This is a genomic window from Nocardia sp. NPDC046473 (assembly GCF_040645995.1).
Classification (GTDB): Bacteria; Actinomycetota; Actinomycetes; order Mycobacteriales; family Mycobacteriaceae; genus Nocardia.
On the sequence record NZ_JBEYZJ010000013.1, the window covers coordinates 1 to 56,902 of the forward strand.

Here is a 56,902-nt window from a genome sequence, read left to right on the forward strand (position 1 = left end):
TTCAGAGAAAGCTGAAGACCTGTCCACGTTTTCCTGTGAAGCAGTGCTGGGCGCGTCGCCTGCCGTACCCGGCTTTAGTTATCGGTCAGGTGCGCGATGTCAGGTTCCAGCGTGGTCATCTGGCTGTGGTGCTGTTTTCGAGCCCTTCGGAGGGAGTGAGCATGTCGCCGAGGTTTCGGGGCCCGCTGATGTCCGATGCGCACCCTTTGGCCTGGCCGATCACCCTTTCTGTAAGCGTCACACCCGCGTATAAAGGGTGTTCGGGTCAGCCAAAGGGGGTTCGGCAGTGTGTTGTAGCCCTCTGCTCGCGGGTCGTCGGGGGGTCTGAGCGCTATTAGGCTCGTTGACATGACTTCTGCCCCTACGCTGACCGTTCGACGAGTGACGACGACCAGGGCGGGAGGGTTCTCGGCACCGCCTTACGAGTCGTTCAACCTTGGGGATCACGTCGGCGACGATCCGGCGACGGTGCGGCGCAACAGGGATCGGCTGGCCGAGGGGATCGGGCTCACGCCGGATCGGCTGGTGTGGATGGAGCAGATCCATGGGCGCAATGTCGAGATCATCGATGGGCCTCGGGATGAGCCGGTGCCTGCTACCGATGCGATCGTGACGAACGTTCCTGGTCTTGCACTGGTGGTGTTGACCGCTGACTGTGTGCCGATTCTTTTGTCCGACGACGAGGCGGGGGTGCTGGCCGCAGTGCATGCCGGGCGGATCGGGGCTCGGATCGGGATCGTGCCCCGGGTGCTCGAGGCGATGGTGTCGATCGGTGCGCGAGTCGATCGGATCGGTGCGTTCCTCGGGCCCGCCGCGTCCGGGCGTCAATACGAAGTGCCCGCGGCGATGCGTGCGGATGTCGAGAAGCACCTGCCGGGTAGCGCCTCGACCACTGTGCGCAAGACACCTTCGCTCGACCTGCGGGCCGGAATCACCAGGCAGCTCATCGAAGCCGGCGTCAACGGGGTCGCCGTCGATCCGCGCTGCACCATCGAAGACCGCACCCTGTTCAGCCATCGCCGCGGGGCACCGACCGGTCGGCTCGGCAGCGTGATCTGGGCGGAGGTGCGGTAATGACCAATCCGGAAGCCGTTGCGCCGCAAGTGGACGCGCGCACCGCCGAGCTGGCCACCAATCTCGCCGCGCTGCTCCAGCGGGTCGACACAGCCTGTCTCGCGGCGGGTCGCAAGCCGGATTCGGTGCGTCTACTCCCCGTGACGAAGTTTTTCCCGGTCGAGGACGTGGCGATCCTCTACCGCCTCGGTCGGCGCGAGTTCGGCGAATCGCGCGAGCAGGAGGCCACGGCCAAGGTGGCAGCCCTGCCAACTTTGGTCGGGCAGCCGCATTTGGTAGGGCAGAGCACCGAAAGTGACGAAGACCTCCCGGATGTGCAGTGGCACATGATCGGACGCCTGCAGCGCAACAAAGCACGGGTCGTCGCGCGCTGGGCGCACGCCGTGCACTCGGTTGACAGCGAACGCCTGGCAACAGCTCTTGGCGGGGGTGCGCGGGCCGCGCTGGACGCGGGGGAGCGGACCGACCCGGTGCGCGTCCTACTGCAGGTGAGCCTGGATGAAGACCCTTCGCGCGGCGGTGTCGCGCCCGACGAATTGGCGCGGCTCGCGGAACATGTTGCGGGGTCTCAGGGATTACGACTGTCCGGTCTGATGGCCATTCCGCCATTGGGGGCCGAGTCTGATGCGGCATTTGCGCGACTTGCGACATTGCACACCATGCTGCTTGCCGAGCATCCCGGTGCGACAGAACTTTCCGCAGGAATGTCGGGAGATCTGGAAACCGCCATCGAACACGGGTCCACGTGTGTGCGTGTCGGTACCGCCTTGATGGGCGCTCGACCGATAACCTCGGCGTAGCAAAGAAACCTCATCAGTCACATTCGACACATATGCTTGAGGCAGACGAGGGCTGAGCAAGACTTCAACACCCGGCCGCCACCGGGGCCGAAGGAAGGTCGACCAATATGAGCGAGCGCAGCGAGCGAGTTCTCGACGCAGCCACCATCGTGGTCATGACTGCGCCGAGCGTCAGCGAGGCCAGGTCATGAGCGAGCGCAGCGAGCGGCCAATGGACGCAGCCACCCTCGTGGTCATGGCTTCGTCGAGCGTCAGCGAGGCGAAGTCATGAGCACGCTGCATAAGTTCAAGGCGTACTTCGGCATGGTCCCTCTCGAAGATTACGAAGACGACTATGTCGATGACCGCGCCCCTCGGGGGAGCGACGAGCGCGTCGCGCGTCGCCCTCGGCCCCGTGACTACCCCGAACGCGACGGCTACGCAGCCGATCGTTACGCCGAAGACCGTTACGGCGCAGACCATTACGCCGCCGACGGATTCGAACGCGAGGACGCCGGTTACCCGGAGCCCGCGTACAAGTCGCCGTACAAGGCCGGATACCCCGTCTCCCGCCGCGACGAGTACGCCGACGAGCCCTACGGCGAGGACCGCTACGACACGCAGCGTCGTCCCACCCGGATCGAGACCGCGCCGTCGTCCGGCCGGTTCCGGGCGGGCGGCACCGCGCCGCCGCTGCGTGGCACCACCCGTGGTGCGCTCGCCGTCGATCCCGACGCCGAGGAGCGCAGGCTCGAGGAGCGCGTGCGCCCCGAGCCGGCACCCGCGCGCAGGCCGGGGATCTTCGAGGACGGAGGCCCCTTGTCCAAGATCACGACACTGCGCCCGCGCGATTACAGCGAGGCCAGGATCATCGGCGAGCGGTTCCGCGAGGGCAACCCGGTGATCATGGACCTGGTCGATCTGAGCAACGCCGACGCCAAGCGCCTCGTCGACTTCGCCGCCGGACTCGCGTTCGCGCTGCGTGGCTCGTTCGACAAGGTTGCTACGAAGGTGTTCCTCCTCTCACCGGCCGATGTCGACGTATCAGCCGAAGAACGCCGACGCATCGCCGAAACCGGCTTCTACAACCAGAAATAAGGTCGTGATCTGGGGGGTGTTGCAGACCGGTCGCAGGTGGGGCGGCGCGGTCATTTTGCGCAAAGCGGATTTTGCGGCAGAGTGAAGTCGTGGCCTTGTTCGCGGTGCTGTACTTCGTACTGTTCATCTTCTGGCTGTTGCTGATCAGCCGGGTGATCGTCGAGTTCATCCGAAGCTTCGCTCGTGACTGGCGCCCTACCGGTGTCGTGGTCATCATCCTCGAGGTGATCTTCACGATCACCGACCCTCCGGTGAAACTCCTGAGGCGGTTGATACCACCGGTGTCACTGGGAGGAATTCGCCTGGATCTGTCGATTATGGTCTTGCTTTTCATCGTCTTCATCTTGATGTCGATCGTGGGCAGGCTCGGGCAACCGGTAGCCCCGGTGTGACAGAATGGGCCGTGAAGTAGCTTGCTAGATCTGCTAGATCTCCAAAAGACGCGTGAAGGGATCCTTCCATGCCGCTGACTCCAGCCGATGTGCACAACGTCGCGTTCAGCAAACCGCCGATCGGGAAGCGCGGCTACAACGAGGATGAAGTCGACGCCTTCCTGGATCTCGTCGAGCAGGAACTCTCGCGTCTGATCGAGGAAAACGCCGATCTGCGTCAGCGGGTCGCCGAACTCGACGCGGAACTGGCCGATGCCAAAAAGAATCGCGGTCCCGTCGGCCCGAACAACGTGAAAGCGCCTGTCCAGCAGGCCCCGCCGCCGCCTCCGGAGCCGATCAAGCCGCCGGTGCAGCAGGCCCCGCCTGCCCCGATGCCCGCGCCGCCCGCCCCGAAGGAAGCGCCGAGTGCGGACGCGAACCTGCAGGCCGCCAAGGTGCTCAGCCTCGCCCAGGAGATGGCGGACCGGCTGACCAGCGACGCGAAGGTCGAAGCGGAAAACCTGCTGTCGAACGCCAGGGCAAATTCCGAGCGTCTCGTCGGCGATGCCAGGACCCGGTCCGAGGCGATGATCGCCGACGCTCGTCAGAAGGCCGACGCGATGCTGTCGGACGCGCAGTCCCGTTCGGACAACCAGCTGCGGCAGGCCAAGGAAAAGGCCGACGCCCTGCAGGCCGATGCCGAGCGCAAGCACACCGAGATCATGGCCACCATCACCCAGCAGCGCAGCGTGCTGGAGAGCCGGATCGAGCAGCTCAAGACCTTCGAGCGGGAGTACCGGGTGCGGCTGAAGTCCTACCTGGAGTCGCAGCTCGAAGAGCTGGAGAACCGCGGCTCGGCGGTCCCGGTCGACGGTGGCGAGGCCTTCGCCGACGCCAACACGGCCAACAACCTGCAGCCCGCTACGTTTGCCAAGGGTGGCAAGTAAGCCGCTCGCACCGAGCACACCGCAGTTCACGCAACTAAGGGAACTGTCGAGCCGCCTGGCATGGCTCGATTTACCCGCCCCGTCGGCTTCGCCTCCTCGCCAACCCCCGGGGGGTCACCATGCTCGTCTTGACGCTTGTCCTTGCCGCCGTCGGATTCGCACTACTGGTAGCCGCGCTGACCACCGGATCGGTGATCTGGGCGTGGGGCTGCATCGTGGTGTGCGTGCTGGGTGCGGTGCTCTTGCTGGTCAGTGCCCTGTCTATGCGTAAGCCGGACGAAGATTCGGCTCCGCCGCCGGGTCGCCACGCGAAACGCTAGGTGGGCCGTAAACAGGTTTGACCGCACTGGCTAGAATCAAACATGAACATGGCGTTGATCCGGCCATCACCGGGGAGCCTTCGGAAGAACAGCACCGGCTGCCGCTCGGCAAGGGTGCCCAGTAGAACCGAACGGGTGAGCCCGTCACAGCTCATAACGAGAGGTTCGGCAGCTCTGGCCGGACAAGCGGGGTGGTACCGCGGTATCGGCGCACCGGCGCCGGCATCGTCCCCGTGCCAACGGAAACGGCACGAGGAGATGCATCCGCGATGGCGGACCAAACTTCCAGCAACAGCGCATACCCGCGCGTCGACCTCAACGTCGGCGGCGGAGCGGCCTTCCCTGAGATGGAACGCCGGGTGCTAGACGCATGGGCCGCCGCCGACACCTTCCGTCGGAGCATCGAAAACCGTTCCGGGGCACCGGAGTTCGTCTTCTACGACGGACCGCCGTTTGCGAACGGTCTGCCGCATTATGGGCATTTGCTCACCGGATACGTCAAAGATCTGGTACCGCGTTTCCAGACGATGCGCGGTAAGCGTGTCGATCGGCGTTTCGGCTGGGATTGTCACGGATTGCCCGCGGAGCTCGAGGCGGAAAAGCAGCTCGGTATCACGGACAAATCACAGATCGAAGCAATGGGCCTCGCCGAATTCAACGCGGCCACTAAATCTTCCGTGCTGCGCTACACCAACGAATGGCGCGAGTATGTGACACGTCAGGCGCGTTGGGTCGACTTCGACAACGACTACAAGACACTCGATCTCGACTTCATGGAGTCGGTGATGTGGGCGTTCAAGTCGCTGCACGACAAGGGCCTGATCTACCAGGGTTTCCGGGTGCTGCCCTACAGCTGGTACGAGCAGACGCCGCTGTCGAATCAGGAAACCCGCCTCGACGACGCCTACAAGATGCGCCAGGACCCGGCGGTCACCGTCGACATGGTGCTGCGCGTGCCCGCCGAGCATCCGCTGCACGCGCTCGACGGCGCCAACGCGCTGATCTGGACCACCACCCCGTGGACCCTGCCGTCCAACCTCGCCATCGCCGTGCACCCCGACGTGCGCTACGTGCACCTGCGCGGCGCCGACGGCAAGCGCTATCTGCTGGCGGCCGAACGCGTGTCGCACTACACCCGTGAGTTCGGCGAGGAGCCCGAAGTTCTCGGCGAGTTCGACGGCGCCGCGCTGACCGACCTGGCCTACACGCCGCCGTTCGACTTCTTCCTCGGCCACCCGCGTGCACACCGCGTGCTGAACGCCGACTACGTGACCACCGACTCCGGCACCGGAATCGTGCACCTCGCACCGGCCTTCGGTGAAGAGGACATGGATGTCGCCACCGCCAACGGCATCGAGATCGTGCAACCGCTCGATCAGGGCGGCAAGTTCACCTCGATGGTGCCGCCGTACGAGGGCCTGATGGTCTTCGACGCCAACCCGGTGATCATCAAGGACCTCAAGGCCGCCGGGAAGCTGTTCCGGCACGAGACGATCGAGCACTCCTACCCGCACAGCTGGCGTTCCGGCCAGCCGCTGATCTACATGGCGGTGCCGTCCTGGTTCGTCGCGGTCACCAAGTTCCGCGACCGGATGGTCGAGCTGAACCAGCAGATCGACTGGGTGCCCGAGCACATGCGTGACGGCCAGTTCGGCAAGTGGCTCGAAGGCGCGCGGGACTGGAACATCAGCCGCAACCGCTACTGGGGCAGCCCGATCCCCGTGTGGGTGTCCGACGATCCGGCCTACCCGCGCCTGGACGTCTACGGGTCGCTCGACGACCTGGAGCGGGACTTCGGCGTGCGCCCGACCGATCTGCACCGGCCGATGATCGACGAGCTGACCCGCCCGAATCCCGATGATCCGACCGGCAAGTCGACCATGCGCCGGGTGCCCGAGGTGCTCGACTGCTGGTTCGAGTCCGGCTCCATGCCGTTCGCCCAGGTGCACTACCCGTTCGAGAACAAGGAGTGGTTCGCCAACCACTTCCCCGGCGATTTCATCGTCGAGTACAACGGGCAGACCAGGGGCTGGTTCTACAACCTGCACGTGCTCTCGACCGCCCTGTTCGACAGCCCCGCCTTCAAAACCGTTGTCGCGCACGGCATCGTGCTCGGTGACGACGGGCTGAAGATGAGCAAGTCCAAGGGCAACTACCCGAACGTGAACGAGGTGTTCGATCGGGACGGCTCCGACGCGATGCGCTGGTTCCTGATGAGTTCGCCGATCCTGCGCGGCGGCAACCTCATCGTCACCGAGCGCGGCATCCGCGAGGGCGTCAGCCATGCGCTGCGGCCGCTGTGGAACGCGTGGACCTTCCTACAGCTGTACGCCTCGAAACCCGGTACCTGGCGCACGGATTCGCCGCACGTGCTGGATCGCTACATCTTGGCCAAGCTCGCGGCGACCCGCGACGCGATGACCGAGGCGTTCGAGACCTACGACATCGCCGGTGCCTGCGATCAGTTGCGTGGCTTCGCCGACGCGCTCACCAATTGGTATGTGCGCCGGTCGCGTTCGCGCTTCTGGAGCGAGGAGCCGGATGCGGTGGACACGCTGCACACGGTGCTCGAGGTGGTCACTCGGCTGGCGGCGCCGCTGCTTCCGTTGATCACCGAGGTGATCTGGCGTGGACTCACCGGCGGCGAGTCGGTGCACCTGACCGACTGGCCGAAAGACGGTGAGCTGCCTGCCGATCCGGAGCTGGTCGCCGCGATGGACGAGGCCCGGGTGGTCTGCTCGACGGTGCTGAGCCTGCGCAAGGCGCAGAACCTGCGGGTGCGGCTGCCGCTGGCCGAGGTCACCATCGCCGCGGCCGACGCCGCGCGGCTGGCGCCTTATGCTGACATCATCGCCGACGAGGTGAACGTCAAGAAGGTCGACCTGACCACCGATGTCGCCGTGCACGGCCGGTTCGAACTGGTCGTCAACGCCCGGGCCGCCGGTCCGCGGCTCGGCAAGGACGTGCAGACGGTGATCAAGGCGGTCAAAGCCGGCGAATGGTCCGAGGACGCCGACGGCGTCGTCACCGCCGCCGGAATCGCTCTGCTCCCTGAGGAATACACGCAGCGACTGGTCGCCGCCGAACCGGAGTCCACCGCCGCCCTGCCCGGCAATGCCGGCCTGGTGGTGCTGAACTCGGTGGTCACCGAGGAACTGGAGGCCGAGGGCTGGGCCCGCGACCTCATCCGTGATCTGCAGGAGACCCGAAAGTCGTTGGGGCTGGACGTGTCCGACCGGATCACCGTGGTACTCGCGGTGCCCGCGGACCGGGCCGGATGGGCCGAAACCCACCGCGACCTGATCGCCGGCGAGATCCTCGCCACCACCCTCACCCTCGGCGACGTGGGCGCCGACGCCGCCGACCTGGTCGGCGGAGTGCGCGCACAGGTCACCAAGGCCTGACGGTTCGAAACAGCAGGAGCGGGGCCGAAATCGGCCCCGCTCTTGCTATTTCGGTGCTATCTCGTGGCCGGGCTGTCCCGTCGCCGCGCGATTCCTGAGCGGCGGCGCCCAGTGTGTGACCACGCTGTCCCAGCGTCGGTCGCGTCGGTCGCGTCGGTCGCGTCGGTCGCGCCGCTCCTGTTGCTCCGCCGCGACCCCGCGCTCGGCCGCCCTGTAGGCGCCCATCAGGCCGGTGCCAGCAGCTGCTGCTGGCGTACTCCGGGCAACCCTCGATCGCTGGTTCGGTCAGGTCGATGTGCCTGAGGCGGAACGGGTTCCGGTGCGCGGGGTGACCCGGCTGGAGATGGCGCGGGTCGCGTTGGCGCCGCTGCGTGACACGCTCTCGGCCGAGCGGCTGGAGCGGTTGATCAATGCCGTCGTGCTGGTGTTCGGCGTCGAAGCCCTGGTCTCCACGCGCGACACCTGTGGGCTCGATCCAGAAGCGGCCACCGAGACCATGAGCTGGGCGGCCCGCGCGCTGGTGCGCGCCGCGGTGGCCGAGGTGCGACCCGAGTGAAGGCCGCACCGCGGCAACGGCTTTCGGCTACTTGTAGTCGTTCTCTTTGAGCTGGATCAGATAGGCGCGCCGCTCCGAGATCAGCGCGTCGCGCATCACGAACACCTCGCCCGCCACCATGTGCATCAGCTCGCCCTCGACCGTCGTCGCCTCGATGGCGACCTCGGCCATGACGACATCGTCTTCCTCGACCATCCGTTGAATGGTCAGTCGCGGGCTTCCGGTGAAGCCGGGGTTCTCGATCTCCTTGTCGTAGGCGTCTTTTCCGCTCAGCTGGAACCAGCCGAACACGGTCCATTCGATGTCGTCGGTCAGACAGGACAGGATCTGCTGGTGATCGGTCTTGTTGAAGCCGTCGATGTACCGCTCGACCGTTTGTTTGTTCGCCGACACGATGGTTCTCCCTCACGCTGGTCCGTCGCTGCGTGCTCCCGCAGCCGCCCGTCGACTGTAAGCCCAACTGATTGCGTAATGCAATCGGTTTTGCGGCTGCAGCACCGGTGAGCTTTAATCTTGAATGTGATGTAGATCACATGCTAGAAATTTGCTGAACCGTTGTTGCAGGTCCGAGCCTCGCGGCAGAATCGGAGCTGGTGCTGTTGTTGCAGATATCGACCTCTGGGGCAGCAGTGAGTTCGTGAACCCAGCGGCTGCGGCTCCACATGGATGACGCTGCTCGACCCGGGCGTCAGCCGGGACCGCCGGACGGTGACCCGCACGCCGGGCCGCCGGAAGGGACGAGCACGTGAAGAGAAAACCCTTGCGTCGCATCGCTTTCGGATTCCTCCTAGCGACGGTCGCGACATTGCTCCTGGCGGGACCGGGCTGGTCGGACACCGGTAGCGGCACCGGCAGTGCCGAATCCCTGTCCGCCTCCGGTTCGGCCGCGATCCCGCTGCCCAGCTCGCACGGGGTAGGTGCGCTGGCGGCGGCCACCTCGCAGACCGGAAAGCCGTATGAATGGGGCGGCACCGGCCCGTTCGCCTGGGATTGCTCCGGCCTGGTGCAGTGGGCGTTCCGTCAGGTCGGCGTCAACATTCCGCGCACGACCTGGGAGCAGGCCAGAGCGGGCGCGCCCGTCCCGTTCTTCGCGCTCTCGCCCGGCGATGTGGTGGTGCTGAACACCGACGGCTCACACGTCGGCATTTACGCGGGCTTCGGTCAGATCTTCAACGCCTACGACTGGGGTGTCCCCGTCGGGCTCAGCCCGCTGCGTCAGTTCGACATCTACGCCATCCGGCGCTTCTAGCCGCACGCCTTGTGCCTTCCCGCACCGGAAATCACATGCGAATTCCGGTGCGGGACATCAGGATTAGTGCGTCTCTTCGACGAGGCTGCGCAGTAGCGGAGCGTACTGCGGGTTGGCCAGCGCCGAGGCGAACTGGGCGACCAGGTAGTCGGCCGGGTTGCCGGTGTCGTACCACCGGCCCTGGATCACCTGGCCGAAGACCGGGTTGTCGGCGGCGTGCACGTTGATCGCGTCGGTCAGGTAGACCTCGCCGGAGCGATGCTCGTACCAGGCCCTGGTCTGGGTGCGCAGTTCCTCGATGATGCCGGGGGTGACCACGTAGCCGCCGATCGCGGCGAAGTCCGACGGCGCGTCCTCGGGCTTGGGCTTTTCCCGCAGGCCGGTGATGCGCAGCAGCCCGTTGCCCTGGTCGTCGGCGACCACCGGCACGCCGTAGCGCTGCGACTCGGACGGGTCCATCGGCATCAGCGCGAGCACCGGGGCGCCGGTCGTCTCGTAGGCGTCGATCAGCTGCTGCGCGCGCGGGACGTCGGCGACGAACACGTCGTCCGGCCACAGCACCAGCATCGGCTCGTCGCCCAGATTGCGGGCCGCGTTGAGCACCGGGGTGCCGTTGCCGTAGGGGCCGTGCTGGTCGAGGTAGGTGATGTGGCCGAGCCTGGAGAGCTCGCCGACCTCTTCGACGGCGTCGGCGTATGCGGTCTTTCCGTCCGTGCGTAGCTGGGCCACCAGGGCCGGGTTGGGCCGGAAGTGGTCCTGGATCAACGACTTTCCGCTGCTGACCACGATGGTGATGTCGGTGATGCCCGACGCGACCAGCTCGCGGACCGTATGTTCGATGACCGGCTTGTCGCCGACCGGCAGCATCTCCTTCGGGATGGCCTTGGTCAGCGGGAGGAGCCGGGAACCGATACCGGCGGCCGGGATCACGGCCTTGCGGATCTTCATGGGTCCGATCATCACATACGAAGCTGGACCGCAAGGGCAGTCCCCGTGCTTCGTCAACTGTTTACCGAAGCCGTGTAGTGCGGTGGCGCGGTCGATATTCGCCCAGGTCGTGGGCTGGTTGTTCGTTCAAGGTCGAGTGTTTGCCGGACGGTCGGCCGCCTGCGATCTCTACAGGAAATCAACAGCAAGTACGTAGTGACTACCCAGCGTCGGGACCTGTCCGGATCTGTCGGTGTCCGGGCGTAGATTCCCGTTCGTGAGTGAGCGCAGCGAGCGAACCATCGACACAGCGTCTGTGCGAACGACGGAGCCGAGCGCCGGCGAGGCGCAGTCGTGAGTACCGACAAGGCGACCGTCGCCGAGATCCTCGAGCAGCTCGAGCCGCTGGATGTGCGGGCCAGGGCGATGTTCGGTGAGTACGGCCTGTACTGCGACGACAAGCTGGTCGCGCTGATCGCCGACGATCATTTGTTCGTGAAGCCCACCGTGGTCGCGACCGACTACGCCGAGGAATCCTGGCTGGCACCGCCGTATCCCGGCGCCAAGGACTACTACCGCGTGCCGGCGCCGCGACTGGCGGATTCGGCCTGGTTGGGGGAGTTCGTGCAGCGCACCGCCGACCGGTTGCCGGTGCGCGTACCGAAGTCCAGGAAACCCTCGGCGAAACCACGGTGAGCGAGCAGCATCCGCGTTGGCGCGCCGACGCACCGCGCGCGGTACCCGCCGACGTCCAGGGCGCGGTACCCGCCGGTGTGGGGAGTGTTGCCGTCGATGTGGGGACCTCCGTACGGGCGGATGCGCAGAGCACGGCCCGGCGCTGGGTGCTGCACATCGATATGGATGCGTTCTACGCGTCGGTCGAACAGCTGACCCGCCCCACGTTGCGCGGGCGGCCGGTCCTGGTCGGCGGCACCGGCGGGCGCGGCGTGGTCGCGGGCGCGAGCTATGAGGCGCGGGTGTACGGCGCGCGTTCGGCGATGCCGATGCACATGGCGCGCAGGCTGGTCGGCGTCACCGCGGTGGTGGTGCCGCCGCGCGGCATCGTGTACGGCACGCTCAGCGGGCAGGTGTTCGACGCGCTGCGCAGCCGGATCCCGGTGCTGGAGACGCTGTCGTTCGACGAGGCGTTCGGCGAGCCCGCCGAACTGGCCGGTGCGACGGTGGCCCACGTACAGGAGTTCTGCGAGGAACTGCGCGCGGTGGTGCGCGAACGTACCGGGCTGACCGCCTCGGTGGGTGCGGGCACCGGCAAACAACTCGCCAAGATCGCCTCGGCACTCGCCAAACCCGATGGGGTACGGGTGGTTTCGGCGGTCGAGCAGCCACAGATGCTGGCCGCCCTGCCGGTGCGCAAGCTGTGGGGGATCGGCCCGGTGGCCGAGCACAAGCTGCGTTCGCTCGGCATCGAGACGGTCGGCGCGTTCGCCGCACTGCCGGAATCCGAGGCGATGTCGATCCTCGGTGGCAGCGTCGGCGCCGCGCTGCACCGGCTGGCCCGCGGCATCGATGACCGTCCGGTCGCCGAACGCAACGAGGCCAAACAGATCAGCGCCGAAACCACCTTCGAGACCGACATCGTCACGCTGGCCCAGCTGCGCCCCGCCATCGAGTCGATGGCGGCGGCCGCGCATCGCCGCCTGATCAAGGACGGTCGCGCCGCCCGCACCGTCGTGCTCAAGCTGCGCAAGTCCGACATGAGCATCGTGACGCGCTCGTTCACCCTGCCGTACGCGACCGAGGATCTCGTCACACTCACCACCGCCGCGCAGCGCTCGGCGATCGATCCGGCCGAGCTCGGCCCGATCCGGCTGGTCGGCGTCGGCTACGGCGGATTGTCCACCGTGCGACAGGAATCCTTGTTTCCGGAACTGGACCAGGCGCCGGTCGCCGAGGACTGGGAGCAGACCGACGACCCCGCCGCGGACGACGCCGCAAAGGCGCCTGCGCCGCTCGCGACCCCGCTGTCTGTCCCGCTCTGGCACCCGGGCATGGACGTCGAACACCCCGAGCTCGGCCACGGCTGGGTGCAGGGCGGTGGCTACGGCGTGGTGACCGTCCGCTTCGAGACCCGCTCGACCGGCCCCGGCCCGGCCCGCACCTTCCCCGCCGACGATCCGAGCCTGACCAGAGCCGATCCGCTGCACAGTCTGCGGTGACCCGGCCAGCGAACGGCTCGACATCGCCGAGCCCACCGCGTACGTTCGCTGCCGACGACATCAGTCTGTCCCGTGTGGGTCCACGCGGTTCTCTGCTGTGCCGGTAGCCTGGGAGCTCGTGCAGCGCCGCCGGTCGGGTGGAGGCTGCCATTGGTGGACATGACACGGACCTACTCGAACGCAAAGGACGAGCAGTTGAAGCTTCGTAAGACTGGCCGCATCGCGATCGCCGGCCTGGCCGTCGTTGCCGCGCTGGGCATGACCGCATGCAGCAGTGACAGCAAGGACAGCAAGCCCGCCGCCAAGACGTCGACCAGCGCTAGCGCGTCTGCGTCGGCCAACGCCGCGAACCTGCCGCCCATCCCGACCCCTGCGGAGCTGAACACGGCGCTGGCCCGCGCGCTCGACCCGTCCGTGCCGGCGGCGGAGAAGCTGGACGGCGTCCAGGGCGCCGAGGCCGACCCCACCCTGCCCGATCGCCTCTCCCAGGCCGCCAAGGGCGCCGACGTGAAGATCGAGGTCACCGACGTCTCCAGCTTCGGCGACAGCGTCAACGCCAAGGCCAAGTTCGTCGTCAACGGCCAGGAGAACATCGTCGACGTGCCGTTCGTCGCCGACAACGGCAAGTGGAAGATCCAGAAGTCCTGGGCCTGCGCCATGCTGACCAACCTCGGCCAGACCTCCACGGCCTGCGGCTAAATCGCTTCGTCGCGGCCGGCCCTTGCGAGTCGGCCGCGACAACGGCCGTTTTGTCCGATACCGCTCGGTGGCCGAATACGCAGGCTGAGTTGGTGATTCGGGTGCCGGTAGCTGGGACTCTGTGTCGTCCGATGATTTCGCGCTAGCATCCACCGTCGTGACTGTCAGTGACGCTGTGCGTGAGTCCGCCCAACCGTCGGCACAGCGGGGGGATCCGCAGGATCCGGCAGGGCGCCCTACGGGGATCGCTCGCCGACTCCGGTTGCTGGCACTCATCAGTGGGGCCATCGCGGTCCTCGCCGCGGTGTCGCTCCCGTTCCTGCCGGTCCGCCAGGACCAGTCCAGCGTGGTGTGGCCGCAGACGGCCGCGGTCACCTCGGTGACGTCGCCGCTGTTGACCTACGCGCCGATGAATCTGTCCGCCGAGATTCCGTGCGCTGCGTTCGGCGCGCTCGCGGACTCGGGCGGCGTTGTGGTGTCGACGATTCCGCATCAGTCACCCGATGCGGAGCGCTACGGATTCGTCGTCAAGGTCGTCGCCGACGCGCCTGATCGCCCGGGCCGGGTCGACGTGGTGTCGCGCAACATGCTGCTGTGGTCGTCGCCGCTGAGCGCGGTCCGCGATCAGTCCTGTTCGGTCGGCATCGACATGAACACCAAGCAGACCACGGTGTCGGCCCCCGGTCTCGCGGATGCGGACAAGCAGTTCGCGAGCGACATCCGCCCGCAGGTCGTCGGCGTCTTCAGCGAGCTCACCGGCGCGGCGCCGTCGGGGCTGCACGTGAATGTGCAAGTAGATTCCCGTTTTTCGTCGTCGCCGACGCTGCTGAAGCAGGCCATGATCGGGCTGGCCGCGCTGGCCACACTCGTTGCACTGGTCGCGCTGTATCGATTGGACAGCCTGGACGGCCGCAGATCGCGACGGTTCCTGCCCACCCGCTGGTGGCGGTTGCAGCCGCCGGACTACCTGGTGTTCGCGACACTGCTGGTGTGGCACTTCATCGGCGCCAACACCTCCGATGACGGCTACATCCTCGGGATGGCGCGCGCCTCGCAGAGTTCCGGCTTCATGTCGAACTACTACCGATGGTTCAGCGTCGACGAGGGGCCGTTCTACACGCCGTACACCGACATGATCTCGTTGCTGACCCACGTGTCGTCGGCGAGCCCGTGGGTTCGGTTGCCCACGTTGATCGTTGGTGTCGTCGCCTGGTGGGTGATCAGCCGCGAGATCCTGCCCCGGCTCGGTATCGCGTTGCGCGCCAACGCGATCGTCATCTGGACCAGCGCACTGGTGTTCCTCGCGTTCTGGATGCCCTACAACAACGGCCTGCGCGCCGAACCCTTTGTCGCGCTTGGCGTGATCCTCACCTGGGCCTCGGTCGAGCGGTCCATCGCAACCCGGCGACTGTTGCCGTACGCGCTCGCGATCATCATCGCGGCCTTCACCCTGACCTGCGCGCCTTCTGGCCTGATCTGTCTCGGCGCGCTTGCCGCCGGAGCACGCACGATGACCGCGGTGCTCGTGCAGCGGGCCAAGAACTCCGGCTACCTCACGCTGCTACTGCCCGTGCTCGCGGCCGGGACGGTCGTGCTGACCGTGGTCTTCGCGGATCGGACCCTGGCCGGGGCCCGCGAGATGTTCTACGTGCACGGCAGGATCGGCCCCGGCGAGTCCTGGTTCTTCGAGTTCCTGCGCTACCAGTATCTGCTGCAGATCAACTCCGACGGCTGGATCACCCGGCGGTTCGGCATGTTCATGATGCTGATCGGCCTGGTGGTCTGCGTGGTCACGATGCTGCGCCGGGGCGGGCGTATTCCGGGGACCGCCCTCGGACCCGGGCGACGACTCGTCGGCATCACCGTCGCCGCAATGGTGTTGATGATGTTCTCCCCGACGAAGTGGACTCACCAGTTCGGCGTTTTCGCCGGACTGGCCGCCTGTGTCGCGGCGCTGACCGCCGTCTCGATCAGTCCCGGCGTCACGCGCCCGCTGCGCAACCGGGCACTGTTCGCCGCCGGTGTCTTCTTCGCGATGGCGCTGACCTTCGTCGGCGCCAACGGCTACTGGTACGTGTCGGCGTGGGGAATTCCGTGGTGGGACAAGCCGCCGACCCTCGCGGGCTTCGGACTGTCGACCTTCGCCGCGGGGCTTTCGGTGCTCGCGCTTGCGGTCGCGGCCTGGTTCCACATTCGCCCGGAGTCACAGTATTCACCCACCCCGTCGGCTGCGCCTCCTGCCGACCCCCAGTATTCACCCACCCCGTCGGCTGCGCCTCCTGCCGACCCCCAGTACTCACCCACCCCGTCGGCTGCGCCTCCTGCCGACCCCCGGCCGCGGCCCGGCTCGGTGCTGGATCGGATCGCGCGCGTTCCGGTGCTCGCCGTCGTCGCAGCCGCCATGGTGTTGTTCGAGGTGCTGTCGTTCGCGAAAGCGACAGTGGCGCAGTACCCGTCGTATTCGACAGCGCAATCGAACCTGTCCTCGGCCTTCTCCGGTGGTTGTGGCATGGCCGACGACGTGTTGATCGAGACAGATCCCAACGCATCGATGTTGAGCCCGCTGGCAGGCTCCGCCGCGACGGCGCTCGCCGGTGCCGACTCGACCGGCTTCACGCCGAACGGGGTGGCGACCGACCTCACCTCCGATGAGGTCGAATCCACCACGGGCAAGGCGAATTCCGTCGCCAGCGCCGACTCCGGGGACAAGGCCGATCCGAAGGCCGGGTCGAAATCGCCCGGGTCCGAGACCGGTACGTCGGGTGCCGGAATCAACGGCAGCAGTGTCCCGCTGCCCTACGGCCTGGATCCGGCGACAACCCCGGTGCTCGGTAGCTATCGGGAAGGCGCCCAGGTGCCTGCCGAGCTGACATCGGGGTGGTATCGACTTCCCAACGCCACCAACGGAAGCCGCGGCGACATCATCTCGATCGCGGTCGCCGGTCGGATCCGGCACGTCGACAGCGACGGCATCGTGCATCCCGGTCAGGACCTGCGCGTCGAGTACGGTCGCGCCGGAACCGACGGCACGGCTACCGCGCTCGGCAGTGTGGACCCGATCGACATCGGTCCGTCCCCGACATGGCGCAACGTGCGCGTTCCGTTCGACCAGCTGCCCGGCGACGCGGACGTCGTCCGGATCGTCGCCAGCGACAAGGATCTCGGCAAGGACCAGTGGCTCGCGGTGACCCCGCCGCGCGTGCCGCAGACGAAAACCATGACCGCCGTGGTTGGTTCGCGGACACCGGTGCTGCTGGACTGGGAGGTCGGCCTGAACTTCCCTTGCCAGAACCTCGTTCCGACGTACGCGGGTGTCGGCGACCTGCCCGCGTACCGAATCCTGCCGGACCGCAACGGCGCGACCATCACCAACCTCTGGCAGGCCCACGACGGCGGCGGCCCGCTCGGCTGGACCCAGCTGCTCTTCACCGCCCGCGCCTTGCCCACCTATCTGGACAAGGACTGGGACCGGGACTGGGGCTCGATCGAGCAGTACCTCCCACTCGACCCCAACGCCCAGCCAGCCCACCTCACCATCGACAAGACCCAACGCTGGGGCACCTGGACCCCAGGCCACATCAACACCGACTGGTAGCGAGCGGATCTCGTCGGCTGGGCCTGTGCGCTCGCATGGCCCAGCCGCGCCGACGCGGATTTGCACTGGTGTAACGGGGTATCTGATCTTGTCGATGTGATCCACGTCACGTGTCGTGGATTCTGCTGGTCAGTGCTAGTAGTGAAAGTCGGCGGCACCAGGAGAACGAAGAAACACCATGAACACTTCGGGTTGCCAGGCTATGGCTGTCACGTCTGCCACTCGCGCTCATCGGCGATCGCGCGTTGCCGCGACCGCGGCCGCCTTCGCTGCGGTTGCTCTGCTGCCTGTCGTCTGGCCCGGCGTGGCCTCTGCGTCACCGTCGCCGATGAACGCGGTCTGTGCCGGGCCGATCAACTACACCTTCAGTCCGCCGCTGACGAACACCTTGCAATCGACCAAGATCACCTGGTCGGGTGACTATTCCTGCCACTCGGCGGTGCTGTTGCCGCCAAGCCTGCGGGCCTTCAGCGGCACCTATGGCGGCTCGGTCACCATCGAAACCAGCTGCCTGCAACTGAAGACGCAGCAGATTGTGCAACAGGCCGTCACCGAGAACGACTCGTGGTTCGATCCCGGTTCGGGTAGCCCGGACGGTACGAGCACCCTGACCGGCCTCGTGTCGACGGTGCCTCGTGAGGACGGCACCAGGGCCTTCACCTGGACCGGCACCGTTACCGGCGGAAGTTGGTTCGCGAACCAGCACTACACCGGCGTCGGTGAATACACCTCCCTGTTCGGTGGCGATGTCTGCCTGCTCGGCGGTGCCGGCGAAGCCCACGGCACGTCCACCCTGGAGATTCCGCCGCTCTGAGGAATCGGTCGAGTAATCAAGCGGGTCCGTCGAAGTCGCACCCTCGGCGGACCCGTCTCGGGTGTTCACTTGGCTGAGCGCTTGCCTGTTGCCTTCGCCGGCAGCGGATGCTGCCAGCGAAGCCCCGGGAATCGAGCGAAACCCCGGTCACACGTGATCAATTCACTGCCGGACTCGATGGCCAGGGCGGCGTGATAGGCGTCGGCCACGTCATTGCCTCTGGCGTCCATGGTGCGGCATAGGTCTGCGAAGATCTCGTAGTGGCGAGGTCCTGGACGCACGGGCCGCGAATTCGGTGCGCCGAGCAGGATTTCGGTGAATTCGAGAGCCTGGTCCGGGGGTGTCGGCGTCCGGAAGATGCGTGGGTTGGTCACTACCCGAACGAATCCGCTGAGCACCAACTCGCTCAGTGCGAAGGTGGCGGGCCCGTTCACCAACGTGGTCAGCCACGCATGGACATCAGCGTGGTCGGGCGACTCGACGCGGAAAGCGTAGACCAGGACATCGACGTCAGGTAGCAGCATCGGTCAAGGTCGATCGCAACCGCGCGTCGTCGTCTTCGTAATCGGCGTCCCGGACGGTCTTCCAGCTGGCAAGGTCGACGCCGACCTGGACTCCGTCGCCGCCGAAGGACGGTAGGGCAATGTCCCTGCGGACCGTGTCTCGTTCGCTGAGTTCTTCGAGCAACATGCGCAACGCCTCCTCGATAAGGCTGGTCAGGGTCCTTCCATCCCGCGCCGCCCGTTGTTTGGCGGCGCGAAGAAGCGCATCATCCAGATCAAGGGTCGTCCGCATGCAGAGAAATGTACCCCTCATGCAGATTTCTGCACAGAACTTTCAACGATGACATCCTTGCCTGCGCGATGGGTGCGGCGGGCGCGTAGCAGGGCGTGTGCGGTGAAGATGGCCAGGGCCGTCCAGATGAGCGCGAAGCCCGCCCAGCGGGATGCGGGCATGGGTTCGTGGGCTATTGCCACGCCCCAGGCCATCTGGAGGGCCGGGGTGAGGTACTGGAGCAGGCCCATGGTGGACAGCGGAACCCGTTGCGCGGCAACGGCGAACAGCAGCAGCGGGATCAGGGTGACCGGGCCGGTGGCCAGCATCAGCGCGGCATGCCCTGCGCTGGAACCGAATTCGCTGCGGCCGGTGACCGCCAGCACGATGACGAAGACGAGCGCGAACGGCGCGGCGACCACGCCTTCGGCGGCGATGCCGCGCAACGCGTCCAGCGGGATCACCTTCTTCACCAGGCCGTACGTCGCGAACGAGCAGGCAAGCACCAGTGCGATGACCGGCGGCCTGCCGTAGTCGACCGTGAGCACCGCCACCGCGGCGGCGCCGAGCCCGAGCGCGGCCCACTGCGCCTTGGCCAGTCGCTCGCGGAAGATCAGTACGCCGAACGCGACGGTGACGAGCGGGTTGATGAAGTACCCCAGCGCGCACTCCACCACATGCCCCGAGGTGACGCCGTACACATACACACCCCAGTTGATCGCGATCGCCGCCGACGCCACCGCGGCCAGCCGCCAGATCCGCGCGCCGATGCCGCGCAGCTCGCGCAGCCGCCCGGACACCATCAGCGCCGCGAGCACCACCAGCAACGTCCACAGGATCCGCTGCGCGACCACCTCGGCCGCACTGGCGAACGCCAGCAACCCGAAGAACGCGGGGAACAAACCCCAGAGGAAAAACGCGCTCATACCGAACGCAACACCCGGGATAGACCTGCTCCGCTGCACGCTTCCGACGCTACTTCTCACGTAGCCTTGCGGTCATGTCGACAACCGTGCAGGCTTCGCGCGCCACCGGACTCACCGCGGCGGAGGTCGAGCAACGTCGCCGCGACGGGCTCACCAACGATGTGCCGGATCGGGCCAGCCGCTCGGTCCGCGACATCGTCAAGGCGAACGTCTTCACCCGGATCAACGCCCTGCTCGGCGTGCTGTTCATCCTGGTGCTGGCCACCGGTTCGATCATCGACGGCATGTTCGGCCTGCTGATCATCGCGAACAGCGCGATCGGCATCATCCAGGAGGTCCGCGCCAAGCGCACCCTGGACAAGCTGGCCATCGTCAGCCAGACCAAGCCGACCGTGCGCCGCGACGGCAAGGCCATCGAGGTGGCGCCGCGCGAGGTCGTCCTCGACGACCTGATCGAGCTGGGCCCCGGCGACCAGATCGTGGTCGACGGCGAGGTCGCCGAGTCCTCGCTGCTGGAGATCGACGAGTCGCTGCTCACCGGCGAGGCCGACCCGATGGACAAGCAGGTCGGCGCGGAGGTGATGTCGGGCAGCTTCGTGGTCTCCGGCAGCGGCTGCTACCGCGCGACCAAGGTCGGCAAGGACGCCTACGCGGCCAAGCTGGCCGACGAGGCCAGCAAGTTCACCCTGGTGAAGTCGGAGCTGCGCAGCGGCATCGACACCATCCTGAAGGTGATCACCTACCTGCTGATCCCGGCGGGCCTGCTGAGCATCTACAACCAGCTGTTCTCCAGCAAGGAGTCGTGGCGGCCCGCGGTGAGCGGCATGGTCGCGGCGCTGGTGCCGATGGTGCCCGAGGGCCTGGTGCTGATGACCTCGGTCGCGTTCGCGGTCGGCGTGGTGCGGTTGGGGCGGCGGCAATGCCTGGTGCAGGAGCTGCCCGCCATCGAGGGCCTGGCCCGGGTGGACGTGGTGTGCGCGGACAAGACCGGCACGCTCACCGAGAACGGCATGCGGCTGTCCGACATCAAGATCCTGGACTCGTTCGAGGACAACGACGTTCGGCAGGCCCTGGCCGCGCTTGCGGCCGACGATCCGCGCCCGAACGCGAGCGTGCAGGCCATCGCCGAGGCACTGCCGGACGGTCCCGGCTGGCAGCGCACCGCGGTCGCGCCGTTCTCCTCGGCCAAGAAGTGGAGCGGCTGCTCCTACGGCGAGCACGGCGACTGGCTGCTCGGCGCGCCCGACGTGCTACTCGACCCGAACTCCGAAGAGGCCAGGGTCGCAGAGGAACTCGGCTCCTCGGGCCTGCGCATCCTGCTGCTGGCCCGCAGCGACCGTCCGGTCGACGCCGCGGACGCGCCGGGCACCGTGCGCCCCGCCGCGCTGGTCGTGCTGGAACAGCGGGTGCGGCCGGACGCCAAGGAAACCCTCGAATACTTTGCCGGCCAAAATGTTTCGATCAAGGTGATCTCCGGCGACAACGCCGTCTCGGTGGGCGCGGTCGCCTCCTCGCTCGACCTCACCGGCGGCGACCATGCGGTCGATGCGCGCGAATTGCCCGACGACCGTGAACAACTCGCCGATGTGCTCGACCACGAGACCACCTTCGGCCGGGTCCGCCCGGACCAGAAGCGCGCCATGGTAGCCGCCCTGCAGTCGCGCGGCCACACCGTCGCGATGACCGGCGACGGCGTGAACGACGTACTCGCCCTCAAGGACGCCGACATCGGTGTCGCGATGGGCGCGGGCAGCCCGGCTACCCGCGCGGTCGCGCAGATCGTGTTGCTGGACAACAAGTTCGCGACCCTGCCGTACGTGGTGGGGGAGGGCCGCCGGGTGATCGGCAATATCGAGCGCGTCTCGAATCTGTTCCTGACCAAGACCGTCTACTCGGTGCTGCTCGCCTTCCTGATCGGCATCGCGGGCATCGGCTCGCAGATCTTCGGCTATGACCCGATCGGTTATCCGTTCCTGCCGCGGCATGTCACGATCGCCGCCTGGTTCACCATCGGCATCCCGGCGTTCATCCTTTCGCTCGCGCCCAACAACGAGCGCGCCCGCAGCGGATTCGTCCGGCGCGTCATGCGATTGGCCATCCCGTCCGGCGTGGTGATCGGCGTCGCGACCTTCGTCGCCTACCTCATCGCCTACGCCGGGCCGGACGCCACCGCGCAGCAGAAGGAGCAGGCAGGCACCACCGCGCTGATCACGTTGATCATGATCGCGGTATGGGTGCTCGCCATCGTGGCCAGGCCGTACGTGTGGTGGAAGGTGGTGCTGATCGGGGCCTCGGTGGCCGCGTACGTCTTCCTGTTCACCGTCCCGTTCACCCGGCACTTCTTCAAGCTGGATCCGTCGGACGTCGGGCTCACCACGGCCGCATTCATTTGCGGCGCTGTCGGAATCGTGCTCGTCGAGGTCGCGTGGTGGGTCAGCGCGACGCTGCTCGGCGAAAAGGGCAAACTGTTTCCGACCCCGAACAACGGCGATTCCTGACAAACTGGACATCCGACCCGGCGCGCCGCGAGAAGCCTTGTGCGAAGCGATCATTCAGTGTTGGAGTACCTTCTCCGGATATGGAGGTACTGCTGCACCAGATCGACGCGTTTGCCGACGCACCGTTCTCGGGCAACCCAGCCGCGGTGATGCCGCTCTCGTCGTGGCTCCCGGATTCGTTGCTGCAACACCTGGCCGAGGAGAACAACCTCGCCGAAACCGCCTTCTACACCGCGGAATTACCGCCGGAGGCCGGCGCGCCTCCGGGCGACTGGCCCGCGTTCCACCTGCGCTGGTTCACGCCTGCGGTCGAGGTGGACATGTGCGGGCACGCCACGGTGGCCAGTGCCGCACAGATTTTGGAGGACATGCACCCCGGCGCCGACCGGGTGAGCTTCTTCACCCGCAGCGGTTGGCTGCACGTGGACCGCACCGACGACGACGAATTCGTGCTCGATCTGCCCGCGGTGCCGTCCGCCGAGGCGGAACCTGATCTGGTGCTCGTCGCCGCGCTCGGTGTGAGCGCGGTGCGCGCGTTCACCGGGACCGACGAGGTCATCGTGGTGGCCAGCGAACAGGAAGTCCGCGACGCCGTACCGATTTTCACCGCGTTCCCGCCGTTACCGCGAGGCGCGATCGTGACCGCGCGTGGCGATTCCGCCGATTTCGTGTCGCGGTTCTTCGCGCCGGGCGTCGGCGTACCGGAGGACCCGGTCACCGGATCGGCGCACGCCCAACTGGTTCCGCTGTGGGCGCGTGAACTCGGCCGCACCGAGCTCAGCGCCCGCCAGCTCTCCCGGCGCGGCGGCAGCCTGCGCTGTGAGCTCGTCGGTGACCGGGTGCTGCTCGTCGGGCGGTGCCGCCGGTACCTCGATGGGGTTGTCCAGCTGCCGGATTGATCCGAGCATTCGCGACTCGTGCACGCGGCCAACAGGACTCGCGCTGAACCTGGCGCCGATGGAACGTGGCCGCGCGGCCGAGTCGTGCGCTGTCACCACGGCGGATCATTGATGCGGCGTGGTGATTGCAGGCCTCTGCCGGGATGAAGTGGGGATGAATCATCCCGGCGGAGGTCTGTCCCCGTCTCGGTGCCGAATCCCGCTCGGACTGTGTGGGTTTCGGCTGATCACCGGCTCAGGGCCGCTCTTCGATGGGAAAGAGGATGGGGCTCAGCAGGTACTGGGTGCGGTCGGGGGTCGCCTCGTTGCCGAGTGTGGGCAGGATCGCCGCGCGCAGGCCGTCGATCAGCTCGAGCACCTCGTCGTCGCTGAGCCAGATCCCGTGCTGGCGGTAGCCGACGGCGTCCCGGGTCAGGTCGGCCTCGGGGCGATCGAGGTAGGCGTTGAACTCGGCGAGCAGCGTGGCCATGGCGGTGGCGAAGACGCGGCGATGGTCGTCGGCGCTCAGCGATTGGGCGGCCGCCGGATCGACAACCGCGCGATCCTGGTGCAGCCGGTATCGGCGCTGCACCGCACCGCGGACCCGCTCCTCCTCGGCGACTTCGAGAATCCCTCCCGCGGTGAGCAATTCGACATGCCGATAGACGGTCGCCTTCGATGTATCGGGGAGCCGCTCGCACAGCTGCGCGGTGGTGAGCAGGCGCCCGCCGCGCATCGCGTGCACGATCCGCAGCCGTACCGGGTGGGCCAGCAGCTCCATGGAATCCATTGCTCTACGATCTCACAACTGATACCGTTCTCAAACATGAGAACGGTAATGGAATCGGACGGGACGACAGCGGTACGGGTCGTCGAGCTGTTGCGTGACGGGGAGTTCACGCGTGCTGCGGAGCTGTTCGGCGGACCGTTGCGTGCCGCGGTCTCGCCGGATTCGTTGCGCGCAGCGTGGTTGGCCGAGATCGGCAGGATCGGCGCTGTCTCCGCGATCGGTGTGCCCGCGTTGGAACCGTTCGGTGACGGCCTGATTCGAGCGAGGGTGCCGGTGGTGGGCGAGCGCGGCGGCTTCACCATGATCATGTCCATCGACGCGGCGGGTCTGCTGCAAGGACTTCGGTTGGCGGACACCGACACCGCGTGGACGCCACCGGACTATGCCGACCCGAGCGCCTTCGAGGAGCGCGAGATCACCGTTGGCTCCGGCGAACTCGCGGTCCCGGGCACAATGACCGTGCCACGCGGCCCCGGCCCGCGGCCCGCGGTCGTCCTGCTGTCTGGTGGCGGCCCGTTCGATCGCGACGAAACCAGCGGCCCGAACAGGCCGTTGAAGGATCTGGCCTGGGGTCTGGCCGACCGGGGCATTGCCGTACTTCGCTTCGACAAAGTCACCTACACGCATCCGCAGGCGGCCGACCAGCCGGACTTCACCATGGCCAACGAGTATGTGCCACATGCCATTTCAGCCGTCCATCTGCTCCGGCAACACCCGGACGTCGACCCGGCCCGGATCTTCGTCCTCGGCCACAGCATGGGCGGCAAAGTCGCGCCGCGGGTAGCAGCCGCGGCTCCTGAGGTCGCCGGACTGGTGATCATGGCGGGCGACACCCAACCCATGCAGCACGCCGCCGTGCGGGTCACGCGCCACCTCGCCGCGCTCGATCCCGGCCCGCAATCCGATGCCGCGATTGCCGCGATCACTCGACAGGCCGCGGTGGTGGACAGCCCGACGCTGTCCCCGGCGACCCCGCGTGCGGACCTCCCCTTCAGTTTCTCCGGCAGCTACTGGCTGGATCTGCTTGCCTACCAACCCGTCTCGACCGCCGCCGCCCTCAGCAAGCCGCTACTGATCCTCCAGGGCGCCCGCGACTACCAGGTCACCGTCGCCGACGACCTCACCGGTTGGCAGGCGGGCCTCGCCGACCACCCCGACACCACCTTCCGCATCTACGAGCAGTCTGACCACCTGTTCTTCCCCGGCGTCGGAATGGCGACCCCAGCCGACCACCAAACCGCACAACACGTTGACCTCGCCGTCATTGCCGACATCGCCGATTGGCTCGCCCAGCACTGACAACCGGACCACTCGCCGTTCCGTGCCGCGCATCCCTTGTCCAGCCGCGTACGAATCAGCCAGCAAACTCATGCGCAGCAGGAGAATTGACGCGCGGCGTCGTGCTTCGCGTCACTGATCCGATACCGGGCCGTCGATACGCGCCGACTGCGAGGCGCCGCAACACGTAGGTCCCGCCGTCGTCACCGACTGGCTAGCGAGTCGGTGACACCGCCGCCGCGCATCGTTTGGTCTCCCGCGCATGAATTGGCCAGCGAATTCGTGCGCGGCAGGAAAACTGGCGCGCGGCGTCGGCGCTTCGCGTCACTGGTCCGGTACGGGGCCGTCGTTCGGGCCAGGGAGGACGGCGTCGAGTTGGTCGGGGAGTAGCGGTACTACGCCGAATCGGCCGGCTACGGCATCGGCGGGGAGTGCCTGGACCGCGCGGATTCCGTTTCGGGAGGCGAGGTTTCGGAGGCCGTCGAGTGGCCCGCGGACGACGAGTCCGACCGTGCAGGCGCAGCCGGAGCGCAGGCGGGCGGCAGCGAGGGCAGTGATACGGGTGGTGCGTTCGTCGGGTGCGGTTCGGGGGAGTAGCCATGCGGCCGACTCGGCGGAAGTGATTGCCGCCTCGTCGCCCTTCGGGACAGGTACTGCGACCAGCGGGGTTTGCACCCTGGGGATCGGAACCTGGTACAGCACTTGCGATATCCGCATGCCGCCGCTGTTCGGCGGGATCTGTTCCGGCACCAGGGGTTCGGCGAACGAGACCAGTGCCCAGTGCTCATCGGTGTCCGTGCCGTTGAGCGAATCGTGGGCACGCGCAAGATAATCCGCGACCCGCTCACCCTGCTCCGGGCCGAGTCGATCGGTGAACACCCCGGCTTTGCGCGGCGGGTTCAACACGCCGAGCAGCACGATGAAGACAACCAGCGCGACGGCCGCCGCCCCGAGGGCGAGTCGCCCAAGGGGCAGCGTCGGCCGGTCAGGCATTGCGCAGGACGTCCAGCGCGTGCTTCAGGTCGTCGGGATACTCGCTGGTGATCTCCAGCCAGCGGCCGTCGGCCGGATGGTGGAAGCCGAGCGAACGGGCATGCAGCCATTGCCGTTCCAGGCCGAGGCGCTGCGCCAGCCGCGGGTCCGCGCCGTAGGTGAGGTCGCCGCAGCAGGGGTGCCGGATCGCGGAGAAATGCACCCGGATCTGGTGGGTGCGGCCGGTTTCCAGGTGGATGTCGAGCAGGCTGGCGGCCTGGAACGCCTCGACGGTGTCGTAGTGCGTGATGCTGGGACGTCCGTCGGCGGTGACCGCGAACTTCCAGTCGTTGCCGCGGGCCCGCCCGATCGGGGCATCGATGGTGCCGCTGCTCGGGTCCGGATGTCCTTGCACCAGTGCGTGATACCGCTTGGCGACGGTGCGCTGCTTGAACGCCCGCTTGAGCACCGTGTAGGCGTGCTCGGACTGGGCGACCACCATCACCCCGGAGGTGCCGACATCGAGCCGGTGCACGATGCCCTGTCGCTCGTGCGCGCCGGAGGTGGAGATCCGGTAGCCGGCCGCGGCCAGTCCGCCGATCACGGTCGGCCCGGTCCAGCCGACGCCGGTGTGCGCCGCGACGCCGACCGGCTTGTCCACCGCGACGATGTCGTCGTCGGCGTAGAGGATTCGCATGCCCTCCACCGGCACGACCTCGATCGAGAGTTCGCGCTTCGGTTCCGGGAAGATCACCTCGAGCCAGGCGCCCGCGGCGAGCCGATCGGACTTGCCCGCCGCGATGCCGTCGAGCTGCACCGAGCCCTCCTCGGCGAGTGCGGCGACCGCGGTGCGGGACAGGCCGAGCAGCCGGGACAGGCCCGCGTCCACCCGCATGCCGTCGAGCCCGTCGGGAACGGGCATGGTTCGTGTTTCCCTCATGCAGTGTTCCCTTCGCTGGTGGTCTTGTGCGCGGTGGTCTCGGTCGCGTCAGCGGCGGTGTCGGGCTCGTCGCGTCCGGTGCGCGTCCCGTTCGGCTCGAAGCCGAACACGGTCAGCACCACCAGCAGGATCGCGCCGCAGACGATCGACGAGTCCGCCACGTTGAACACCGGCCACCAGCCGATCGCGATGAAGTCGACCACATGTCCCTGTAGCGGCCCCGGCGCCCGGAACAGCCGGTCCACCAGATTGCCGAGCGCGCCGCCGAGCACCATGCCGAGCCCGATCGCCCACCACAGCGACCGCAGCGTGCGCCCGATGCGCACCACGCCGATCACCACGGCCGCCGCGACCAAGGTCAGCAGCCAGGTCATGCCGGTCGCCATGGAGAAAGCGGCGCCGGGGTTACGCACCAGACTGAACCGCGCGAAGTCGCCGATGATCGAGACCGGCTCGCCCGGCTTCAGGTTCGCCACCACGATGCATTTGGTGAGTAAGTCCAGGCCGAGCAGCACGCCGGCGATGATTAGTAGGGTCCGCAGCCGCTGTGGCGGACTCGCTGGGGTCGCCTCCTCGGCGGTGTTCGCTGGGCTCTCCTCGGACGGCGGCTCTTCACTCACACGCACCATCATCTCTCGAGCTACCCGACACGTTGTGCGGTGGTCACCCGCAAGTCAAAGCTGACACTCAGGATCCGGTCGTACGCTGATGCTCGTGACGGTGTTGTCTTCCCCCCACATCCCCCGGTTCGCGCGGTCGGGTGTGCTGCTGATAGTGCTCGCGGTCGGCCTGACCGCGTTCGGAACCGGCTGCAGCGGTGGCGCCGAGTCGCGCTCGGAGGCCGACAGCACCGAGCCGCTCGGCATCGGCAAGCAAGTGACCGTGCCGATCCCGGCCGCGACCACCGTCCTCGTGTCGCCCGGCGCCGAGCCGCGCTCGCTGCTGCACCGCGACTACCCGGCGGGCACGGTGCAGCAGGTGACGCTGCATACCTCGCACCGCATCGCGCAGCAGATCAACGATCAGCCCGCGCGCGACTTCTCCGCGCCCGCCCTGTCCATCCCGATGACGGCGCAGACCGACGCCGAGGGCATCGATCTGACGCTCGGCGCCGTCACCACGCCGGACCCGTCGCTGGCCAAGGCGCTCATCAAGACCGGTGGCTCGCATGCCGGATTCGACCTCAGTGATTTCGGCGCCATCACCGCGCTGCGGCTCGAGCCGTCGCCGGACACCTCCAACCCGGCGCGGGCCGCGCTGGAGCAGGCCTTCTATCAAGCGGTCTACCGCTCGATCGCGTTCCCCGATCAGCCGGTCGGCGAGGGCGCGGTCTGGACGGTGCGGCAGGAGATCAGCGGCGGCGTCACCCTCGATCAGATCACCACGGCGACGCTGACCAAACGCGACGGCGACCGGCTGACCATCGAGCTCGATGTCATCCAGCAGCCCAAGTCCGCGGTGTGGAACCTGCCCAACAACGCGGGCAAGCTCGACATCCAGGACTACGTCATGCAGGGCAACGGCACCATCACCGTCGATCTCGGGTTGCCGCTGCCGGTCGCCGGGTCCATCACCGTCGGCGGCCATCAGGGCTACCGCGATGCGCGCAGTGCGAGCGTGCTGCAGCAGACGATCGACACTCAGGTGTCGTGGACGGAGTGAGCCGCGGGTTCGGGCTGGTGCTTGTCGCCGCGACCACCGCGCTCGTCGCGGCGTGCGGATCGTCGAAATCGGCGGCTCCCGCGGCGCCGGACTTACCGCCGCTCGGTCCGGCCGCGACCGCCGCACCGGTGACCGCTGTCCCGATCACCGATGCCGACCGGCTGCACGATCAGCTGCTCACCAGTACGAATCTGCCACCGAACTTCACCATGCTGCCCACTCGGTCCGACGCGCTCGCCGGTGCGCAGGACTCGCCGACCGATCCGGCGGAATGCGCGAAAGTGCTCACCCCGCTGGGTGCGCAACGGCCGGGTTCGCTCGCCAAGGCGTCCATTCAATACTCGGGACCGAACTTCTCCAGCGTGGATATCGATGCGGCGAGTTATTCGAATGACGCGGTGGCGTCCGCGTTTTCGGACGTGCAGGCGACCTTGCGCCGGTGCACCCACTACTCCGGCACCGACGCCACCGACATCGCGGTCGACTACCGGGTCGGCGGACTTACCCAGCTGCAGGCCGGTGACGCGGCGACCGCGTTTCAAGTGCGCACCACCAGTGACGGGGTGACGCTGCATTCCTCGGTCGCGATCGTGCAGGTCGGCAGCACGCTGGTGCAGGTGGCGGTGACCGCGCCGGAGCCGGTCGAGGCCGGGGTGCTCAGCGATCTCACCGCCGCGCAGGTGCGTCGGCTGCAGGGTGTTCCCGGTCCGTGACGGGTTAGCCCGGTACCACCGAATCACCGACGACCCGAACGGTTTTCGCGGCCAGCGCCCTGGTGGCCGGGCCGTTGGAGACCGAGCCGTCCAGCTTGTACTTGCTGCCGTGGCACGGGCAGTTGATCGTGCCGTTGGATACCGAGGCGACCGTGCAACCGGCGTGTGTGCAGGTGGCGGACAGGCCGACGAAGGTGCCCGCGGTCGGCTGGGTCACCACGGTGTCGCCGACGATCACGCCGCCGCCGACCGGGATGTCGGCGGTCTTGGCGAGTGCGTTGCCTGCCGTTTGGCCCGGGGCGGCCGGGTTGCCTGCCGGTGCGGGATTCGGTGCGGGAGCGGTGTTTTCCTTGCCGTAGGTGGCGCATGCGGTCAGTGCCGCGGCCGCGACAACGGTGCCCGCGCCCGCCGCGACCACGGTGCGGCGGGTGAAAACCGATTCGTCGTTGGTCATGTGGTCGATCTCCGATCAGAAGGTGAGGCCGTGGTGCTGGAAGAACCAGAGCGAGGAGGTGAGCCAGAGGCCGGTCAGGCCGGCCAGCACCAGGCCGCCCGCGACCGGGATCACCCAGCCGGGCAACCCCTTTCGAGTGAGCAGCAGCATCTTGGCGACGAACGCGCCGTAGAAGAAGCAGCCGAGCAAGGAGTGCAGCAGCACGCGGGTGTCGTACTGCAGAAAACCGAAGGCGTACAGGCAGTGCACCGCGACCGGGACGCTGACCAGCACGGCGAGCCTGCCCGACCAGACATGCGCGGCGCCGATCCAGGACGGCGCGCTGAACGGCAGCTTGCCGTACATCGCTGACGCGGAGGCCAATTGGAATAGGGCGAGCAGGAAGGCGACGGTGGCCAGCCAGGTCTTGACCGCCTGCGGGCTGGAGAATCCCGCGACATTGATCGAGAATCCCGTTGGCTCATGCGTTTTGGCGTAGACGCCGAGTAATACCGACACCGCCGCGCCGATCAGCACCGGAATCGCGATGGCCGCGACCGCCGTTGCGCTCGGCGGCGGCCGCCCGCCGGGCGTCGTCTCACGATCAGCCGACACTGTCACCACCACTCACCTTGTTCGCAGTTATCTTCTTGCCGTTGACGATTGCCGTCGCATCCGAGCTCAGGCTCGGAGCAGGGGAGGTCGTACCGTCGGCCGCGCGCTGCACCCCGGTGACGTTGCCGTTGGCATCGACGATCCAGCTCTGCCGCGCGCCACCTTCGTTGTAGACGTAGAGCCCGGCGGGCGATCGCACTGGCGCGGTAGTGAATTCCCACTTCATGGGGCCGAGCCACAACGTTCCGGTGACCACCTTGCCGTCGTAGCGCCCAGCCAGCTTGGCGTCGTTCTTCCCCGTCAGCTGCAGCGCGCCACCGGTTGCACTGCCCTGCAACCACGACTCGACCGCCTTCCCATCACAGGCATAGGCAATCGCCTTGTCCCCCTGGACAGTGATCGACAGTGTGATCGGCGCACCGGTCGCCAACGGAATTTTGCCGACATAGTCCGCCTTCGCCGGAAACTGCACCGGCGCAGGTGCGTTGCTCGTCGGTGGTGCGGCGGTAGTCGACGGCGCCACGACAGCACTACTCGTCACCCCCGGCGTATTCGTTTTCGCCGCCGCCGGCTCACTCTCCTTCGACATATTGATGACCAGCAACACAATGCCGAGCACAGCCACCGCCGCCAAAGTGAGCCAAGGCCCGAGACGTCTCATAAATTCTCCTCGAGGTACGACCGCCGGTAAACCGGCCGAAGCGATCCCCGAACCTCAGGCTGTACCGGCACCGCTCTTCGCAATGTCAACGGCACAGCCCACCCCCTGGTTCAACCAGGCACTCACGACACCCAACCTCCGGCGTGTCGACCAACCGTGTCGCGCCACCACAGAGCGCCGTACGGGCCGATCTTTCGTCGCCGATCGCGATCCGCGACATCACCACCAGTGCCTGCGGTGTGGGCCGCGGTGAACGTGGCGCCTCGGACTGCTCGGGTGGTGGGCGCAGTCTAGGGCGGAGAGGGCGGGGCGTTCGTGCCGTAGCTTGGCGGCGGACCCGGCCCCCCTCAACGCTGCGGTGGCCAGGTCCGCCGGTGTGGGGTTACCCCCTGGCGATCGGCTCGGAAACCTCGAGTTCGATCGGGGTGGTTGTGCGGCGCTGTGGGTTTCAGCAGGTTTGGTGTGGTGGCGGCATGCGATGCGCCAAGAGGAATCGCATCAGGTTTCGCTGCATTTCGATGCCGCGATCCTGCTGCATCAGCCATGCGCCGATCGCGTGCTCGGCCAGCAGCGGTGTGGTGAACTGTGCGAGTTCGCAGCCCCGGGGACTGGCGTAATGCTCGACGGTGAGCGGGTTCGGAATGCCCTGCCCGACGTCGAGAACCTGTACCGCGGTCGGCAGGGTCGGCACGGAACCCGGATCGGCGAGATTGTCGGCCGCGCGCCACTGGGCGAGGTTGGTTCGGCCGATGACGATGTTGCTGATCTCATCGAAAAGCGTCTGCAAGAAGTAGGTCGGCATCGGGCGGACCCGTGGGCCCATCGCGTCGATGATGACCTGACCCTCAGGCTTACTGCCGTACGGCGCACCCGCCATCGGAGCGATTGCCGCGTACAGATCGGGATAGGTGGCACCGAGATTGGTGGTCATCGCGCCGCCCGCCGAGTACCCACCTAGATAGACGCGGGAGCGATCGAGCTGGAACTGATCGATCAGTGCGGTGGTGATGCCCGCGATGATGGACGGCTCGCCCTGACCCCGCTGTTGGTCCTCGGCTTTGTCCCAGTTCCAGCACAGCTCCTTGTTCGCCGCCGGATCCTGCAGCGGATAGGCGAGCACGAAACCCATTTCGTCGGCCACGGTGGCGAGCGAGAAGCCGGTCGGGTCCGGATGGTCGATCGGATCGTCGCAGCCGTGCAGGTACACCATCAGCGGCTTGCCCCCGGCGTCTCCGGGCGGCATGTGCAGGTAGTAGCAGCGGGTGCCCGCGCCATTGGTGAAGCAGCGCTTATCGATCTGGGCTTGCGCGCCCGGCGCGCCGGACAGCAGGCACGCGGCTATCAGCAGAAAGGAGCCGAGGACGGCGGAGAGGCGAAGCGCGGTGACTCGCACACCGCGAGCGTAACCACCCGCCGAGCTCCGCACATGCCCTCGATTCCCTGGGCGACGGACCCGTCCCCTCATCGCCATTACGGGTGGCCGGGTCCGTCGCGGGGGCGGGGGCTACCCGCGGGCGATGGCCTCGAAAACCTTGGGGTCGACCAAGGTCGAGGTATCGCCCAGCTCGCGGCCTTCGGCGATGTCACGGAGCAGGCGACGCATGATCTTGCCGCTGCGCGTTTTCGGCAGCTCCGGGACGAGATGGATCTCGCGTGGGCGGGCAATGGGGCTGATCTCGTGCGAGACCGCCGCTTTCAGCTCTGTGACGAGCGGGTCGCCGGTGTTCGTCGCGCCTGCGGTGAGGATGACGAAGGCGACGATGGCCTGGCCGGTGGTGTCGTCACTGGCTCCGACCACCGCCGCCTCGGCGACCGCGGCATGGCCGACGAGCGCGGATTCGACTTCGGCGGTGGAGATGCGGTGGCCGGACACGTTCATCACGTCGTCGACCCGGCCGAGCACCCAGAGGTCGCCGTCGTCGTCGAGCTTGGCGCCGTCACCGGCGAAATACCAACCGGCGGCGGCGAATCGGTCCCAGTAGGTCTCGCGGAAGCGCTCCGGGTCGCCCCAGATGCCGCGCAGCATCGACGGCCACGGCTGGTCGAGTACCAGCAATCCGGCTGCGCTGCGGTCGAGTTCGGTGCCATCGTCGTCGACCACCTTCGCCGAGATGCCGGGCAGCGCCGCCATCGCCGCACCAGGCTTGGTCGCGGTGACGCCGGGCAGCGGGGAGATCATGATGGCGCCGGTCTCGGTCTGCCACCAGGTGTCCACGATCGGAGTGCGGTTGCCGCCGATGACTTCTCGGTACCAGCGCCAGGCTTCGGGGTTGATCGGCTCGCCGACGCTGCCGAGCAGCCGGAGCGAAGACAGGTCGTGGGCATCCGGGATCTCGCGGCCCCACTTCATGAAGGTCCGTACCAGCGTCGGCGCCGTGTAATAGATAGTGACGCCGTACTTTTCGATGATCTGGAAGTGCCGGTGCTCGTCCGGGGAATTGGGCGTGCCCTCGTAGACCACCTGGGTGGTGCGGTTGGCGAGTGGCCCGTAGACGATATAGCTGTGCCCGGTGACCCAGCCGATGTCGGCGGTGCACCAGTAAACGTCTTGTCCCGCTTTGTGATCGAAGACGTTGTGATGGGTGTAGGCGGCCTGGGTGAGATATCCGCCGGAGGTGTGCAGGATGCCCTTCGGCTTCCCGGTGGTGCCGGAGGTGTAGAGGATGAACAGCGGATGCTCGGCATCGAACGCCTGCGCTTCGTGTTCTGGCGAGGCATCGGTGACGGTGTCGTGCCACCACAGGTCGCGCCCCTCGGTCCACGGCACGTCGATGTTGGTGCGCCGCACCACGAGTACGTGCTCGACGGTCGATCGCGCACCGCCCAGCGCCTCATCCACGGCCGCCTTGAGCGGTGCCGCCGTGCCGCGCCGCCACTGCCCATCGGTGGTGATCACCAGCCGCGCCTCCGCGTCGTCCACCCGCTGACGCAGGGCGGTGGGGGAGAAGCCGGCGAACACCACCGAATGGGTCAGCCCGAGCCGGGCGCAGGCGAGCATCGACACGATGGCCTCGGGCACCATCGGCATATAGATGGCGACCCGATCACCCGCCCGCAGCCCCAACTCGGTCAGATAGTTTGCCGCCCTCGAGACCTCGTCACGAAGTTCGCCATAGGTGATATCGCGTGAGTCGCCGGGCTCGCCCTCCCAGTGAATGGCGATCTGGTCACCGTGCCCGTCCAGCACGTGCCGGTCGACGCAGTTGTAGGCGACATTGAGCTTGCCGCCGACAAACCACTGCGCGACCGGCGCGTCGCTCCAGTCCAGCACCTGCGACCACGGCTGTTCCCAGTACAGCCGTCGCGCCTGCTCGGCCCAGAACGCCAACCGATCGGCCGCCGCCAGGTCGTACAGTCCCGCATCGGCATTCGCCGTCGCGGCGAAGGAATCGCCGGGGCGGTAGGACGCCGGTGCGGTGGTGTCGCGGGGATCGGTGGTTGCGCTGGTCACGCGATATCTCCTAACGAGAGAACAAGGGGGACAACAACTATCGGTCAGTGGGTCAGTGCACGACCGCCTTCTCGGCGCCGACGCCGGTCAGCGAGCGGACCTCCATCTCGGCGGCCTTGGCCGGGTTCTCGTCGTCCTTGCCCAGGAACGTCCCGACCACGCCGAGCACGAAAGCCAGTGGAATTGAGACGATTCCGGGGTTGGACAGCGGGAACCAGTCGAAATCGGAGCCGGGCAGCATCGAGCTCGCGGTACCCGACACGGCCGGGGAGAACACGATCAGCACGATGGTCGAGATCAGGCCGCCGTACATGCTGAACAGCGCGCCGGTGGTGTTGAATCGCTTCCAGAACAGCGAGTACAGGATCGTCGGCAGGTTCGCCGCCGCCGCCACCGCGAACGCCAGCGCGACCAGGAACGCGATGTTCTGCCCGTTGGCGAGGATGCCGAGGCCGATCGCGATCGCGCCGATCACCACCGCGGTGATCCGGGACACCCGCACCTGCTTGGCGTCATCGACCTTGCCGCGCTTGATGACTCCGGCGTAGATGTCGTGCGCGAACGAGGTCGCCGCGGTGATGGTGAGCCCGGCGACCACCGCGAGGATGGTGGCGAACGCGACCGCGGAGATGACACCGAGCAGCACCACGCCGCCGAGTTCGAACGCGAGCAGCGGTGCCGCGGAGTTCTGCCCGCCCGCCGCGGCCAGGATCCGGTCCGGTCCGACGATCGCGGCGGCACCGTAGCCGAGCACCAGGGTGAACAGGTAGAACGCGCCGATCAGCCCGATCGCCCACACCACCGATCGGCGCGCCTCCTTCGCGGTCGGCACGGTGTAGAAGCGCATCAGCACATGCGGCAGACCCGCGGTGCCGAGCACCAGCGCCAAACCGAGAGACAGGAAGTTCAGTTTCGAGGTGGCGTTGGCGCCGTACTGCGCGCCGGGCGCGAGCACGTCGCGGGCGGCCACGCCCTTGGTCTTCGACCCGGTCACATGCTCCTGAGCCGAGCCGAGAATGTCGGACAGATTGAAGCCGAACTTGGCGAACACCAGCACCGTCATCAGCGCGGCGCCCGCGATCAACAGCACCGCCTTGATGATCTGCACCCACGTGGTGCCCTTCATACCGCCGACCAGCACGTACACGATCATCAGCACGCCGACCACGGCGATCACGATGGACTGACCGGTCTTGTCGGAGATGTCGAGCAGCAGCGCGACCAGGCCACCGGCACCGGCCATCTGCGCGAGCAGGTAGAACAGCGACACCGCGAGGGTGGTCAACGCCGCGGCGGTGCGCACCGGGCCCTGCTTGAGCCGGAAGCTCAGCACATCGGCCATGGTGAATTTGCCGGTGTTCCTGAGCATTTCGGCGACGAGCAGCAGTGCGACCAGCCAGGCCACCAGGAACCCGATGGAGTACAGGAACCCGTCGTAGCCATACACGGCGATAGCGCCCGCGATGCCGAGAAAGCTTGCGGCGGACAGATAGTCGCCCGCGATGGCGATGCCGTTCTGCGGGCCGGAGAAGCCGCGGCCGCCGGTGAAGAAGTCGGCGGCGGTGGCGTTGTTACGGCTGGCCCGGACGACCACGACCATGGTGATCGCGACGAAGACCGCGAAGATGGCGATGTTGGCCGTCGGGTTGCCGACGGTCGTGGCCGCGGCATAGGTACTGACGTTGTTCACGCGTGGCCTCCCTCGAGCTTGCTGCGGATGGCCGCCGCGCGCGGATCCAGTTCCCGATTGGCGAACCGGACGTAGAGTGCGGTGATGGCGAAGGTGGAGACGAACTGGCCGAGGCCGAGCAGCAATCCGAGGTTGATGTTGCCGAAGACCTTGTGCGCCATGAAGTCGTGCGCGTAGGCGCCGAGCAGCACATAACTGAGGTACCAGACCAGGAACAGGGCAGTCATCGGAAACACGAAGCGGCGCAGGCGCGTTCGTAATTCTTGAAAGTCCGGGCCGGCCTGCACGTCGATGAATTCTTCTGCACTCGGCGTGCGCCGTGGGGCGGTGCCGTCGAGTTCGGTACTGGTCATGGTCGTCCTAGCTTGTGACATGGCTTACTTGCTCAGCACCGTAGCCAGACCCGTATGAGGAAACGATGATGTGGCGTGGATCACTCCGGGAAGGCGGCCGATTGTGCGGTGAGCGGTCGATGTGGCACGACGAGCGGTCGACGGGTGCTCCCCGTTCGACGGCTCAGTTCGAGCGCAGCGTGCGTTCGCGATCGGCGCCCATGCCCAGCCGCTCCGGGGCGTGCATGCGGACGAAGATCCGGCCGACCCGTCGGCTGCCCGGGCCCTGAGTCACTTTGCTGACCAGCACCATTGCCGCGAACGCCAGCGGAACACTGATTGCCGCCGGATAGCCGATCAGCGCGGCAGGCCACCCGCCCGCTACCTCGTCGGACAGGCCGCCGGTCACCGACACCACCGTCGCGCCGCCCGAGGCCAGGCCGCCCGCGGTCAGCCCGGCCGCTGCGCCTGTCGCGGTGAGTCCACGCCACCAGATGCCGAGTACCAGCAGCGGGCAGAGTGTCGAGGCAGCCACCGAGAAGGCGAGACCGACCGTGCGCGACAGGTCGAGTGAGGCCACCGTGAGCGAAAGGGCAAGCGGCACAACACCGGCCACCAAGGCGGCCGCCCGGAAGTCGCGAATTCGCCCGCGCAGCATGTCGGTACTGAGCACGCCTGCGATGCTCACCAACAGGCCCGACGACGTGGACAGGAACGCCGCGATGGCGCCTGCCGCCACCAACGCGGCCAGCAGTTGGCCCGGCAGTCCGCCGACGACCGAGCCGGGCAGCAGCACCACCGCCGCATCGGAGGTTCCGGTGATCAGCAGTTGTGGCACGTATAGTCGCGCGAAAACCCCTAGCAGCACTGGGAATAGGTAGAACAGCCCGACAAGTCCGATCACCGCGACGGCGGTCGCACGCGCGGCCCGTCCGTCCGGGTTCGTGTAGAAGCGCACCAGCACATGGGGCAAACCCATGGTGCCGAGGAATGTCGCGATGATCAGCGAATACACCTGGTATGTCGGATGTGCGCCGCCGAATCCGCCGCCTGGCTCCAGCCATTCGGCGCCGTCCGCGGGCGCACCGGCGACCACCGGTACCGCGGTGCCTGCCTCCAGTATCAGTTCGGTGCCCGCCGACAGTTCGTGGGCGCCGGGGGTCAGCAGAACGCGACCGTCCACCGGCTGATCGTCGAGTCGTCCGGTGATCGAAACCTGTTGTGTCGCACCGACCTGCACCACCACATCGGTACGGACATCCACCGTTGTGCGCTCGGTGACGACCGGGGGAGCGGGCGCGCCCAATTGCCGGTCCTCGGCCAGGAAATGACCGAGCAACACCAGCGCCGGAATCGCCACCGCGGTCAACTTCAGCCAGTACTGAAACGCCTGCACCAGAGTGATCGACCGCATCCCACCGCCCGCCACATTCGCGATCACGATGGCACCCACCGCCGCCGCCCCCACCCAATCGGGCACCCCGAGCAACGTATGCAACGTCAACCCGGCCCCCTGGAACTGCGGAATCAGATACACGGCGCACACAAGGACGACCACGGTGGCAGCCATCCTGCGCAATCGCACCGAGCCCAAACGGAATTCGGCGAAGTCGGGCACCGTGTAGGCACCGGATCGCCGCAGTGGCGCCGCGACGAAAAGCAGCAGCGAAAGGTAACCGGCGGTGAAACCCACCGGATACCACAGCGCATCCGCGCCGTACTTCGCGATCAGCCCGGCAACGCCCAGAAACGAAGCAGCCGAAAGATATTCACCGGAGATGGCAGCGGCGTTCCACCCGGACCTGACACTGCGGGAGGCGACCAGGAAGTCGGAGGTGGTGCGCGCCAGGCGAACTCCGTAAGCGCCGATCGCGACGGTAGCGAGAGCGGCGAACAGCAGCGCGAACACCGTCAACAACGGCACCGATCCCGCGGTCACCTCAGTCCTCGGCCAGGTCGAGGAAGTCCTGCTCGTTGTGTTCGGCCAGGCGGACGTATAGCCGCCCGACGAGATACAGCAGTGGATAGACCGCGACGCCGAGTAGCAGCCAGGGCAGGCGTATGCCGAATATTACTGTCGAGCCGACCTTACCTATGCCGAAAAGGACGGGGAGTGAGCACAATACGACGACGGTGACCAAGCCGAGCCGAAGCGCGAGACCGAGTTGGGCACGGATCAGGCCGCCGATCAAGGCCTCGCCGATCTCGGTCTGCTCTGCCACTTCCATCCGGGTGCGCACTCGGCGCGCGCCACGGCGTTCCGACAGCACGACGCGCTGGCGGGCGGGTCGGTGTGGTCCGGTCATTGGCCGGTCCACTGCTGCCGGGGTCCGTGCACCAGACGCTGTTTCAGCTCGCGTACCTGTCGGCGGCTGACCGGCAGTTCCACCGCCGCGGTGTTGCCGTCGGCGCGCAGGCACACCACCGTTCCGGTGCCGACCGTGCGCATGCCGGTCACCAGTCGCAGCGCGACAAGGTAAGAACGGTGCACGCGAAGGAATCCCGCATCCTGCCACCGGGATTCCAACGCAGACAACGGAATACGCACCAGATGAGAACCGCCGCTGGTGTGCAGGCGCGCGTAATCGCCGTCCGCCTCCACCCAACTGACGCTCGCTCGGGGTACCAGCGTGGTGACACCGCCGAGTTCGACGGGAATGACTTCGCTCGGATCAGCCCGCGGCTCATCGACAACGGGAGCCGGTGTGCCGCGCGTCGAGGCGATCCGGCGAACGGCCTCGGCCAACCGCGCCTCACGCAACGGCTTCAGCAAATAGTCGACCGCGCCGAGATCGAACGCGGCTACCGCCCGATCATCGTGTGCCGTCACGAACACCACCGCGGGCGGGTTCGCGAACTCCGACAGGATGCCCGCCAACTCCATCCCGTCCAGCCCCGGCATGTTGATATCCAGGAACACCGCGTCGACCGAATGCGCCCGCAACACCCGCAGCGCGGTGGTCGCGTCGGCCGCATCGTGGATCTCACCGACGCCGGGCTGCGCGCGCAACAGATACACCAGCTCGTCCAGAGCAGGCTTTTCATCGTCGACGGCCAGCACCCGCAAAGTGCCGACCGTGTAATCGGTGGTCCGCGTCACAACCGCTCCATCGTAAACATCCGGCCTAGGCGTCAGGCTCGGATCCCCGACGCTGACCACATCGAGTGGCACTCCACGGCGCGATTTGCCGCCACCAGGTGCCCTCGCCTCGCGGTGCCAGCGGAGACCCTGCGCGCTCGTCGTCGGCTCACTTGCCGCCGCGCTCGGCTCTGTCGTGCGCGGCGGCACTCTGGGTCTTCGCCCCCTGCGCCGTCGCTCACGCTTGGATACCCGCGCGGAATTTGGGAACCCGGAGGGAGACCTTGGTGCCCGCGCCGGGCGCGGTGTCGACGATGAGGCCGTAGTCGTTGCCGAAGGCGGCGCGCAGGCGGTCGTCGACGTTGGCGAGGCCGACGTGCGCCGCTTCGCCGGAACCGGCCGGGCCGCTGCCGGTTTCGATGGCGTCGAGGGCGCCGGAGCGGAGTAGTTCGGGGTCCATGCCGACGCCGTCGTCTTCGACGCTGATCAGGCAGTCGGTGCCCGCGTCAGTGGCGGTGATGCTCACGGTGCCGCCGCGGGTGGCGCCGGCCAGGCCGTGCCGGACCGCGTTTTCCACCAGGGGCTGCAGGGCGAGGAAGGGCAGGACCACGCCGAGGACCTCCGGCGCGATCTGCAGGCGCACGTCGAGTGCGTCGCCGAAGCGGGCGCGTTCGAGGGCGAGGTAGCGCTCGATATTGCGCAATTCGTCGGCCAGCACGGTGAATTCGCCTGCGGCACGGAACGAGTAGCGGGTGAAGTCGGCGAATTCGAGGATCAGTTCGCGCGCCCGGTCCGGGTCGGTGCGCACGAACGAGGCGATGGTGTTGAGCGCGTTGTAGATGAAGTGCGGACTGATCTGGGCTCGCAACGCCCGCACCTCGGCCCGGTCGAGCCGGGCCCGCGAGGCATCCAGCTCGGCCAATTCGAGCTGGCCGCAGGCATACCTGGCCACCTCGGCCACCGCCCCGAGCCACCCGGGCCCAGGCTGCCCGGTAGTGACCACCCCGATCGCCCCCGCCACCCCCGTGCTGTCGATCAGCAGCGGCTGGGCGATGAGCGTGCGCCCCGCATGCTCACCACTGCCCGGCCCGGCAACCAGCACCGGCCGCTCCCCGGCCACCGCACGCTTGGCCGCCTCCGTGAAGTGCTCCGCGAGTTCGGCATGCGGCCCGTCCCAGGCCAGCAACGTGCCATCCGGGTCCGCCACACCGAGCGCATCGGCCCCGGTGAGCACCCGCAGATGCGGCGCGGACTCCTGCGCCGACTGCGCAGTGAGCCCACGCCGCAACGGAATAGCCGCCAAAGACGCGGTATGCAACGCCGAATGCACCGCCCGCTCAGCAGGCGTAGTCACCACCCGTCGAGTCCGCGGCCAGACCACCAGCGCCCCGGCAATCAACGCCGCCGAGACAACGAGGGCCACAACGGTAGTCGTCATATCGACCCGGAAAACCGGCAAACCACCAGTGCGTTCATGCGCCGATTATCGCGCCCGCCAAGACCGAAGCGATGCATTCCCCGCACCTGCCGAAGACCGCCAACCCCAGTTCCGACAAGCGCTGCCCCCGGGCCCCAACCCACTTGACGTACGTTGCACCTTCTTGTCGCACGTTGCAGTACACGTCAAGAGGCCGCAACGTACGTCAAGTCAGAACTGCTGCCTTGCCTAGCCTTGGTAGGGGTCGACTCGGAATTCGACCGAGCCGGGCTCGGGGATGTGGGCCGCGCCTACGGTCATGGTGGCGGTGAAACGGCCGAGGCCGGGGCTGAACAGGGCGGAGTAGCCGCTGTTGCCCCAATATCCGGGTCCGTTCGCGGTCACCGTGAAGTTGCCGGTCTCGCCGGTTTCGACATTGCGCCAGTTCAGGGTGAGTGACAGGTGGCAGCTGCCCGCACCGAACATGTTGGTCGCCACGCTGAACGCCGCGTGCTGCGGATAGGCGTTGCTCGTCACCGCGGAGCTGACCTGGGCGACGCAGAGGCCGTCGGTGAGCGAGTAGAAACTGTCGAACTGGTCCACGATTTGGGCTGCGGCGGGGGCCGAAGTGGCGACCATGGCAGCCACGGCGACGGCGGGTACGGCGGGGATTGCGAACAGTGCTCTGAGCGAATTCATCAACACCTCGACAGGTTCGGGATCACTCCGTATCTCCTTGACTATGCCCCTTCCGCAGGCCGATATCCCCGATTCGCTGCCCCCGATTCCCGGGGCATCCGGCCGCCGCCGACCTACAGTCGACCCATGACAGCCGGTTACTCCGGAACACCGTTGGCCAAGAAGCTGGGCATCAAGCCCGGTCATCGAGTCGTGCTGCGGCACCGGCCGCCGGGCTGGCAGATCCCCGATCTCCCCGCCGAGGTCGAGATCGCCGACGCCGGAACCGCCGACGTGCTGCTCGCCTTCTACCGCACGCATGCCGACCTGGCCGACGAAGCGCCGAATCTCGCGGCACAGCTACCGCGCGGCAGCATGCTGTGGATCGCCTGGCCGCGCAAGGCGGGCGGACACGTCAGCGACATCGCCGAGAACGATCTGCGCGAGCTGCTGCTGCCGATCGGCGTCGTGGACGTGAAGGTCGCCGCGCTCGACAACGATTGGTCCAGTGTGAAATTCGTCTGGCGGAAGAAAATCTGACCGTGTGTGTCGCGGGCGACTGCCGCGAATGGCGCGAATGGGTCAGAGTAAGGTCGACCGGTCCGCGCTAGACGTCACTCGCGGAAATCAGACAGCTCCAGGGCGACTCGCCAGACGCGCCGGTGATCTTCGACACCGACACGCCGGGCCCTCCTGGGACGTCGGGTTGCGCGCCGCGCGCCTCGGAAAAAATGTCATACCGACGTGCCTAGAATCGCTAGGCCAACCCCCGTCGAGACCTTGGGAGGAAGGACCATCTTGGCCGCCTCGTCCGGATCGTTCGTTCACCTGCACAACCACACCGAGTACTCCATGCTCGACGGTGCGGCCAAAATATCGCCACTGTTCGCGGAGGCGAATCGGCTGGGGATGAACGCGGTGGGGATGACCGACCACGGCAACATGTACGGCGCCTCCGAGTTCTACAACTCGGCGAAGAAGGCGGGCATCAAGCCGATCATCGGCATCGAGGCCTACATCGCGCCCGCCTCCCGGTTCGACACCAAGCGCGTCCAGTGGGGCGATCCGAGCCAGAAGGGCGACGACGTCTCCGGCTCCGGCGCCTACACCCACATGACCATGGTCGCGGAGAACGCGACCGGGCTGCGCAACCTGTTCAAGCTGTCCTCGCTGGCGTCGCTGGAGGGTCAGCTCGGCAAGTGGGCGCGCATGGACGAAGAGATCATCGCCCAGTATGCCGAGGGCATCATCGCGACCACCGGCTGCCCGTCGGGTGAGGTGCAGACGCGGTTGCGCCTCGGCCACGATCGCGAGGCGCTGGAGGCCGCGGCCAAGTGGCAGGAGATCTTCGGGAAGGACAACTTCTTCCTGGAGATCATGGACCACGGGCTGTCCATCGAACGCCGGGTCCGCGAGGGCCTGCTCGAGATCGGCCAGAAGCTCGGCATTCCGCCGATCGCGACCAACGACTGCCACTACGTCACCAAGGACCAGTCGACCAATCACGAAGCGCTGCTGTGCATTCAGACCGGCAAGACGCTCAGTGACCCGACGCGGTTCAAGTTCGACGGTGACGGCTACTACCTGAAATCCGCCGAGGAGATGCGCGCGCTGTGGGACGCCGAAGTGCCCGGCGCCTGCGACAACACCGTGCTCATCGGCGAGCGCGTGCAGCCCTACGACGAGGTGTGGGAACACCGCGACCGGATGCCGATCTTCCCGGTGCCGGAGGGATATAACCAGGCCACCTGGCTGCGCCGCGAGGTCGATCTCGGCTTGCAGCGTCGCTTCCCCGACGGCGCGCCGCAGGAATACCTCGACCGGGCCCAGTTCGAAATCGGCGTCATCCTGGAGATGGGTTTCCCCGCCTACTTCCTCGTCGTCGGTGACTTGATCAAGCATGCGCACGAGGTCGGTATCCGCGTCGGTCCCGGCCGTGGTTCCGCCGCCGGTTCGCTGGTCGCCTACGCGCTCGGCATCACCAATATCGACCCGCTCCCGCACGGTCTGCTCTTCGAGCGATTCCTCAATCCCGAGCGCGTGTCGATGCCCGATATCGATATCGACTTCGATGATCGCCGCCGCGGTGAAATGGTCCGCTACGCGAGTGAGAAGTGGGGCACCGACCGGGTCGCCCAGGTCATCACCTTCGGCACCATCAAGACCAAGGCCGCGATCAAGGACTCCGCGCGAGTCCTGTTCGGCCAGCCCGGTTTCGCCATCGCCGACCAGATCACCAAGGCGCTGCCGCCGCCGATCATGGCCAAGGACATCTCGGTCGCCGGCATTACCGATCCGGAGCACGAGCGGTACAAGGAAGCCGCCGAGGTCCGCGAACTCATCGGCAGCAATCCGGATGTCGCGAAGATCTACGAGACCGCCCGCGGCCTCGAGGGCCTGATCCGCAACGCGGGTGTGCACGCGTGCGCGGTCATCATGTCCTGTGATCCGCTGACCGATGCGATCCCGGTGTGGAAGCGCCCCCAGGACGGTGCGCTGATCACCGGCTGGGACTACCCGTCCTGTGAGGCCATCGGCCTGCTGAAGATGGACTTCCTCGGTCTGCGCAACCTGACCGTGCTCGGTGACGCCATCGATAACGCGAAAATGAACCGCGGCGTCGATATCGACCTCGATACCTTGCCCTTGGACGACAAGGCCACCTATGAACTACTCGCCCGCGGCGACACCCTCGGCGTATTCCAGCTCGATGGTGGCCCCATGCGGGACCTGCTGCGTCGCATGCAGCCCACCGCCTTCGAGGACATCGTCGCCGTCGGCGCGCTGTACCGACCGGGCCCGATGGGCATGAACGCGCACAACGACTACGCCGACCGTAAGAACGGCAGGCAAGAGGTCAAGCCGATCCACGAGGAGCTGGCTGAACCGCTGAAAGAAATCCTCGGCGAGACCTACGGTCTGATCGTCTACCAAGAGCAGATCATGCACGTCGCGCAGAAGGTGGCCGGGTACTCGCTCGGTCGAGCAGACATTCTGCGCCGCGCGATGGGTAAGAAGAAGCAGTCGGTGCTGGAGGCGGAGTTCGAGGGCTTCGAAGCGGGTATGCAGGCGAACGGCTTCACCAAGCCGGCCATCAAGGCGCTGTGGGACACCATCCTCCCGTTCGCCGGTTACGCGTTCAACAAGTCGCACGCCGCCGCCTACGGTCTGATCTCCTACTGGACCGCATATTTCAAGGCGAACTACCCGTCCGAGTACATGGCCGCCCTGCTCACCTCCGTCGGTGACGACAAGGACAAGGCCGCGGTCTACCTGTCGGACTGCCGCCGCCTCGGCATCACCGTATTGCCGCCGGACGTCAACGAATCCGAGCTGAACTTCGCCTCGGTCGGCAAGGACATCCGGTTCGGGTTGGGTGCGGTGCGCAATGTCGGCGCGAACGTGGTGTCCTCGATCATCGCGGCCCGCAAGGAGAAGTCGAAGTTCACCGACTTCTCCGATTATCTGCACAAGATCGACGCGGTCGCCTGCACCAAGAAGGTCACCGAATCCCTCATCAAGGCGGGCGGATTCGACTCGCTGGAGCATCCGCGCAAGGGTCTGCTGCTGATCCACTCCGACGCCATCGACGCGGTGATGTCGACCAAGAAGGCCGAGGCGATCGGGCAGTTCGACCTGTTCGGCGGGGTGGACGCGGACGAATCGGTGGCGTCGGTGTTCAACGTGAAGGTGCCCGACGACGAGTGGGAGTCCAAGCACAAGCTGGCGCTCGAGCGCGAGATGCTCGGCCTGTACGTGTCCGGGCATCCGCTCAACGGCGTCGAGCATGTCCTTGCGGCGCAATCGGATACGCAGATTCCGGCGATCCTCGAAGGCGACATCAAGGACGGCACCCAGGTGACCGTCGGCGGCATTCTCGCCTCGGTGAACCGGCGGATCAACAAGAACGGCCTGGCGTGGGCTTCGGCGCAGCTGGAAGACCTGGCCGGTGGCATCGAGGTGCTGTTCTTCCCGCAGGCGTACTCGGTGTACGGGATGGACGTGGTCGAGGACGCGGTGGTGCTGGTCAAGGCGCGGGTTTCGGTGCGTGACGACCGGATCTCGTTGATCGCCAACGATCTTGCCGTGCCCGACCTGTCGTCGATCGGTGTCGCGAAGCCGTTGGCGGTGGTCATGTCCACCCGGATGTGCACGCCCGACAAGATCGGCGAGTTCAAGCGCATTCTGTCCCGGCATCCCGGTACCGCCGATGTGCATGTGCGGCATGTGGGGGCTCGGGAGAAGACGACGTTGCTGAAACTCGATGACAGTCTGCGGGTTACGCCGTCGTCGGCGTTGATGGGTGATCTGAAGGCGCTGCTCGGGCCGGGGTGTCTGGCGGTCTGAGTTTTCGATTCGCGGTGGCGGACGGCTTTGTGGAGCATGCTGCGGTGGGTAGTCCTTAGGTCTACTCACCCGGTAGGTGTGCCTATCCCAGGGAATGATCGAGTGGTGCTGGGCGCGTCAGGTGGGGTACCCGGCTTTAGGTGTGCGTCAGGTGCGCGGTGTCGCGTTCCCGAGGTGGTCATCTGGCTGTGGTGGCGTTGGGAGGGCTCGATAAACAGCGGATCTCGGGTTTCGGGGTGGTCGAGCTACCTGCGTACACCCGCTGTGTGGGCTGCACACCCGGTACACGGGGTGTGAGGCTGACGCAGCGGGTGTCCGCATGGGTTCTGGCGTGGTGGCCTGGCCGTGGTTGCGCCCCATGAGCTCAATAATCAGCGGGTCTCGGCTCCCGGGGTGGTGAAGATAGAGCCGTACACCCGCTGTGTGGGCTGCACACCCGGTGTACAGGGGGTGTGAGGCTGACACAGTGGGTGTCCGGACGGGTTCTGGCGGGGCGATCGGGCTGTGATCAGGGCTACCGGATCGGGTTTCGGATGTTGTGGCGCCAGGATTCGGCACCTTTCTCGGGATCGGCACCCATGTCCAGCACGTCCTTGGCGTGCAGGTAGCCGACCAGCGAGCCGTCGCTGGCCTGCACGGGATAGCGGGAGAAACCCGTTTCGGCGACGGTGGTTTCGATGTTACGGAGGGTGTTCCGTTGCCGCGCAACGGAACCGCCCTTGTCGTAGCCAGCGCCACCATTGGAAGTGTCCAGAGAGGATGCGGATTTCGAGAAGGGGTGCGGCTGTGGGTGACGGGGCATCGTTTCAAGATCATGGGGAATTGGTGCTGGGGGTCTCTCGGGCGATGCCTGCATCAGTTCCCCATGATCTTGAATTGTGTTTGGTGATCGGCGGGATCCGCATCCGCTCTCGGGATTGCACCCAGTGGAGGTGCTCAGAGAGGTGCGGATCCCGGCGACGGGTCCGGCTGTTGGGGGTCAGTGGATTAGTTCGGGCTGTTTGGGGTGCGACCGGGTGGTGGCGGGGTGGCGGGTCAGGAGTTGTTCCCAGGTGATTACGCCGAGGGCGGCTAGGCCGAGTGCGGCGCCGATCCAGGCGATCGAGGCGTAGCCGAGGCCGCCGCCGATGGCCAGGCCGCCTAGCCAAGGGCCGACGGTGATGCCGACGTTGAAGGATGCGACGTTGAAGGCGGGGGCGAGGGTTGGGCCGTTGGGGGCGAGGTTGAAGACTCGGCTGTTGAGGGTGGGGTTGGTGCCGAAGCCGAAGGCGCCGAGGAGGAAGGTGAGGGCGACTACGGGGGCGGGGTGTGCTGCGGTGAGGGCGAGCAGGATCGAGGTGATGATCAGGCCGGTGATGCCGATGTACAGGGTGCGGATCGGGTGGGCGTCGGCGGTGCGGCCGCCGATGACGATGCCGACGAAGCTGCCGACGCCGTACACCACCAGCACGATCGGGATCCAGCTGTCGGTGAGGCCGGTCGTCTTCGACAGCAGCGCGCCGAGGTAGGCGAAGGTGACCATCAGCGCGGCGATGGAGAGCGCGGTGGTGCCGTAGGACAGCCACAGTCGGGGATTCGCGATGCTGCGCAGTTCTTTTCGAAGGTCTGGCTGTATTTCCGAACGACCGGCGGGGATCTTGGCGAGCACGCCGATCATGGCCAGCGCGGACATGATCGCGACCGCCCAGAACGCCGCGCGCCAGCCGAGGTGCTGGCCGATCACGGTGCCTGCGGGCAGCCCGATCACCGTGGCGATGGTGAGACCGCCTGCGACGATGCTCATCGCCTTGCCCCGTGCGTGCGCGGGCACCAGGCCGATGGCGGTGGTTGCCGCGACCGACCAGAATCCGGCGTACACGAACGCGCCGACCGCCCTCGTCGCGAACAGCACCCAGTAGTCCGAGGTCAGCGCGCCGACCACGTGGGCGCCGACGAACACCGCGAGGAACGCGAGCAGCGCACTGCGCCGGGGGAGCCGTAGCGTCGTGACGGCGAGAATCGGCGCGCCGACCAGCATGCCGAGGGCGAAGGCCGAAATCAGCAGGCCCGCTTGCGGAATGGTGACACCGAGGTCGGTGGACAGCTCGGTGAGCAGTCCGGAGAGCATCATCTCCGAGGTGCCCTGGGCGAAAATGGACAAGCCCAGGATGTAGACGGCGAACGGCATCGGGTACCTCTCTGATTTTGGATCGTTCAGTTCAAAACTGGCACAGAGCAAGAGACTGTTGTCTCGGGATGTGTTGGGGGACTGGGTCAGAGGGCGTTCAGCGCGGTCGCGGCGATGGCTTGCAGCGCGTCGCGTCCGACACCGCCGCGCGCGGCCACCCGCATCCCAGCGATGGTGGCGTTGATGAAGTGTGCCAGCTCGCGGGCATCCTTGGCCTTATCGATTTCCCCTGCGCGCCTGCCGCTTTCGAGTACTTCCGTCAGCGCGGCGAGTCGCAGTTCCTGATCGGCCCGCAGCGCCGCCGCCACCTCGGGATCGCGCGGTGCGAGCTCGATCATCGAATTGACGACCAGGCAGCCGAGCGGGTCATCCGCTGGGGCGTCCACGACCTGCTGCAGCAGGACCCGCATCTTCGTCTTCGGCGACTCGTCGCCGTCGAGCATCGTGAAGGTGGCGGCGTTCTTCGTCGCCATGTACCGCCGCAACGCCCGCTCGAAGAGGTCGTGCTTGCTCGTGAAGGTGTTGTAGATACTGCTGCGCCCCAACCCGGTCGCGTCGCACAGATCCTGGGTGGAGGTCGCCTCGTAGCCTGCGGTCCAGAACGCCTGCATCGCGGCATCCACTGCCCGCTCCTCGTCGAACTGCCTCGGTCGTGCCATGCGAATGAGACTAACACAGTTTTGAACTGCTCGTTTCAAAACGTGATGATGCGAGCTGATGCATCGCAAAGTGATGCTGGATGGCGCATCGATATCGATGTAGGATCTGATGCATGACCAGACGAACCACCCTGACACTGACCGAGCGGGAGGAACGCACCCTGGCGACGCTCGGTGACCGAAAGGGAGCCGAGTGGGTGCTGTTCGAATCCATCGCCGCCCACCTCGGTTACTCCCTCACCCCCGACGCCTCCGAAGCGACCGTCATCCGGGTATTGATGTCGATCGGTGCCCAGGTGCTGATCGACCAAGCGTTGGATGACGGTTACGAGAAGCTCGCCGAGATTTGGCCGGAGATCCACGATGAAGAGGAGGCTCTCGAGCGGAGGCGCAGATACGCCGACGACGTCGATCGGGTGATGCCCGGATGACACTCGTCGCTCCGACTCGTGGCCAGATCTACCGCGCCGACATCGGCCAGGGCGTCAAACCGTGGTTGATCGTTTCGAACAACCGTCGAAACCGACAACTGCCCTATCTTCTGGCAGTGCGTATTACGACGACGGACAAGTACGCGAGCTTGCCGACCATGGTCCCGTTGACGAGCGACGATCCGCTCGTCGGTTACATCGTCGCCGACGATCTGCAGCAATTGCATCGCGACGAGCTCAAAGCACACCTCGGCGCGGTAAGTCCGACCACCATCATGGCGGTCAACTCGGCGCTGAAGCTGGTGCTCGCCATTCCGTGACCCGCCGGACGCGCCTCAACTACAGGTGGCGGGTCAGGGTTGAATTCGGCGGCCGTCGGGCTGGCAGCGCTTCAGACGACAACCGCCGCAAGGGGTATCTGCACGGTGGCCAGTCGTCTGCAGGCGATGACCGGGATGTCGATGGATTGGCGATGATGATCCGCGCGGCGTCCCCGCCTTCGACGTGTTGTGATCGAGGGGGTTTGCGCGGTACGCGGGACCGGTGTGCTGCAGCTATGGAGAGACGGCCACGCCGAGGGATTGGGCGGCGAGGAATCGGGGGGCGTCTTCGCCGTAGAAGATATCGATGTCTTGGATTTCGAAGCCGGCGGTGGTCAGTAGGCCGCGGATGTCTCGGTTCAGGTTGCAGCCGCCGGCGAATGTTTTTTGCAGCGGGTTCAGGCGGTTCTGCCACGCCTGGACCTTGCGATCCGGGGCGAGGCCGTGCTCGACGAAATGCAGGGTTGCGCCGGGACTGAGCACTCGGCGGACTTCGGCGAGCGCGGCCGCAACGTCCGGAATGGTGCACAGCGTCCAGGTGGTCACCGCGGAATCAAAAGTGTTGTCCGCGAAGGGAAGCGACTGCCCATCCAACCCGGCCCGCTCGATCGGTACCTTCGACGCGGCAACCCGCTCACTCGCCATCTTCCACCCGAGATCAGCAGGCTCCACCGCACTGACCGAGTCCACCGTCCCCGGATAGAACGGCACATTCAACCCCGACCCGAACCCGATCTCCACAACCCGCCCCCGCAACCCGGAACACACCCGCTCCCGCAGCGGCTCATTGAACCGCATCCCGCAGGCGGCATCAACGATCCGCGGCACAACCCGATCTCCGTAAAAGCCCACCAACCCACTCTCCCAGCAACCGCCCAACCCCGCCACAACTAGATCAACGGGGCGTGTGACGATGGGCGGTCTCCTGCCCAGTGCAGGCTGTCGCAGGCGCGTCGGGTGCTTTCTCGGCGACGGCCCGCAAGGTCGGGCCGGTCGCCGGTCGCAACCGAGACCACGGCACCTTCACACACGGGTAGCCGTATACGTAGCGGCCGGTATCGATGTAGATCCGCACGCCGGTCGGATCATCGATCATCGGTCGAAGCCGGTAGCAGTCGACGGTAATGACCAGCAGACCGCGTCGATGGATGCGCGCGACCGGCAACCTGAGCGGTCGGGTTGCGCGGCGGCGGAACAGGGTGCGTGGAATGCTGGCGGAGTGACCTTGTTCGAGGTGTGGGCGCCGCGGGTGGAGCAGGTGCGAGTGGACGTGGATGGCGTCATCCATCCGATGGGCCGGGGCGGGGGCGGGTGGTGGCAGGCCGAGGTGGCTGCTGCCGATGGGGCTCGGTATGGGTTTGTGCTCGATGCTGATCCGACGGTGTTGCCGGATCCGCGGTCTGCTCGGCAACCGGACGGCGTGCACGAGCGGTCGGCGGTGCACAGCCTTGATCGGTCGGTCTGGACGGACTCGGGGTGGACCGGGCGGTCGTTGGCCGGTGCGGTGTTCTATGAGATGCACGTGGGGACGTTTACGCCGGAAGGGACGTTCGATTCGGCGATCGAGCGGCTCGACTATCTGGTCGATCTCGGGGTGACCGTGGTCGAGTTGATGCCGGTGAATGCGTTCGACGGATCGCACAACTGGGGTTACGACGGGGTGCTCTGGTATGCGGTGCATGAACCGTATGGCGGCCCGGACGGGTTGCAGCGGTTTGTGAATGCTTGCCATGCGCGGGGATTGGCGGTCGCGCTGGACGTCGTCTACAACCATCTCGGTCCGTCCGGGAACTATCTGCCGCGCTTCGCGCCCTACCTCACCGAGGGGCGCAACACGTGGGGGCAGAGTCTGAACCTGGACGGTCCCGACTCCGATGAGGTGCGCCGGCACATCATCGGCAACGCGTTGCGCTGGCTGCGTGACTTCCACATCGACGCGCTACGACTCGATGCGGTACACGCGCTGGTCGATCGGACCGCGAACCATGTGCTCGCCGAACTCGCCACCGAGACAACACGTCTCGCCGCCCATGTGCGCCGGCCACTCACCCTGATCGCGGAGAGCGACCTCAACGACCCGAAACTGATCACGCCGCGGGCCGCGGGCGGTTACGGATTGACCGGCCAGTGGAGCGACGACCTGCACCACGCGATCCACACCGCGGTCTCGGGTGAACGACAGGGCTACTACGCCGATTTCGGCTCACTACGCTGCCTGGCCCACACGCTGACGCACGGATTCTTCCACGCCGCAACGTTTTCCAGCTTCCGCGGCCGCACCCACGGCCGCCCGATCGACACCTCGGTGATCCCGGGCAGCGCGCTGCTCGCCTACACCTGCAACCACGATCAGATCGGCAACCGCGCCATCGGCGACCGTCCCAGCGCCTATCTGACCGACGGGCAACTGGCGATCAAGGCCGCGCTGGTGCTGTGCTCGCCGTACACACCAATGTTGTTCATGGGCGAGGAGTGGGGCGCGAACACCCCGTTCCTGTTCTTCACCTCGCACACCGACCCGGTGATCGCGGCCGCCACCGCCGACGGCCGCAAGGCCGAATTCGCCGAACACGGCTGGAGCACCGACGACGTGCCGAACCCGCAGGACCCGTCGACGTTCCAGCGCTCGAAGCTGAACTGGGCCGAACTCGAAGAATCCCGGCACATCCGGCTACATTCCTGCTACCGCAAGCTGCTCGCCCTGCGCCGGGAGCGACCGGAACTCACCGACCCGTGGCTGACCCACATCTCGGTCGACTACGACGAAAACGCCCGCTGGATCGTCGTACATCGCGGCGCGCTGAAGCTGGTGTGCAACCTGTCCGAAGACCAGGTCACGGTGCCGGTCACCGGGTTCTCGCTGCTGTCGTGGGAGCCGCCGACCGAAGGCCCGTCGGCGACAACGATTCCCGCGCACTCGTTCGCGATCCTCGCGGACCGGTAATCGAACGCCGGTTGCGGGAACGTCACGATAGAAACTGTCCGAGACAGATTCATTGCCGGGTATGACCGCCGCCATTACCGTAGAAAGATGAGCAACGATGCTTCCGGGGATCTAGCGCCGATCCCGACCGGGATGGGTGGCAGCGCCACCGCCGAATTCGCCCCACTGGTGCGCGCTTTCGCCAGAACCTTCGGACACCGCCGCGGCGCGGGCGGCGCGCTGGCGGTGCACCTGCACGGCGAGCCACTGCTCGACATCTGGACCGGATCCGGCGGCACCGGGCCGTGGACCCAGGACACCGGGGCGATCATCTTCTCCGCGACGAAGGGCATCACCGCCACCGTCATCCACCGGCTCGCCGACCGGGGACTGCTCGACTACGCCGCACCGATGGCCGAATACTGGCCGGAATTCGGCGCCAACGGCAAGCACAAAATCACCGTGCGCCAAGCGATGACGCACAGCGCGGGCCTGTCCGCCCTCGCCCCGATCGCCACCGGACTCGACGACGTGCTCGACCACGAGCTGATGGAACAGCGTCTGGCCGCCGCGAAACCCGATCACCTGCTGGGTGTTCCGGCCTACCACGCGCTCACCTACGGCTGGCTGATGGCCGGCCTGGCCCGCGCGATCACCGGCCGTCCCATGGCGGAACTGTTCCGCTCCGAGGTCGCCGACCCGCTCGGCATCGACGGCATCCACCTCGGCACACCGCCGCCGGACGCGCCGACCAGCTACGCGCCGCTGGCCGGATCCCAGCTGAGCCTGATCGGAAAACCGGTCAGCGCAATGATATTGGGCCGCAGCCATCGGATCCCCGGCGCTTTGGGCGCGGCCACCCGCTGCCTGTTCCTGCCCGGTCTGGAATCCATCCTGGCCGGCGAGCAGCCGCCGATCCTGAACACCGAGCTCGGCGCGGGTAACGGCGTGTGCACCGCGCCCGCGCTCGCCACCATGTACGGCGCGCTCGCCAACGACGGTGTGGCAGGCGGTCGTCAGTACCTGAGCCCGCGAACCATCAAGGCGATCAGGCGGATTCAGACGTACCGGCTCGACCACGCCCTGTTCTACACGCCCATGCTCTGGCGGCTCGGTTACCACTCGCTGCCGATGCCGGGCGCCCGCGCCGGATTCGGCCATATCGGCCTCGGCGGTTCCTTCGGCTGGGCCGAACCGCGCCTGGGCCTTTCGGTCGGCTTCGTGCACAACCGGCTGTCGGTGGGCCAAATGTCCTACGACATGTCGGCGGCGTTCTGGATGCTGCCGATGCTGCTGAACTGCCTGCGCGCCACCCGGCGCATCCCCGTGGCGGAGACACGCGAGGCGGCGGCTTAGGTCAGGTCAGATAGCGGTAGGCGGGCGAGCCCGGTTCCAGCCGCTCGCACTGGATCGGCGATTCGGCCATCCGGTCCAGCAACGCGCCCAACCCCTCCGGCGCACCGAGCTCGATACCGACCAGCGCCGAACCGGTTTCGCGGTTGTTCCGCTTGACGTACTCGAACATGGTGATGTCGTCGTCCGGCCCGAGCACCTCGTCCAGGAAACGCCGCAGCGCGCCCGGCTCCTGCGGAAAGTCCACCAGGAAATAGTGTTTCAGGCCGCGGTGCACCAGCGAACGCTCGATGATCTCGCCGTAGCGCGACACGTCGTTGTTGCCGCCGGAGACCAGGCACACGACCGTCGATCCCGGCTGCACCGCGAGCTCATACAGTGCCGTAACCGCCAGCGCGCCAGCGGGTTCGGCGATGATGCCCTCATTCTGGTACAGGTCGAGCATGGTCGTGCAGATCGCGCCCTCGTCGACCTGCATCATCCGGAAAGAGCTCGAGCCGCTGGGCGACTCGGTGGTGGTCAGTAACGGCAGCGAGGCATGCGAGACCACCCGGCCGCCGAATCCGGCGATCGCCGCGAACGGCACGACGCCGATCCGGCGCACCGCGGCACCGTCGACGAATGGGTCGATCTCCGGCAGCGTCACCGGTCCGCCCGCGACCAGCGCCGCGGTCATCGAGGCCGCGCCGGCCGGTTCCACGCCGAGGATCGAGGTGTGCGGCGACCGGTCCCGCAGGTAGGTGCCGACGCCGGCCAGGCAGCCACCGCCGCCGACCGGCACCACGACCAGATCGGGCGAGGTGCCGAGTTGCTCCAGGATTTCCGGCGCGATGGTGCCCTGCCCGGCCGCGGTGCGGACGTCGTCGAACGGTGGCACCATGGTCGCGCCGGTGCGCTCGACATCGTCGGCCGCGGCGGAGGCGGCGGCATCGTAGGTTTCGCCGACCGCGATCAGCTGCACGAATTCGCCGCCGTGCACCCGGATCCGGTCGCGCTTCTGCTTGGGGGTGGTGGTCGGCACGTAGATGCGGCACTTGATGCCCATCGCGTGACAGGCGAACGCCACGCCCTGCGCGTGATTGCCCGCGCTGGCTGCGACGACACCGGCGGCGCGTTCGCTCTCGGTCAGCTGCATCACCAGGTTGTAGGCGCCGCGCAGCTTGTAGGAGCGGACCGCGGACAGGTCCTCGCGCTTGAGGTAGACGTCCGCTCCGGTGAGCCGCGAGAGCCGCTCGCTGCGCTGCAGCGGAGTCGGCTCGATAATGTCGGCAATTCGCTTGGCGGCAGCGTCGATCTCGTCCGCGCTCAGCGCGGGACGAGAAGCGGACAGTGCGTCGATGACATCAAGCGGATTGGACACCCGAAATATGCTGCCACCCGCCGCGTCGGGCTGCTGCGGCGGGTGGCGGTGCTGCGCGGAATCAGCTGCCGTGACGTCGGATGATCCGACGTGCTGGGCTCAGTCCCGTGGGGTCAGGACAAACAGCGGGATCGTTCGATCCGTCTTCTTCGTGTACTCGATGTAGTCCGGCCAGACCTCGGTCGCCCGATCCCACCACACCTGGCGCTCCTCATCGAAGACCTCGCGCGCGGTGTAGTCCTTGTTCACGGTGCCGTCGCGCAGCTCGACGTGCGGTTCGGCCTTCATGTTGTAGTACCAGACCGGATTCTTCGGTGCGCCGCCCAGCGAGGCGACCACCGCGTATTCGCCGTTGTGCTCCACCCGCATCAGCGGGATCTTGCGCAGTTTGCCGGACTTCGCACCCTTGGTGGTGAGCAGGATGACCGGCTTGCCCTCGTGCGTGGTGCCCTCGGTGCCGCCCGAGTTCTCATAGGTGTCGACCTGGTCGCGGGCCATGGCGAACGGGCTCGGTTCGTATTCTCCTGTCAATGGCATGCCTGAGGGAACGAATCCCGGTTCGACTGTGTTCCCGGCAACACAAAGTTCGGTAGACCGAACATCGTCGTCCGTCTATCCTTACTAGATGGCAGTTGTTCACCCGTCGGCCCGCTCCGCGACAATCGAGATCGCCGGGAGCGCGTGGCCGGTATACAAGCTCGAGGCGCTGGCCGCCGCGCTGGTGACCTGCCTGATCCTTGCGCTGATCATCGGGTCCCCGCAGGTCGCGGTGCTGGTCGCGGCCGCGATCGGTGCGGGCCGCTGGCTGGTCGGGCTCGCCGTCGCGCGTCGCTCGGCCGATCGAACCGGCTAGTTCGCGTCGAGCGGGAGATCCGTGAGTTCACCTCGCGAGACCACGCCCAGCTTCGGATACGCCTTGTACAGGTGATGGCCGACCGTGCGCGGGCTGAGGAACAATTGCGCGGCGATGTCCCGGTTGGACATGCCCTGCGCCGCCAAGCGCACGATCTGTAATTCCTGCGGCGTCAGCGCGGCCAGCACACCGTGTGCGGGTCGGGTCGAGGTGCCGACACCGAGTGCCCCGAGTTCGGTCCGCGTTCGCTCCGCCCACGCAACGGCGTCGAGTCGCTCGAAGGTCTCCAGCGCGGGCTGCAGCTGTGTCCGCGCATCGGCCTTGCGGCGAGTGCGCCGCAACCATTCCCCATACAGCAGTTGGGTTCTGGCTTGTTCGAACGGTCGGCCGCCGAGCCGCAATGCCGCGAGGTAGTGCTGCTCGGCGTTCGCCTCATCGACCAGAGCACGGCAGCGATACGCCAGCGCTTCGATCCAGTCCTGCCGCGAGACCGTCGCCCACTCGGTCAGCCGGTCCAGTGCGTCGCCCGCGCGGGCGGGGGTACCCAGCCGGACCGCCGCCTCGATCAATTCGGGCAGGGCACGTCGCCCGGCCACGTGATGACGTGCGGGTTCGATGGTCAGCAACGCCAACCTGGCCAACGCGCCGTCGACCTTGCCGAGCCCAAGGTCCAGCAGACCGAGTGCGAGGTG

The 56,902-nt window shown here is 66.9% G+C and carries 55 protein-coding genes (1 of these 55 cut by a window edge); 26 read left to right on the top strand and 29 right to left on the bottom strand.

The features are described 5' to 3' along the window. Positions 1-348: 348 nt before the first annotated feature. The 8 genes from pgeF (at position 349) to ABZ942_RS38775 (ending at position 8,549) form a co-directional block, all read left to right on the top strand. Positions 349-1,074, top strand: a complete 726-nt coding sequence (gene pgeF / locus ABZ942_RS38740; RefSeq protein WP_357391193.1) for a peptidoglycan editing factor PgeF — start codon at positions 349-351, stop codon at positions 1,072-1,074. Next, positions 1,074-1,874: a YggS family pyridoxal phosphate-dependent enzyme gene (locus ABZ942_RS38745; protein WP_357391195.1), complete on the top strand. Its 801-nt coding sequence runs from the start codon at positions 1,074-1,076 to the stop codon at positions 1,872-1,874. The genes pgeF and ABZ942_RS38745 overlap by 1 nt, the downstream gene beginning before the upstream one ends. A 267-nt stretch (positions 1,875-2,141) precedes the next feature. Next, complete coding sequence (locus ABZ942_RS38750) at positions 2,142-2,951, top strand: cell division protein SepF (RefSeq protein ID WP_357391197.1); 810 nt, start codon at positions 2,142-2,144, stop codon at positions 2,949-2,951. Between the two features lie 89 nt (positions 2,952-3,040). Continuing rightward, complete coding sequence (locus ABZ942_RS38755; RefSeq protein ID WP_014983168.1) at positions 3,041-3,343, top strand: YggT family protein; 303 nt, start codon at positions 3,041-3,043, stop codon at positions 3,341-3,343. Between the two features lie 68 nt (positions 3,344-3,411). Continuing rightward, on the top strand, positions 3,412-4,269 hold the full coding sequence (locus ABZ942_RS38760; RefSeq protein WP_357391200.1) for a DivIVA domain-containing protein: 858 nt from the start codon (positions 3,412-3,414) through the stop codon (positions 4,267-4,269). 119 nt (positions 4,270-4,388) lie between these two features. Continuing rightward, a complete protein-coding gene (locus ABZ942_RS38765; protein WP_357391202.1) occupies positions 4,389-4,589 on the top strand; it encodes a hypothetical protein in 201 nt (66 codons plus the stop codon). 269 nt (positions 4,590-4,858) lie between these two features. Continuing rightward, positions 4,859-7,993, top strand: a complete 3,135-nt coding sequence (gene ileS, locus ABZ942_RS38770) for an isoleucine--tRNA ligase (RefSeq protein WP_357391204.1) — start codon at positions 4,859-4,861, stop codon at positions 7,991-7,993. A gap of 232 nt (positions 7,994-8,225) precedes the next feature. Beyond that, the gene (locus ABZ942_RS38775) at positions 8,226-8,549 is read left to right on the top strand and encodes a hypothetical protein (protein WP_357391206.1); all 324 of its coding nucleotides are present in this window, start codon (positions 8,226-8,228) and stop codon (positions 8,547-8,549) included. A gap of 27 nt (positions 8,550-8,576) precedes the next feature. Here the strand turns inward: ABZ942_RS38775 and ABZ942_RS38780 are convergent, their stop codons facing one another. Beyond that, positions 8,577-8,942 (bottom strand): nuclear transport factor 2 family protein, encoded by a 366-nt coding sequence (locus tag ABZ942_RS38780; protein ID WP_357391208.1) that lies wholly within the window; start codon positions 8,940-8,942, stop codon positions 8,577-8,579. 352 nt (positions 8,943-9,294) lie between these two features. On the opposite strand from ABZ942_RS38780, the gene ABZ942_RS38785 reads away from it, so the two are divergent. Continuing rightward, positions 9,295-9,798: an NlpC/P60 family protein gene (locus ABZ942_RS38785; protein WP_357391210.1), complete on the top strand. Its 504-nt coding sequence runs from the start codon at positions 9,295-9,297 to the stop codon at positions 9,796-9,798. Positions 9,799-9,861: 63 nt separating this feature from the next. Here ABZ942_RS38785 and ABZ942_RS38790 read toward each other — a convergent pair whose 3' ends face one another. Beyond that, complete coding sequence (locus ABZ942_RS38790) at positions 9,862-10,746, bottom strand: UTP--glucose-1-phosphate uridylyltransferase (protein ID WP_357391211.1); 885 nt, start codon at positions 10,744-10,746, stop codon at positions 9,862-9,864. A gap of 333 nt (positions 10,747-11,079) precedes the next feature. Between ABZ942_RS38790 and ABZ942_RS38795 the strand changes: the two genes are divergently transcribed. The 5 genes from ABZ942_RS38795 to ABZ942_RS38815 all read left to right on the top strand — a co-directional run bounded on the left by ABZ942_RS38795 (position 11,080) and on the right by ABZ942_RS38815 (position 18,010). Beyond that, positions 11,080-11,421, top strand: coding sequence for a TfoX/Sxy family protein (locus tag ABZ942_RS38795; protein ID WP_357391213.1), 342 nt, complete (start codon positions 11,080-11,082; stop codon positions 11,419-11,421). Positions 11,422-11,519: 98 nt separating this feature from the next. Next, positions 11,520-12,902 (top strand): DNA polymerase IV, encoded by a 1,383-nt coding sequence (locus ABZ942_RS38800; RefSeq protein WP_357391506.1) that lies wholly within the window; start codon positions 11,520-11,522, stop codon positions 12,900-12,902. A gap of 159 nt (positions 12,903-13,061) precedes the next feature. Further along, entirely contained in the window at positions 13,062-13,601 is a 540-nt protein-coding gene (locus tag ABZ942_RS38805) for a hypothetical protein (RefSeq protein ID WP_357391507.1), read from the top strand. Between the two features lie 157 nt (positions 13,602-13,758). Beyond that, positions 13,759-17,196, top strand: a complete 3,438-nt coding sequence (locus ABZ942_RS38810) for an arabinosyltransferase domain-containing protein (RefSeq protein ID WP_357391215.1) — start codon at positions 13,759-13,761, stop codon at positions 17,194-17,196. A gap of 328 nt (positions 17,197-17,524) precedes the next feature. Further along, positions 17,525-18,010, top strand: a complete 486-nt coding sequence (locus ABZ942_RS38815; protein ID WP_357391217.1) for a hypothetical protein — start codon at positions 17,525-17,527, stop codon at positions 18,008-18,010. A 65-nt stretch (positions 18,011-18,075) separates the two neighbouring features. Here the strand turns inward: ABZ942_RS38815 and ABZ942_RS38820 are convergent, their stop codons facing one another. The 3 genes from ABZ942_RS38820 to rarD are packed head-to-tail and all read right to left on the bottom strand — an operon-like array spanning position 18,076 to position 19,749. Then, positions 18,076-18,534, bottom strand: a complete 459-nt coding sequence (locus ABZ942_RS38820; protein WP_357391219.1) for a type II toxin-antitoxin system VapC family toxin — start codon at positions 18,532-18,534, stop codon at positions 18,076-18,078. After that, entirely contained in the window at positions 18,521-18,805 is a 285-nt protein-coding gene (locus ABZ942_RS38825) for a type II toxin-antitoxin system VapB family antitoxin (RefSeq protein WP_357391220.1), read from the bottom strand. Before ABZ942_RS38825 ends, ABZ942_RS38820 begins: the two co-directional genes overlap by 14 nt. Positions 18,806-18,822: 17 nt before the next feature. Further along, positions 18,823-19,749 carry an EamA family transporter RarD gene (rarD, locus tag ABZ942_RS38830; protein WP_357391222.1) on the bottom strand — a complete coding sequence of 309 codons (927 nt, stop codon included), beginning with the start codon at positions 19,747-19,749 and terminating at the stop codon, positions 18,823-18,825. A gap of 35 nt (positions 19,750-19,784) precedes the next feature. On the opposite strand from rarD, the gene ABZ942_RS38835 reads away from it, so the two are divergent. Both ABZ942_RS38835 and ABZ942_RS38840 read left to right on the top strand, forming a co-directional pair. Further along, positions 19,785-22,208: an HAD-IC family P-type ATPase gene (locus ABZ942_RS38835; RefSeq protein WP_357391224.1), complete on the top strand. Its 2,424-nt coding sequence runs from the start codon at positions 19,785-19,787 to the stop codon at positions 22,206-22,208. Between the two features lie 80 nt (positions 22,209-22,288). Beyond that, the gene (locus tag ABZ942_RS38840) at positions 22,289-23,107 is read left to right on the top strand and encodes a PhzF family phenazine biosynthesis protein (protein WP_357391226.1); all 819 of its coding nucleotides are present in this window, start codon (positions 22,289-22,291) and stop codon (positions 23,105-23,107) included. A 235-nt stretch (positions 23,108-23,342) separates the two neighbouring features. On the opposite strand, the gene ABZ942_RS38845 is transcribed toward ABZ942_RS38840, so the two are convergent. Then, a complete protein-coding gene (locus tag ABZ942_RS38845) occupies positions 23,343-23,876 on the bottom strand; it encodes a helix-turn-helix domain-containing protein (RefSeq protein WP_357391228.1) in 534 nt (177 codons plus the stop codon). A 36-nt stretch (positions 23,877-23,912) separates the two neighbouring features. Between ABZ942_RS38845 and ABZ942_RS38850 the strand changes: the two genes are divergently transcribed. Next, positions 23,913-25,175 carry an alpha/beta fold hydrolase gene (locus ABZ942_RS38850; RefSeq protein ID WP_357391230.1) on the top strand — a complete coding sequence of 421 codons (1,263 nt, stop codon included), beginning with the start codon at positions 23,913-23,915 and terminating at the stop codon, positions 25,173-25,175. Between the two features lie 303 nt (positions 25,176-25,478). Here ABZ942_RS38850 and ABZ942_RS38855 read toward each other — a convergent pair whose 3' ends face one another. From ABZ942_RS38855 to lspA, 3 genes are read right to left on the bottom strand one after another with little or no spacing between them, the layout of a single operon-like run. Beyond that, entirely contained in the window at positions 25,479-26,147 is a 669-nt protein-coding gene (locus ABZ942_RS38855; protein ID WP_357391232.1) for a hypothetical protein, read from the bottom strand. Beyond that, on the bottom strand, positions 26,140-27,066 hold the full coding sequence (locus tag ABZ942_RS38860; protein ID WP_357391234.1) for an RluA family pseudouridine synthase: 927 nt from the start codon (positions 27,064-27,066) through the stop codon (positions 26,140-26,142). The genes ABZ942_RS38855 and ABZ942_RS38860 overlap by 8 nt, the downstream gene beginning before the upstream one ends. Next, entirely contained in the window at positions 27,063-27,695 is a 633-nt protein-coding gene (gene lspA / locus ABZ942_RS38865; protein ID WP_357391508.1) for a signal peptidase II, read from the bottom strand. The genes ABZ942_RS38860 and lspA overlap by 4 nt, the downstream gene beginning before the upstream one ends. Before the next feature lie 79 nt (positions 27,696-27,774). Here lspA and ABZ942_RS38870 point away from each other — a divergent pair, with 79 nt between their 5' ends. Then, complete coding sequence (locus ABZ942_RS38870; protein WP_357391236.1) at positions 27,775-28,728, top strand: hypothetical protein; 954 nt, start codon at positions 27,775-27,777, stop codon at positions 28,726-28,728. Beyond that, positions 28,716-29,441, top strand: a complete 726-nt coding sequence (locus ABZ942_RS38875) for a hypothetical protein (protein ID WP_357391239.1) — start codon at positions 28,716-28,718, stop codon at positions 29,439-29,441. The genes ABZ942_RS38870 and ABZ942_RS38875 overlap by 13 nt, the downstream gene beginning before the upstream one ends. A gap of 4 nt (positions 29,442-29,445) precedes the next feature. On the opposite strand, the gene ABZ942_RS38880 is transcribed toward ABZ942_RS38875, so the two are convergent. From ABZ942_RS38880 to ABZ942_RS38935, 12 genes are all read right to left on the bottom strand, one after another. Continuing rightward, positions 29,446-29,895, bottom strand: a complete 450-nt coding sequence (locus tag ABZ942_RS38880; RefSeq protein WP_357391241.1) for a Rieske (2Fe-2S) protein — start codon at positions 29,893-29,895, stop codon at positions 29,446-29,448. Positions 29,896-29,910: 15 nt separating this feature from the next. Then, positions 29,911-30,423 carry a DUF6529 family protein gene (locus ABZ942_RS38885; RefSeq protein ID WP_357391509.1) on the bottom strand — a complete coding sequence of 171 codons (513 nt, stop codon included), beginning with the start codon at positions 30,421-30,423 and terminating at the stop codon, positions 29,911-29,913. Positions 30,424-30,478: 55 nt separating this feature from the next. Further along, the gene (locus tag ABZ942_RS38890) at positions 30,479-31,150 is read right to left on the bottom strand and encodes a hypothetical protein (RefSeq protein ID WP_357391243.1); all 672 of its coding nucleotides are present in this window, start codon (positions 31,148-31,150) and stop codon (positions 30,479-30,481) included. Positions 31,151-31,598: 448 nt separating this feature from the next. Further along, on the bottom strand, positions 31,599-32,543 hold the full coding sequence (locus ABZ942_RS38895) for an alpha/beta hydrolase (protein WP_357391245.1): 945 nt from the start codon (positions 32,541-32,543) through the stop codon (positions 31,599-31,601). Positions 32,544-32,654: 111 nt separating this feature from the next. Continuing rightward, on the bottom strand, positions 32,655-34,601 hold the full coding sequence (gene acs, locus ABZ942_RS38900) for an acetate--CoA ligase (RefSeq protein WP_357391247.1): 1,947 nt from the start codon (positions 34,599-34,601) through the stop codon (positions 32,655-32,657). A 52-nt stretch (positions 34,602-34,653) separates the two neighbouring features. Further along, a complete protein-coding gene (locus ABZ942_RS38905; protein WP_357391249.1) occupies positions 34,654-36,291 on the bottom strand; it encodes a cation acetate symporter in 1,638 nt (545 codons plus the stop codon). Further along, on the bottom strand, positions 36,288-36,644 hold the full coding sequence (locus tag ABZ942_RS38910; protein ID WP_357391251.1) for a DUF485 domain-containing protein: 357 nt from the start codon (positions 36,642-36,644) through the stop codon (positions 36,288-36,290). The genes ABZ942_RS38905 and ABZ942_RS38910 overlap by 4 nt, the downstream gene beginning before the upstream one ends. A gap of 163 nt (positions 36,645-36,807) precedes the next feature. Continuing rightward, complete coding sequence (locus tag ABZ942_RS38915) at positions 36,808-38,562, bottom strand: cation acetate symporter (RefSeq protein ID WP_357391253.1); 1,755 nt, start codon at positions 38,560-38,562, stop codon at positions 36,808-36,810. Between the two features lies 1 nt (position 38,563). Then, complete coding sequence (locus ABZ942_RS38920; RefSeq protein ID WP_357391255.1) at positions 38,564-38,929, bottom strand: hypothetical protein; 366 nt, start codon at positions 38,927-38,929, stop codon at positions 38,564-38,566. Next, entirely contained in the window at positions 38,926-39,723 is a 798-nt protein-coding gene (locus ABZ942_RS38925; RefSeq protein ID WP_357391257.1) for a LytTR family DNA-binding domain-containing protein, read from the bottom strand. Before ABZ942_RS38925 ends, ABZ942_RS38920 begins: the two co-directional genes overlap by 4 nt. Before the next feature lie 217 nt (positions 39,724-39,940). After that, entirely contained in the window at positions 39,941-41,140 is a 1,200-nt protein-coding gene (locus ABZ942_RS38930; RefSeq protein WP_357391259.1) for a histidine kinase, read from the bottom strand. A gap of 228 nt (positions 41,141-41,368) precedes the next feature. After that, the gene (locus tag ABZ942_RS38935; protein WP_357391261.1) at positions 41,369-41,818 is read right to left on the bottom strand and encodes a hypothetical protein; all 450 of its coding nucleotides are present in this window, start codon (positions 41,816-41,818) and stop codon (positions 41,369-41,371) included. A 126-nt stretch (positions 41,819-41,944) separates the two neighbouring features. On the opposite strand from ABZ942_RS38935, the gene ABZ942_RS38940 reads away from it, so the two are divergent. Beyond that, positions 41,945-42,337 (top strand): DUF3052 domain-containing protein, encoded by a 393-nt coding sequence (locus ABZ942_RS38940; RefSeq protein WP_357391263.1) that lies wholly within the window; start codon positions 41,945-41,947, stop codon positions 42,335-42,337. Positions 42,338-42,595: 258 nt separating this feature from the next. Next, a complete protein-coding gene (gene dnaE / locus ABZ942_RS38945; RefSeq protein WP_357391265.1) occupies positions 42,596-46,144 on the top strand; it encodes a DNA polymerase III subunit alpha in 3,549 nt (1,182 codons plus the stop codon). A 514-nt stretch (positions 46,145-46,658) separates the two neighbouring features. Here the strand turns inward: dnaE and ABZ942_RS38950 are convergent. From ABZ942_RS38950 to ABZ942_RS38960, 3 genes are all read right to left on the bottom strand, one after another. Further along, positions 46,659-46,946, bottom strand: a complete 288-nt coding sequence (locus tag ABZ942_RS38950) for a hypothetical protein (protein WP_357391527.1) — start codon at positions 46,944-46,946, stop codon at positions 46,659-46,661. A gap of 177 nt (positions 46,947-47,123) precedes the next feature. After that, positions 47,124-48,311 carry a Cmx/CmrA family chloramphenicol efflux MFS transporter gene (locus tag ABZ942_RS38955; RefSeq protein WP_357391267.1) on the bottom strand — a complete coding sequence of 396 codons (1,188 nt, stop codon included), beginning with the start codon at positions 48,309-48,311 and terminating at the stop codon, positions 47,124-47,126. Between the two features lie 86 nt (positions 48,312-48,397). Further along, positions 48,398-48,970 carry a TetR/AcrR family transcriptional regulator gene (locus ABZ942_RS38960; protein ID WP_357391269.1) on the bottom strand — a complete coding sequence of 191 codons (573 nt, stop codon included), beginning with the start codon at positions 48,968-48,970 and terminating at the stop codon, positions 48,398-48,400. A 113-nt stretch (positions 48,971-49,083) separates the two neighbouring features. Between ABZ942_RS38960 and ABZ942_RS38965 the strand changes: the two genes are divergently transcribed. Next, on the top strand, positions 49,084-49,401 hold the full coding sequence (locus tag ABZ942_RS38965) for a hypothetical protein (protein ID WP_357391270.1): 318 nt from the start codon (positions 49,084-49,086) through the stop codon (positions 49,399-49,401). Beyond that, the gene (locus tag ABZ942_RS38970) at positions 49,398-49,721 is read left to right on the top strand and encodes a type II toxin-antitoxin system PemK/MazF family toxin (protein WP_357391271.1); all 324 of its coding nucleotides are present in this window, start codon (positions 49,398-49,400) and stop codon (positions 49,719-49,721) included. The genes ABZ942_RS38965 and ABZ942_RS38970 overlap by 4 nt, the downstream gene beginning before the upstream one ends. A 234-nt stretch (positions 49,722-49,955) precedes the next feature. Here the strand turns inward: ABZ942_RS38970 and ABZ942_RS38975 are convergent, their stop codons facing one another. Then, entirely contained in the window at positions 49,956-50,573 is a 618-nt protein-coding gene (locus ABZ942_RS38975; RefSeq protein WP_357391272.1) for a class I SAM-dependent methyltransferase, read from the bottom strand. Between the two features lie 43 nt (positions 50,574-50,616). Beyond that, positions 50,617-50,817: a hypothetical protein gene (locus ABZ942_RS38980; protein WP_357391273.1), complete on the bottom strand. Its 201-nt coding sequence runs from the start codon at positions 50,815-50,817 to the stop codon at positions 50,617-50,619. A gap of 123 nt (positions 50,818-50,940) precedes the next feature. Between ABZ942_RS38980 and treZ the strand changes: the two genes are divergently transcribed. Together treZ and ABZ942_RS38990 are read left to right on the top strand one after the other, a co-directional pair. Then, positions 50,941-52,665: a malto-oligosyltrehalose trehalohydrolase gene (gene treZ / locus ABZ942_RS38985; RefSeq protein WP_357391274.1), complete on the top strand. Its 1,725-nt coding sequence runs from the start codon at positions 50,941-50,943 to the stop codon at positions 52,663-52,665. A gap of 87 nt (positions 52,666-52,752) precedes the next feature. After that, positions 52,753-54,000 (top strand): serine hydrolase domain-containing protein, encoded by a 1,248-nt coding sequence (locus tag ABZ942_RS38990; protein WP_357391275.1) that lies wholly within the window; start codon positions 52,753-52,755, stop codon positions 53,998-54,000. A gap of 1 nt (position 54,001) precedes the next feature. On the opposite strand, the gene ilvA is transcribed toward ABZ942_RS38990, so the two are convergent. Both ilvA and ABZ942_RS39000 read right to left on the bottom strand, forming a co-directional pair. Next, positions 54,002-55,357, bottom strand: a complete 1,356-nt coding sequence (gene ilvA, locus ABZ942_RS38995; protein ID WP_357391276.1) for a threonine ammonia-lyase IlvA — start codon at positions 55,355-55,357, stop codon at positions 54,002-54,004. A gap of 99 nt (positions 55,358-55,456) precedes the next feature. Continuing rightward, on the bottom strand, positions 55,457-55,894 hold the full coding sequence (locus ABZ942_RS39000) for a nitroreductase family deazaflavin-dependent oxidoreductase (protein WP_357391277.1): 438 nt from the start codon (positions 55,892-55,894) through the stop codon (positions 55,457-55,459). Positions 55,895-55,982: 88 nt separating this feature from the next. Here ABZ942_RS39000 and ABZ942_RS39005 point away from each other — a divergent pair, with 88 nt between their 5' ends. Next, positions 55,983-56,210: a hypothetical protein gene (locus ABZ942_RS39005; RefSeq protein WP_357391278.1), complete on the top strand. Its 228-nt coding sequence runs from the start codon at positions 55,983-55,985 to the stop codon at positions 56,208-56,210. Here ABZ942_RS39005 and ABZ942_RS39010 read toward each other — a convergent pair. After that, positions 56,207-56,902, bottom strand: the 3' end of a protein-coding gene (locus ABZ942_RS39010) for an AAA family ATPase (protein WP_357391279.1). The gene runs 1,992 nt beyond the window's last position; 696 of the gene's 2,688 nt are visible here — the last part of the coding sequence; the start codon falls outside the window, past its right edge; its stop codon occupies positions 56,207-56,209. The genes ABZ942_RS39005 and ABZ942_RS39010 overlap by 4 nt on opposite strands.

What these genes read in the sequence shown, in the direction of transcription:
- ABZ942_RS38835 (WP_357391224.1), top strand. Translation starts at nt 19,785, where the DNA reads ATGTCGACAACCGTGCAGGCTTCGCGCGCCACCGGACTCACCGCGGCG.
- ABZ942_RS38850 (WP_357391230.1), top strand. Translation starts at nt 23,913, where the DNA reads ATGAGAACGGTAATGGAATCGGACGGGACGACAGCGGTACGGGTCGTC.
- ABZ942_RS38790 (WP_357391211.1), bottom strand. Translation starts at nt 10,746, where the DNA reads ATGAAGATCCGCAAGGCCGTGATCCCGGCCGCCGGTATCGGTTCCCGG.
- ABZ942_RS38965 (WP_357391270.1), top strand. Translation starts at nt 49,084, where the DNA reads ATGACCAGACGAACCACCCTGACACTGACCGAGCGGGAGGAACGCACC.
- ABZ942_RS38940 (WP_357391263.1), top strand. Translation starts at nt 41,945, where the DNA reads ATGACAGCCGGTTACTCCGGAACACCGTTGGCCAAGAAGCTGGGCATC.
- ABZ942_RS38955 (WP_357391267.1), bottom strand. Translation starts at nt 48,311, where the DNA reads ATGCCGTTCGCCGTCTACATCCTGGGCTTGTCCATTTTCGCCCAGGGC.
- ABZ942_RS38855 (WP_357391232.1), bottom strand. Translation starts at nt 26,147, where the DNA reads ATGCCTGACCGGCCGACGCTGCCCCTTGGGCGACTCGCCCTCGGGGCG.
- ABZ942_RS38760 (WP_357391200.1), top strand. Translation starts at nt 3,412, where the DNA reads ATGCCGCTGACTCCAGCCGATGTGCACAACGTCGCGTTCAGCAAACCG.
- ABZ942_RS39005 (WP_357391278.1), top strand. Translation starts at nt 55,983, where the DNA reads ATGGCAGTTGTTCACCCGTCGGCCCGCTCCGCGACAATCGAGATCGCC.
- ABZ942_RS38950 (WP_357391527.1), bottom strand. Translation starts at nt 46,946, where the DNA reads ATGCCCCGTCACCCACAGCCGCACCCCTTCTCGAAATCCGCATCCTCT.
- ABZ942_RS38805 (WP_357391507.1), top strand. Translation starts at nt 13,062, where the DNA reads ATGACACGGACCTACTCGAACGCAAAGGACGAGCAGTTGAAGCTTCGT.
- ABZ942_RS38860 (WP_357391234.1), bottom strand. Translation starts at nt 27,066, where the DNA reads ATGAGGGAAACACGAACCATGCCCGTTCCCGACGGGCTCGACGGCATG.
- lspA (WP_357391508.1), bottom strand. Translation starts at nt 27,695, where the DNA reads ATGGTGCGTGTGAGTGAAGAGCCGCCGTCCGAGGAGAGCCCAGCGAAC.
- ABZ942_RS38870 (WP_357391236.1), top strand. Translation starts at nt 27,775, where the DNA reads ATGCTCGTGACGGTGTTGTCTTCCCCCCACATCCCCCGGTTCGCGCGG.
- ABZ942_RS38820 (WP_357391219.1), bottom strand. Translation starts at nt 18,534, where the DNA reads ATGCTGCTACCTGACGTCGATGTCCTGGTCTACGCTTTCCGCGTCGAG.
- ABZ942_RS38815 (WP_357391217.1), top strand. Translation starts at nt 17,525, where the DNA reads ATGAACGCGGTCTGTGCCGGGCCGATCAACTACACCTTCAGTCCGCCG.
- ABZ942_RS38845 (WP_357391228.1), bottom strand. Translation starts at nt 23,876, where the DNA reads ATGGATTCCATGGAGCTGCTGGCCCACCCGGTACGGCTGCGGATCGTG.
- ABZ942_RS38930 (WP_357391259.1), bottom strand. Translation starts at nt 41,140, where the DNA reads ATGACGACTACCGTTGTGGCCCTCGTTGTCTCGGCGGCGTTGATTGCC.
- ileS (WP_357391204.1), top strand. Translation starts at nt 4,859, where the DNA reads ATGGCGGACCAAACTTCCAGCAACAGCGCATACCCGCGCGTCGACCTC.
- ABZ942_RS38745 (WP_357391195.1), top strand. Translation starts at nt 1,074, where the DNA reads ATGACCAATCCGGAAGCCGTTGCGCCGCAAGTGGACGCGCGCACCGCC.
- ABZ942_RS38880 (WP_357391241.1), bottom strand. Translation starts at nt 29,895, where the DNA reads ATGACCAACGACGAATCGGTTTTCACCCGCCGCACCGTGGTCGCGGCG.
- ABZ942_RS38890 (WP_357391243.1), bottom strand. Translation starts at nt 31,150, where the DNA reads ATGAGACGTCTCGGGCCTTGGCTCACTTTGGCGGCGGTGGCTGTGCTC.
- ABZ942_RS38980 (WP_357391273.1), bottom strand. Translation starts at nt 50,817, where the DNA reads ATGATCGATGATCCGACCGGCGTGCGGATCTACATCGATACCGGCCGC.
- ABZ942_RS38935 (WP_357391261.1), bottom strand. Translation starts at nt 41,818, where the DNA reads ATGAATTCGCTCAGAGCACTGTTCGCAATCCCCGCCGTACCCGCCGTC.
- ABZ942_RS38920 (WP_357391255.1), bottom strand. Translation starts at nt 38,929, where the DNA reads ATGACCGGACCACACCGACCCGCCCGCCAGCGCGTCGTGCTGTCGGAA.
- ABZ942_RS38840 (WP_357391226.1), top strand. Translation starts at nt 22,289, where the DNA reads ATGGAGGTACTGCTGCACCAGATCGACGCGTTTGCCGACGCACCGTTC.
- ABZ942_RS38960 (WP_357391269.1), bottom strand. Translation starts at nt 48,970, where the DNA reads ATGGCACGACCGAGGCAGTTCGACGAGGAGCGGGCAGTGGATGCCGCG.
- ABZ942_RS38825 (WP_357391220.1), bottom strand. Translation starts at nt 18,805, where the DNA reads ATGCGGACGACCCTTGATCTGGATGATGCGCTTCTTCGCGCCGCCAAA.
- pgeF (WP_357391193.1), top strand. Translation starts at nt 349, where the DNA reads ATGACTTCTGCCCCTACGCTGACCGTTCGACGAGTGACGACGACCAGG.
- ABZ942_RS39000 (WP_357391277.1), bottom strand. Translation starts at nt 55,894, where the DNA reads ATGCCATTGACAGGAGAATACGAACCGAGCCCGTTCGCCATGGCCCGC.
- ABZ942_RS38970 (WP_357391271.1), top strand. Translation starts at nt 49,398, where the DNA reads ATGACACTCGTCGCTCCGACTCGTGGCCAGATCTACCGCGCCGACATC.
- ABZ942_RS38990 (WP_357391275.1), top strand. Translation starts at nt 52,753, where the DNA reads ATGAGCAACGATGCTTCCGGGGATCTAGCGCCGATCCCGACCGGGATG.
- ABZ942_RS38765 (WP_357391202.1), top strand. Translation starts at nt 4,389, where the DNA reads ATGCTCGTCTTGACGCTTGTCCTTGCCGCCGTCGGATTCGCACTACTG.
- ABZ942_RS38750 (WP_357391197.1), top strand. Translation starts at nt 2,142, where the DNA reads ATGAGCACGCTGCATAAGTTCAAGGCGTACTTCGGCATGGTCCCTCTC.
- ABZ942_RS38910 (WP_357391251.1), bottom strand. Translation starts at nt 36,644, where the DNA reads ATGACCAGTACCGAACTCGACGGCACCGCCCCACGGCGCACGCCGAGT.